Raw genomic sequence first — 56658 nt, 5'->3', positions numbered from 1 at the left:
GGGCGCGTCGGCGCCAGTTCGATGGGCGCCGAGATCGACGCGTACGACCTCGTCGTCCGCTTCAACTCGTACAGGATCGACCCGAAGCACACCGGCAGCCGCACCGACATCCACGCCACCATCCACAAGCACGGCTTCAACTGGGACCGACAGGTCGACACCCGGCTCGTGTTCGGCGGCATCTCCGGCGACTGGAAGTACTCGCTGCGCAACCGGCTCGTCCCCGGCGCCCAGACCTTCCTCGGCGACGAGTCGCTGCGCTGGCCCGTGCGCAACATCGGCAAGCTCGGCACCGACGTCTGGTCCGGCATCCCGACCACCGGCTTCAACATGCTGTACCTGCTGGACTTCCTGGACGTCAGCCCGACCCTGGACCTGATCGGCTTCGACTTCTACGAGAGCGGCGCCTACCGCGTCCAGGAGGCGATGAAGCTCGCGATCACGTCCGTGCACGAATACACCAGCGAGAAGGCATGGGTCATGCAGCGGGCCCAGAGCGTGACCGACATGAGGATCTCCCTGCGATGACCACTGCCCCGCCTGCGACACAGGCCCCCGCCACCGACGCCCACGCGCTCACCGGCAAGCGCCGCATCGCCTTCGCGTCCTACGTCGACGAGAACTACCTGCCCGGGTTCCTGACCCTCCTGCGCAGCCTCGCGCTCTCCAACCCCGGCGTGTGCGAGGACTTCGTCGTCCTCTACGACGACCTGCGCCCCGGCTCGATCGCGCGGATCCGCGCCCTGCACCCGCGGATCGTCCTCAAGCGCGTGGGCGACACGCACTACGACTCGTACAAGAAGGGCGACCAGGACAACTACCTGGTCCGCAAGGCGTACTTCATCCTCGACGTGTTCAGGATCCGCGAGTACGACACGATCATCACCCTCGACACCGACATGGTCGTCCTGAGCGACCTGAGTGAACTCCTCAAGCTGCGCGAGGGGTTGGCGGCCGTCCCGCAGTTCTTCTACGGGCAGCACAAGCTCAACTCGGGGCTTCTCGTCATCCAGCGCGAATATCTGAGCGACGAGTTCTGCGCCAGGCTCGACCGGTGCGGCCGGAGCGGCGACTACGAGCTCGACAAGCACGACCAGGGCATCCTCAACGCCGTCCTCGACGGCGACTTCGTGCGCCTGGACCCGCGCTACAACTTCGTCAAGCGGCGGCTGTCCGGAGACCTGCCGGTTCCCGAGGACACCGCGATCCTGCACTTCACCGGCCGCCACAAGCCCTGGCAGGGCGGCGAGGCCGGGTACAGCCAGGCGGAGGACCGCTGGCGCGAGTTCGAGCTGTCGGACGCCGACTTCCAGACCGCCTACCTCGCATCGAGCGGCGGCCTCCACCACGACCTGGTCGTCCACTTCGGCACCCCGCACGTCCAGCGCACCGGCGACGTCGAGGTGGCCCGCAAGGTCGCCGCCGCGCACATCGCGAACGGCGACTACCAGAACGCCGTCGACGTCCTGTCCGGCGTCCGGATCCCGCTCGACGAGGCCTGGCCGCACGAGGTCCTCGGCCACGCCCTGATGAGCGTCTCCCGCTACGAGGAGGCCAAGGCCCAGCTGCTGCTGGCCACCGCCGCCCCCAACCGGGCCGCCACGGCGTACGCCCGACTGGCCCAGATGGCGTGGGTGCACGGCGACAACACGGAGTCCCTGCGGCACGCCACCGCCGGTATCACCGTCGACCCGACCCACCGCTCCAGCCGGCTGTGGGCGCAGCGCGCGGGTGCCGTCCCCTCGCAGGAGCGGGGCAGTGCCGAGGACCAGCTCGCCCACGTCGCCTTCTACATGGACCGGCAGGGCAACGCGGGCGACAAGCTCCTCCCGGAGACCGTCCGGCTCGCCTTCGGCCCCGACGTCACCTCGCGGCGCTGGCACTCGGTCCACGCCCACCGCCTCTTCGACGAGGCCGCGCTGGAGCGCGTCAACGCCCGCCGGGGCCTGGTCATCGGCGGCGGAGGACTCTTCATCCCGGACACCATGCCCAACGGCAACAGCGCCTGGCAGTGGAACGTCCCGGACGAGCTCCTGAACCGTATCGACGTGCCGATCGCGGTCTTCGCCGTGGGCTTCAACGCCTTCGACGGCCAGTCGTACCGGGCGAACCGCTTCCGCGACTCGCTCCTCCAACTGGTCGAGCGCTCCTCCTTCTTCGGTCTGCGCAACCACGGCTCGATAGAGAAGGTCCGCGCGATGCTGCCGTCGCACCTGCACGACAAGGTGCGCTTCCAGCCCTGTCCCACCACGGTCATGCGTCAGCTGGTCGCGGGCTGGCAGGACCCGGTGCAGCGCGAGAACACGATCCTCGTCAACGCCGCGTACGACCGCGCGGGTCTGCGCTTCGGCCACGACTACGGCTACTTCCTCGCCCAAATGGCCGAGGCTGTACGGGACTTGGGGAAGCTCGCCGAGGTGCAGTGCGTGGCGCACTCGCTCGACGACGAGAAGATCGCCTTCGATCTGCGCCGCGAGCACGGCATCTCGCTGCCGGTCATCCCGATGTACGACTTCGAGAACGACCAGATCCGCGAGCTGTACGCCCGCACCAAACTGGTGATCGGCATGCGCGGCCACGCCGGGATGATCCCCTTCGGTGTCGGCACGCCCGTCATCAGCCTGATCTCGCACCCGAAGATGGCGTACTTCCTGCGGGACATCGAGCGCCCGGAGTGGGGCGTCTCGGTCCACGACCGCCACCTCGCGGCCCGTCTGGTCGAGCGCGCGAGCGACCTGCTCGCGGACCACGCCAAGACGGTCGCCGACGTCCACGGCCGCCAGCAGGAGCTGTGGAAGGTCACCGAGGCCAACGCGGCCGACCTCCGGGTGATCCTGGGGAGTTGAGAGACGGCGGGCCCCCACGGCACAGGGGGCCCGCACCTCACTCGTCCGGCAGGTGCTCCAGCACCAGGTCGATGGCCTCCCGTGCCGTCGACACCCGGCCGAACGACTCCTGCCGGGACGGGCCCATGACGAAGTAGGTGCCCCCGTACTCGGACAGGACGAAGGGGATGTCCCAGGTCCACGGCTGCTCTGCGGTGCGGCTGAAGTGCAGCTCCCCCATCCCGACCCAGGGGAACCGGCGCCGCAGACGGGGATCCGCGTAGGCCAGGTCCAGCAACTCCGGCCGTACGCGCCCGTCGTCCCGCGCCTTCTGCCAGCCCGCCTCTATCGCCGCGTCCGTGTCCATGGACCCATCATGCGGCAGCTCAGCGGCCGACGGCCTTGTGCAGCAGCCGGGTGAGCTTCGAACCGCTCGGCTGCTCGCTCTCGTACGCCTTCCTCAGCTGTGCGAAGTGGTCCGCGCGGGTGCGGCTCAGATACTCGTCGGAGGTCAGCGGCCTGGCGATCGACCAGGCCCGCCGGTGCTGGCCGTCGTAGTGGGCGACATACGCCTTGGACAGCTCAAGGACGGACTTGAAGGGAATGCCGCCGGTGTGGTCGCGGTCGATCTTCTCCTGGACGGCGGAGATCAGGGCGAGCTTCTCGTCGACGGTGTAGTCGTCCTCGGTGATCCGCTCGAGGACGTCCGCGGGGATCGGCTTCGTCACCTCGAAGGCGAGGGTGGAGCGGATCGGCGGACCGGCGATCTCGATGTACGGCAGCAGCGCGCCGGTGCTGTGGTGCAGCCACGGCAGCCGGGGCCCGGCGAAGTCCTGGTGCAGGACGACCGTCCCGGGCCGCATCCGGCTCAGGAACCGCTGCGACACACACCGGAACACCCGGGCCGTCTTGGCTATGTCGATGTGCAGGAACTCCACGGGGCTGGTGTCCTCGGGGTCCGAGGTCTGCCACAGGTCACCGGCGTGGATCTCCAGGAAGGGCAGGAAGGGCCCCAGGCGCCCCTTGAAGTCGTCCAGGAAGGAGTTGTCGTCCGCCGGCTTGTGCCCGGAGTCGAAGAACCTCTCCGAGGCGAACGTGCCCTTGCCGACCCGGAAGAAGTCGTACGCGTGCAGCCGCCCGCTCTTCCGGTCGAACACGGGGCTCTCGCTCAGGCCGAGCGCGAGCGCGTACGTCGATCCGCCGCCCCCCGAGCCCAGTTCGACGATCCGGTCCCGGCCCGTGAGGTGGTGCCGGCCCACCAGGTACAGGAACTGCAACTCCCAGTTGCTGCACTGGGTGTAGGGCAGGTTCTCCGGCAGGGTCACGCTGTCGAAGAGCGAGTAGAGCCGGCCGAGCTTCGTCATGAGTGCCTCACGGGATTCGGATAGGCGGTGCCCGTGATCCTAGGGACCCGGACACCGCTTCACCATTGAATCAATGGAGTAGCTCGATGGTTGGGCTGTATTTCCACGGCCTTTCCAGGGAGTTCATCCCTCATTCGCTCAGCGCTTCACGGCCTTCCGCAACGCCTTGGCCCGCCGGACCACGCGACGTGCGGTGGAGTTGCGCGGGAGGAACGACAGCCGCTCCGGGATGCCGCCGGGCAGACCCAGCGAGGTCAGGCGCTTGCGCTTGAAGTAGCGCTGGGTGCGCGGGCCGAAGTGCTGCGAGAGGTAGCGCTCGGCGGCCGGACGCAGCCCCGCGTGCATCTGCGGCTGCATGGTGAAGCCGACCGCGGTGACCAGACCGTTCAGATCCTCGTCGGGCACGGCGTCCTCGCCCTTGCGGGACTCCAGGTCCGCCAGCACCGCGTCGGCCAGCACCGCCGGGACCCGGTTGCTGTTCTGGTACGGCGTGAGCCGGTCCAGGAGCGGCTCGGTGCCGATGCGGGCGACGGGAAGGTCGTAGAAGACGGACGCCGTGAACAGCGCCGTCGAGAAGCAGCCCACGACCAGCCCGGGCCGGGCCTTCTCGAACAGCACCTCGGCGAGGACGGGGGTGTCCAGGACGGTCAGGTCGATGCCCAGCTTCCCGGCCTCGGTCTCCAGGACGCGGCTGAAGCGGGCCGGCGCGGTGGGATGCGGCTTGAAGACGATGCTGCGATGCCCGCGCTCGACCGCGCCGCGCATCATCCGTACGTGCAGGTCCTCCTCCTCCTTGACGGAGAGGATGTTCAGCGCGGACAGATACTGCCCGAGGAGCAGCGCCGAGTTCTCCGGCAGCTCGGGCAACTCCGGTACGGCCTCGCCGAGTTCGCTCAGCACCTTCAGGAACGCGCCCGTCGGCACGACCTGCCCGGGCACCTCGAACTCGGTCAGCAGCATCGGCGTGAGGCCCGGTACCAGGTCCAGGTGGAGCAGCCGGCGCACGCGCGTGCCGACCAGCGGATCGAGCTTGTTGCGGGTGGGGCCGTAGCTCATCAGGCCGTCCGCGTAGACATGCACGGGGGCGCCCGTGAACAGCTGGGCCACGGTGAGCGCGGGGGTGACCTGGATGGACTCCAGGACCAGCTCGACGCGGTCGTCACCGAGGCCCCAGAGCAGCCGCAGATAGCGCTCGAAGAGCGGGATGTCGTCGGCGCGCGGAGTCCAGGAGCCGGGGTGGAAGGGGCGGATGGCCTCGTTCCACGACAGCACGTCGTCGAAGTGGTCGCGCAGCGGCTCGAAGCCCGGCATCGCGTCGACCGCCAGAGTGGTCTCCGGGTTCGCCGAGTTGTTGAACACCAGCAGCACCCGCCGCTCCGCCTCCTCGAAGAGGTCGGAGTCGATCGCGGCGGCCAGGGTGGCCGCCCCGTACAGCGTGGAGGCGCAGAAGATCTGCGTCGTACGACGGGGGTGGGGGGACATCAGGCAGCCGCCTTCGCTGTGGTGACCCGGCGCCGCAGCCGCCGCAGCCTGGACGAGCGGCGCAGGTCCATCGTGTCGAGTACGTCGCCGAGGGCGTCCTGCGGCATCCGCTTTATGGCCGCCGCGCTCATCGCCTGGAGCTGCTTGGCCACGCCCGGCTCCCACTTGGCCTCGTCGGAGAGGTGGTGGGCGATGATCGCGCAGTAGGTGCGCACCGCCTTCGGGAGCAGCCGGTCGGCGTCCCGGTCCGTCGCCGTCTCCTCGATGACCTGGTCGAAGGCGCGGATGAAGTCCAGCTGGCGGGCGTCGCCGATCTGGGTGAGCGAGGAGGCCACTCCACGCCGGTAGAACACGCCGAGCAGGCTCACCACGGCGAACGACTCCGCCTCGCGGTGCAGCTTCCAGATCCACGGCCGGTCCTCGGCCGTGCGCAGCCCGTCGGTGAAGTGCAGCAGGCCCTTGTCCAGGAGCCGGCGGTGGTAGGCACCGGCCCACGCGTACGCGTAGTCGACGGAGGTCGTCCGGTCGGCGGGCAGGATCGCCTCGCGGGGGTTCAGCACCTCCCCACGCGGGCCCACCGGCGCCCGGTGGACGGACCGGGCGCGGGCGGTCGCCTGGACATGGTCGGTGCGGATGAAGTCGCAGCCCAGGTCCTCGATGGCCGCCACCAGCTCGGCGAGATAGCCCGGCGCGAGCCAGTCGTCGCCGTCGAGGAAGGTGAGGTACTCGCCCGTCGCCGCGTCCAGTCCGGTGTTGCGGGCGGTGGCGAGACCTCCGTTCTCCTCATGGCGGATATATCTCACCTGCGCGACATCCGAAAGCGACTCGGCCGCCCGTTCGAGAATGGCGGGTGTTTCATCCTTGGATTTGTCGTCGACCAGGATGAACTCGAAGTCGCTCCGGGCGTTGAGCCGCAGAGTTCTGAGGGTGTCCGGGGCGTATTGCTGCACGTTGTAGAACGGCACGATCACGGAAAGCTTTGGCACCTGCGAAACGCTAGAAGGCCGCCCGGCAGGGGAACTGGACGGTGATCGTACGGGGGGTGAACTCAATGTGTCGGAACGGTGCATCCCCTGTACTTCCCGGACTTCGGCGGGCCAGTTCGGCTCTCGGTGGGCTGTTGTTAACTTTTCGTTGATTCGAGGTTGGGCCATTACTGGGAATTGCTTCCTAGCGTCTTGGACGTGCCAGCAAGTACAACGAAGCCGACGCGAATCGCGGTCCTAGCGGACTCGGACACCCGCTGGAAATGGGGTGCCCTCACATCTCATCGCATCGCCCCGCGCGAGGATGCGCAAGGGCCCCTCGCCCTGAGCGGATTCCTGCTGCGCGGTCGCGCCACCCCCACCCCGCGCCAGCTGGCGGAGGTCGGCGTGCACGCCGACTCGCTGCGGGAGGTCACGGCCGTCGAGTTCCTGCGCGCCATGGCCGAGGAGGAGTACGACGTGGTCGTCATCGCCCTCGTCGGCGGCGGCGTCCAGGCCGTGCTGCACGGCCTCAAGCGGGTGTGGGAGGGCCGCGAGAAGCGTCCCGTCGTCGTCACCGGCTACGTCGGTGTCGTCTACGAGAAGCTCGCCGACGGCCTCCTCCTGCGCCACGGCGCCGACCTGGTCCTCGCCAACTCCCGCCAGGACGCGGACCGTTTCCGGGCCGTGTACGAAGGGGTGGGCGCCGACGCCTCGGCGGTCACGGAGGTGGCGCTGCCGTTCCTCGGCGGGGCCGCCTACGAGGGCGCTGCATCGTCCCGGGGGACAACCCCCGGACTCCCGGCCGAACGCCGCCCGTACACCGTGGTGTTCGCCGTGCAGCCCTCCGTCCCGGACAGCCGGAAGGACCGTACGTACCTGCTGAACCGGCTGATCCGGCACGCCAGGCTGCACCCCGAGCGCGAGGTGCTGCTGAAGCTGCGCTCCAAGCCGGGCGAACACACCACGCACATCGAGGAGCAGCCCTACCAGAAGCTGGTCCAGCGGCTTGATCCGCCGGCCAACTTCCGTCTGGTGTACGGGAACATGGGCGAGGTCCTCGACCGCACCGACCTGCTGGTCACGATCAGCTCCACGGCCGCGCTCGAGTCCCTGCACCGCCGTATCCCGACGGTCGTCCTGACCGACCTCGGGGTACGCGAGGTCCTCGGCAACCACCACTTCGTCGGCTCCGGCTGCCTCGCCTCCTGGGACCAGCTGGACGCCGGACACCGGCCGGCGGCGGACCCGGAGTGGGTGGCCCGGCAGGGCGTGGTGGCGGACGGCTCGTACGAGACCGCCTTCGACGCGGCGCGGGAGCGGATCGCCAAACTGCTGGCCCGTCCCGGGGGGTTGGCCCCGCTGACCCCGTACTACACACCGGCCACGGCTCCCGGTTACCTGCCCGGCATCCTCGCCCGCCACCACCTCGGCCCCGACGGGAGTCCGCTGCCGGGCGCGCCCGCGCACGACAGGGAGCCCGGGCCGGTTCGGCAGATCGTGCGGCGGGCCGCTCGGGGGGCGTATCGGCACGGGGTGCAGCGGGTGGCGCCTGTCATCCGGCGGATGGGGGAGCTGTGAGCGCCTCCCAGGGTGCCTCTTCGGGTCGTCCGGCGGCTGCTGCGCCGCCGGGGCTGGTCGCGCCCCGCGGCGGAGCCGCAAATCGACACAGCCCCGCGCCCCTGGGGGGCGACTCCGCCGGCCCCCTCCCTACCTCCGTGAACTCTGCGCAAGGAGTGCAACCCATGTCCAACCCGCAAGCGGGCCAAGGCGTTTCCGTGCGCCGCGTGCTCGCGGTGATCCCCGCGCGCGGCGGCTCCAAGGGTGTGCCCGCGAAGAACCTCGCCCCCGTCGGGGGCGTGCCGCTGGTCTCCCGTGCGGTGCGTGAGTGCCTTGCCACCCGGCTGGTGACGGACGTGGTCGTCTCCACCGACGACCAGGGCATCGCCGCCGCGGCCCGCGAGGCCGGCGCCGAGGTCGTGCTGCGGCCCGCCGCGATCGCCGGGGACACGGCGACCTCCGAGGCCGCCGTGCTGCACGCCATGGACGCCCACGAGGCGCTGCACGGCGCGGCGGTCGACGTGGTGGTGTTCGTGCAGTGCACCAGCCCGTTCCTGGTCCGCGAGGACATCGACGGAGTGGCGGGCGCGGTCGTCGAGAACGGCGCCGACACCGCCGTGACCGTCGCGCCCTTCCACGGCTTCGTGTGGCGGGACGCCGAGGACGAGGTCGCCGCGGGCACGGCCGCGGAGGCCGACGCGGCGGTCGGCGGCGGCTACGGCGTCAACCACGACAAGTCCTACCGCCCTCGCCGCCAGGACCGTCCCCAGGACCTCCTGGAGACCGGCGCCGCCTACGCGATGGACGCGGCCGGCTTCCGCAAGCACCAGCACCGCTTCTTCGGCCGTACGGAGCTCGTCCGCACCGACGCCGCACGCGTGCTGGAGATCGACGACCCGCACGACCTCGCCAGGGCGCGCGCGCTCGCCCCCCTGTTCGACGCGGACCTCCCCCACTCTCGGCTTCGCTCGAGCGGGGGGACCCCCATCGGTTCGCTGCCGACCGCCGACGACATCGACGCGGTCGTACTGGACTTCGACGGCACCCAGACCGATGACCGGGTGCTGATCGACGCCGATGGAAAGGAGTTCGTCTCCGTGCACCGCGGAGACGGCCTCGGCATCGCGGCCCTGCGCAACAGCGGCCTGAACATGCTGATCCTCTCCACGGAGCAGAACCCGGTCGTCGCCGCCCGGGCCCGGAAGCTCAGGCTCCCGGTCCTGCACGGCATCGACCGGAAGGACCTCGCACTCAAGCAGTGGTGCGAGGAGCAGGGCATCGCGCCCGAGCGCGTGCTCTACGTCGGCAACGACGTCAACGACCTCCCGTGCTTCGCCCTCGTGGGCTGGCCCGTGGCGGTCGCGAGCGCCCACGACGTGGTACGCGGCGCCGCCCGTGCGGTCACCACCGTCCCCGGTGGCGACGGCGCGATCCGAGAGATCGCCAGCTGGATCCTCGGCCCCTCTCTCGACTCCCTCACCAAGTAAGGAATCAGCCTGCCATGAGCACCAACTCCCGCCTCCGCTCCTTCGGTTCCGAGCGTCTCGCCGGCCCCGGCCAGCCCGTCTACATCTGCGGCGAGATCGGCATCAACCACAACGGTGACCTGGAGAACGCCTTCAAGCTCATCGACGTGGCCGCCGAAGCCGGCTGCGACGCCGTGAAGTTCCAGAAGCGCACCCCCGAGATCTGCACCCCGCGCGACCAGTGGGACATCGAGCGCGACACCCCCTGGGGCCGGATGACCTACATCGACTACCGCCACCGCGTGGAGTTCGGCGAGGACGAGTACCGCCAGATCGACGAGTACTGCAAGAGCAGGAACATCGCCTGGTTCGCCTCTCCGTGGGACAACGAGGCCGTCGCCTTCCTGGAGAAGTTCGACGTGCCGGCCCACAAGGTGGCCTCGGCCTCCCTGACGGACGACGAGCTCCTGCGCGAGCTGCGCGCCACCGGCCGCACGGTGATCCTCTCGTCCGGCATGTCCACCCCGAAGCAGATCCGCCACGCGGTCGAGGTCCTCGGCTCGGACAACATCCTGCTCTGCCACGCCACGTCGACGTACCCGGCGAAGGCCGAGGAGCTCAACCTCCGCGTCATCAACACGCTCCAGGAGGAGTACCCGAACGTCCCGATCGGCTACTCCGGCCACGAGACGGGCCTGCAGACCACCCTCGCGGCGGTCGCCCTCGGCGCCACGTTCATCGAGCGCCACATCACCCTCGACCGCGCGATGTGGGGCTCCGACCAGGCCGCCTCCGTCGAGCCCCAGGGCCTGACCCGCCTGGTCCGCGACATCCGCACCATCGAGGCCTCCCTCGGCGACGGCGTCAAGAAGGTCTACGACTCCGAGCTCGGCCCGATGAAGAAGCTCCGCCGTGTCTCGGGCGTCGTCGCCGAGGCGGAGATCGCCGCCGCCGCGGGCGAGCCGGTCTCGGTCTGAGGCCGAAGTTCCGAGGCTGAAGTTCTGAGTCGAATCACTTAGGGGACGGTCGTACGTCGATGAGCCGCCGCGCCGGATCAGCCGGCAGCAACTCCACTCTCGCGTTCGTCGAGAGCCCGGTACAGCTCCTGAACGTGCTGGAGTGGGCGCACGCCCACGCACCCGGCGCGGGGCTCACCCTCGTCGTGCTGTCCCCGACCGACCCCATGACCCGCGGCCAGCTCCGCCGGATGGCCGAGCTGGCCCGCGACGAGGGGCACGCGGTCCGCTGGGAGGAGGCCCGGGGCGGCCCCGCGGCCCCCTTCCAGACCATCGGCGGCCTGGCGGGCACGCTCCGCAGGGCGGACCGGGTCGTCCTCGGCGACCCGTTCTCCCGCTACGTACAACTCCTGCTGACCATCACACGCGCGGCCGAGCTGGTCGTCGTCGACGACGGCACGGCCACGATGGAGTTCGTGGCCCAACTCGCCCGTGGGGAAAGGCTGGTCCGCTGGCACCGCAAGGGCGGCCGCCCGGGTCCGCGGGACCTGATCTTCGCTCCGGTGTCGGCCTCGGCCCGCAAGCGGCTGACCCCGAGCGAGCGCCGGCGGGTGCAGATCTTCTCGTCGATGCCGATGGAGGAGACCCCGGCGGGGGTGACGGTCTCGGCCAACACCTTCGCCTGGACCCGCGCCCGCTTCGGCCCGCCCCGCATCACCAAGGGCGCCGACATGGTGGGCACGTCTCTGGTGGAGACGGGAGTGGTGGACGGCGAGCGGTACCTGGAGGCGGTCCGCACCCTCGCCAAGGCCCACGGCACCACCCGCTACTTCGCCCACCGCCGCGAGAGCACGGAGAAACTCCACCGCCTGGCGGTCGAGACCGGTCTGGAAATAGTCCGCCCGGATCTCCCCCTGGAACTGATCGCCCGCCGGGGCCCGATCGGCCGCACCATCCTGAGCTTCCCCTCGACGGTCGTCCACACCCTTCCCCTGGCCCTGGTCGGCACCGACGTGCGGGTCTCGGTCTGCGACATCGACCCGAGCTGGCTGGCGGAGAACGCCTCACCCCGGGCGCAGGGGTTCCTGTCGGGGGTGACGGGGACGGCGCGGGATGTGCACCGGCTGTCGTCGGTGGTCGCGGCGGTGTGAGGACGGGGCGTGTTCGGCGCCCCTAACCGTCCTTGCGCGCGAGGAGAAAGACGCGCGGGCGTACCTCGCCCTCCTGCGGCTCGCGCAGCACCCGGGTGTGCAGGCGCAGGCCCGCCCTGCCGAGTTGCTCGGCCACGGCGTCCGGGTCGCGCCAGTAGTAGTCGAGCGAGATCTCGTGTCCGAAGCGCTCGGTGAGGTGCAGGTGTTCGGTGTCCTCCTCCGCCCCGGCCTGGAAGGCGAGGAGCACGTGTCCGCCGGGCACCAGGACCCGGCGGAACTCGGCGAGCGTCGCGGGCAGGTGCCCGTCCGGGACGTGGATGATCGAGTACAGGGCGGTGATCCCGCCCAGCGTCGCGTCCGGCAGATCAAGTGACGTCATCGAACCCACGTGAAACCGCAGGCCGGGATGGTTCCGCCGGGCCAGCTCCACCATCCGGGGCGAGACGTCGACGCCGAAGACGGGCAGGCCGAGCGCGTGCAGATGGGCGGTGACATGTCCGGGACCACTGCCGAGGTCGGCCACGGGGGCGGTTGTGCCGCTCGCCCGCACGAGCTCGGCGTAGGCACCGAAGAGAGCACGCTCCACGGTGAGGGCGGCGAGACCGTCCGCGGGGAACTCCTTGTCGTAGGCGTCGGCGATGGTGTCGTACGAGGTTCGGGTGGCCGGTATGAAGGGCGGCGGGCCGGGGTTCGCGGGGGTCACGGGGGCACCCTAGACCGTGAGCGCACCTGGCTCGGGGGTGGTTGGTCCACGTGCCCGCCCGCCCCCGGGGTGGTTCCTTCGGGTGGTCGCTCCGCGTGGCGGAAACGTCGCTCGGCGGTGATGATTCCGGGACCGGAACAAGCGTCTCAGTGGAGGCAGGGTGGATTTGCGGGGCGGCGCGGTCCCGACAGGTGAACAGAGCCGACGGGGCGGCACCGCGCGTGGTATCCGTGGAGGGAAGAGTGGATGAGTGACGGATGTGGCCGGATGTCTTCGGCCGGGTCTCTCTCCGGGGATTTCATGATCCACTCGGCCGGAAAGTCGGGCGAGTTTACCCATCCCAGTCGATACGTATGCGTCGAGCGGCCGGATTTTCTTCCCCTAACGGGTTGAACTTTTGTTGATCGAGGGGCAGTTGGTCGGCCCGGCGTCCTACCCTTCAGAGGGTGAAGCAATTGATGTCCCTAGAGTCCGAGGCCGATCTTCCCGCGGAAGCTCCGCTTCCCGGCACGCTGCCGGAGTCGCTGCGTGCCGAACTTGTCGCGTTCCGGCGTGACTTGCACATGCACCCGGAGCTCGGCAACCAGGAGTTCCGTACGACCGCCGCCATCAAGGCGCGGCTCGAGAAGGCCGGGTTGCGGCCGCGTGTGCTCGCGGTGGGTACCGGACTCGTCTGTGACATCGGGGACTGGAGTGGTGGGCGTCCCGCGCTCGCGCTGCGGGCCGACATCGACGCGCTGCCGATTCCGGACACGAAGAGTGACTGCTCGTATCGCTCGACCGTGCCGGACCGGGCTCATGCCTGTGGGCATGACGTGCATACGACGGTCGTGCTCGGGGCCGGCCTCGTGCTGGCCGATCTGCATCGGCAGGGGCTGCTGCCGCGGCCCGTGCGGCTGGTCTTCCAGCCCGCCGAGGAAGTGCTGCCCGGTGGCGCCGCCGATGCCATCGAGTGCGGGGTGCTGGAAGGCGTCGGGCGGATCATCGCCGTGCACTGCGACCCGCGGGTGGACGCCGGGCGGATCGGGCTGCGGGCCGGTGCCATCACCTCCGCGTGCGACCGGCTGGAGATCTCCCTCGGCGGACCCGGCGGCCACACCGCGCGGCCTCATCTGACGACGGACCTGGTGACCGCGGCCGCGCGTGTCGTCGTCGACGTGCCCGCCATCGTCGCCCGGCGGATCGACACCCGTGCCGGGCTCGCCGTGACCTGGGGACGGATCGAGTCCGGGCACGCGCCCAACGTCATCCCGCAGCACGCCGAGCTCTCCGGCACCGTGCGCTGCCTGGACATCGAGGCCTGGCGCCAGGCACCCGACGTCGTGGTCGCCGCGATCGACGAGGTCGCCAACCTGCACCGCGCCAAGTCGGAGATCAACTACGTGCGCGGTGTGCCGCCCGTGGTCAACGACCCGGCCGTCACCGATCTGTTGCGGGACGCCATGACCGCCCGTCGCGGTGCCGCCTCGGTCGAGGGCACCGAGCAGAGCCTCGGTGGCGAGGACTTCTCCTGGTATCTGGAGCATGTGCCGGGAGCCATGGCCAGGCTCGGTGTCCGCACCCCGGGGGAGCGGACCGTACGGGATCTCCACCAGGGTGACTTCGATGCCGACGAGTCGGCGATCACGGCGGGCGTGGAGCTGTTCACCGCCGCCGCGCTGCTCGATGGGGTTTCCTGAAAGGTCCGAAGAAGATCTTGTGAAGGGGTGGCCGGTTTGGCGCCCCTTCGTCCCCTTGTGTCACCCGGGTGTAACCGGCGGGCGGCGAACGTAACCCGATGTCGGCACGGTTCGATAACGGCCACGAGGAACCCCGTTCCCCTCCTCGTCTACGCGCGTTACTGTGCGCCGAAATGGCCACCATCGGCGGCGCATTGGGGAAGCGGGCCGTTCGACGGGCCGTGGGATGAAGGGGTGCTTGCTGTGCGTTCCATATCTCGGAGGACCAGGTTCTCCCAAGCAGTGGTGGCCGTTTCGGTCATCGCGCTCGCGGCCGTCGGCTGTGGCGAGTCCAGCACGAAGGCCGGCAGTGACGACGCGTCCAAGTCGTCCTCGTCCGGCAAGTACTCGGGCAAGGGCATCGGCCTGGCGTACGACATCGGCGGCCGTGGCGACCAGTCGTTCAACGACGCCGCCTACGCCGGCTTCGAGCAGGCCGACAAGGAATTCAAGATGGGCGGCCGGGACGTCCAGCCGAGCGACGGCGAGTCGGAGGCGGACAAGGTCCAGCGTCTGACGGAGCTCGCCAAGGCCGGCTACAACCCGGTGATCGGCGTGGGCTACATCTACGCGCCGGCCGTCAAGGAGGTCGCCGCCAAGTTCCCGAAGACCACGTTCGGGATCATCGACGACGAGCAGGTCAAGGCCGCCAACGTGGCCGACATGGTCTTCTCCGAGGAGCAGGCCTCCTACCTCGCGGGCGTCGCCGCCGCCAAGGCCTCCAAGGTCAAGCACGTCGGCTTCATCGGCGGCGTGGACATCCCGCTGATCCACAAGTTCGGCGCCGGCTTCGAGCAGGGCGTCAAGTCCGTCGACCCGAGCATCAAGATCGAGTCGCAGTACCTGACGGAGACCCCTGCCGAGGGCGGCTTCTCCAGCCCGGACAAGGGCAAGGAGGCGGCCAGCGGCCAGATCGAGAAGGGCGCCGACGTCATCTACCACGCCGCCGGTCTCTCCGGTCAGGGTGTGATCTCCGAGGCTGCCGCCAAGAAGATCTGGGCGATCGGTGTCGACTCCGACCAGTACAACCAGTCCGCGCTGAAGGGCTACAAGGACTACATCCTCGGCTCGGCGCTGAAGAACGTCGGCGGCGCGGTCTACGAGCTCGCCAAGTCGGTCTACGAGGGCAAGCCGCTCACCGGTGTCGTCCGCGGCGACCTGAAGTCCGGCGGCGTGGGCTTCGCCGACTCCAACCCGAAGTACAAGGCCATGACGGATGTCGTCGCGGCGGTCGACGCGGCCAAGCAGGACATCATCGACGGCAAGGTGACGGTCAAGACCTCGTAACCGGAACCGCCGCCCGAAGCAGGGCCGAAAGGCCCCTTCGTACGCCCGCCCGGGCAGCGTTGCAGCTCGTACGCCCCTTGCCTCCCGCAAGGGGCGTACTGCTGTCCGTAGTCTGTCCACCAACTGTGGCCACAGCTCGATAACGGACCGGACAGAAGGGGTTTTCCGTCTGGTCTACGCGCGTTACGCTGCGGCGGAACCAGCGCCTGGTTTGGGCGCTTGTACAAAGGAGTCTCGTTCCATGCGCCGGGTGTCCCGTATCGCGGTTGCAGGCGTTGCAACCGCAGCTCTTGCCGTGACCGTTTCCGCTTGCGGAAGCTCGTCCACCTCCTCGTCCTCTTCCTCCAGCAGTGACAAGAACCTGGGCCTCGCGCTCGCGTACGACGTCGGTGGCAAGGGTGACCAGTCCTTCAACGACGCCGCGACCGCCGGCCTGGACAAGGCCGACAAGGAGTTCGGCTACAAGTCCACGGCCATCGAGCCGCAGGACGGCGAGTCGGACGCGGACAAGGTCCAGCGCCTGGAGAACCTCGCCAAGCAGGGCTACAACCCGGTCATCGGCGTCGGCTACGCCTACGCGCCGGCCGTCAAGGAGGTCTCGGGCAAGTACCCGGACACCACCTTCGGCATCGTCGACGACGAGCAGACCAAGGCCGACAACGTCGCCGACCTCGTCTTCTCCGAGGAGCAGGCCTCCTACCTGGCCGGTGTCGCGGCCGCCCTGTCCACCAAGTCGAACACCGTCGGCTTCATCGGTGGCGTGGACGTCCCGCTGATCCACAAGTTCGAGGCCGGCTTCAAGCAGGGCGTCCAGGACACCAAGAAGGGTGTCACGGTCAAGTCGCAGTACCTGACCGAGACCGCCGCCGAGGGTGGCTTCTCCAGCCCCGACAAGGGTGAGAGCGCCGCCGAGGGTCAGATCGACGACGGCGCGGACGTCGTCTACGCCGCCGCGGGTCTGTCCGGCCAGGGCGTCATCAAGGCCGCCAACGCCAACAAGATCTGGGCGATCGGCGTCGACTCCGACCAGTACAAGCAGGACGCGCTGAAGGCGTACAAGTCCTCGATCCTGACCTCCGCCATGAAGAACGTCGAGGGCGCGGTCTACGAGCTCGCCAAGTCCGTCCACGACGGTAAGCCGGAGACCGGTGTCATCCGCGGCAGCCTCTCCAACGGCGGCGTGAGCCTGTCGAACTCCAACCCGGAGTTCGCGGACAACGCCGACATCCAGGCCGCGGTCAAGAAGGCCAGCGAGGGCATCATCGACGGCACCATCAAGGTGAAGACCTCCTGACCTTTCCGGGTAGAGGCCTTGGCCAAAGGAACGCTGTAATGGCAGCGTTACGGCCGCGGAACGGGGCGCGGAGAGGATGGCTCCTCGCGCCCCGTTCGCGCGGCAGAATGCTCGGAACGGATCGTCCGTCAGAAAAGAACGATCAGGTCCGGGCACTATTTAAAGCAGGGGCGCTACGCGCGTAGAGCGGCCCCTTTCCCAAGGAGAGTGCGCCATCGACGCGTCCAGCAGCCCTCCGCTCACCGCACAGTCGACGATCGCGGTAGAGCTGGCGGGGATCACCAAGCGCTTCCCCGGTGTCGTCGCCAACCACGACATCCACCTGACTGTCCGAAAAGGCACCGTGCACGCCCTCGTCGGTGAGAACGGCGCCGGCAAGTCGACCCTGATGAAGATCCTCTACGGCATGCAGAAGCCGGACGAGGGCACCATCGCGGTCGGCGGCACCCAGGTGAGCTTCGGCAGCCCCGCCGACGCGATCTCCCGCGGCATCGGCATGGTCCACCAGCACTTCATGCTCGCCGACAACCTCACGGTGCTCGAGAACGTGGTGCTGGGCAGCGAGAAGCTGTACGGCATCGGCGGCACCGCCCGGAAGAAGATCAAGGAGATCTCCGACCGCTACGGCCTCGGCGTCCGCCCCGACGCCCTGGTCGAGGACCTCGGTGTCGCCGAGCGTCAGCGCGTGGAGATCCTCAAGGTCCTCTTCCGCGGCGCCGACACCCTGATCCTCGACGAGCCGACCGCGGTCCTCGTGCCGCAGGAGGTCGACGCGCTCTTCGCCAACCTGCGCGAGCTCAAGTCCGAGGGCCTGTCGGTCATCTTCATCTCCCACAAGCTGGGCGAGGTCCTCTCCGTCGCCGACGAGATCACCGTCATCCGCCGCGGCACGACGGTCGGCACCGCCGTACCCTCCGAGACCACCCCGCGCCAGCTCGCCGAGATGATGGTCGGCAGCGAGCTCCCCACCCCGGAGACCGCCGAGTCGACCGTCACCGACCGGGCCGTCGTCGAGGTCAGGGACCTCACCGTCCACGCCAGCGGCGGCGCCTCCCTCGGCGTCGAGGCCGAGCCCGCGACCGGTGGCGTCACCGGTGGGATCGCCACGGCCGCCGGCGAGGTCAAGAAGGTCCTCGACGACGTCTCCTTCACCATCCACGCCGGTGAGGTCATGGGCATCGCCGGTGTCGAGGGCAACGGCCAGACCGAGCTCATCGACGCCCTGATCGGCACCAAGAACGCCGACTCCGGAGCCATCTTCTTCGAGGGCGCGGACGTCACCTCCTGGGCCACCCGCAAGCGCCGCGAGTCCGGCGTCGGCTACATCCCCGAGGACCGCCACCGCCAGGGCCTGCTCCTGGAGGCACCCCTCTGGGAGAACCGCATCCTCGGCCATGTCACCGAGACACCCAACGCCAAGGGCTTCTGGCTGACCCCGAAGGCCGCCCAGGCCGACACCCGCCGCATCGTCGAGGAGTACGACGTCCGTACCCCCGGCATCGACGTCACCGCGGCCTCCCTCTCCGGCGGCAACCAGCAGAAGCTGATCGTCGGCCGCGAGATGAGCCACAACCCCAAGTTCCTGATCGCCGCCCACCCCACCCGCGGTGTGGACGTCGGCGCACAGGCCCAGATCTGGGACCGCATCCGCGACGCCCGCCGCGAGGGACTGGCCGTGCTGCTGATCTCCGCCGACCTGGACGAGCTCATCGGCCTGTCGGACACCCTGCGCGTGATCTACAACGGCAGGCTGGTCGCCGACGCCGACCCGGCCACCGTCACCCCGGAGGAGCTCGGCTCCGCCATGACGGGTGCCGCCACCGGACACCTTGAGCACGTCGAGGACGAGAGCGCCCCGGAGGACGAGGCCCGATGAAGAAGTTCGACAAGGAGCGACTGCTCCTCGCCGTGGCCGGACCGGCCCTGGCGCTCGTCGCGGCGATCCTGCTGACCTCGGTCGTGCTGCTCGCCTCGGGCAAGAGCCCGATCGAGCCGTACACGCTCATGCTGGAGCAGGCCGGCTACTCCGACGTACAGGTACTGATCATCAACCAGGCGTCGATGTACTACATCGCCGCCCTCGCGGTGGCCCTCGGCTTCCGGATGAACCTGTTCAACATCGGCGTCGACGGCCAGTACCGCCTCGGCGCCATGATGACCGCGGTGGTCGGCGCCCACGTGGCACTGCCGTCCTTCCTCCAGGTCCCGATGCTGCTCCTGGTCGGCGCCCTCACCGGCGCCATGTGGGCCGGTATCGCGGGCATCCTGAAGGTGACCCGGGGCGTCAGCGAGGTCGTCTCGACGATCATGCTCAACTCGATCGCCACCAGCCTCATCGGCTACCTCACCCTCACCGACAACTTCGGTGTGCTGGTCGGAGACAACGTCACGACCGGCGTGATGAAGGAGTCCGGCTGGGTGCCCGGCATCAACCTCGGGTCGGACGTCGGTGAGATCTACGGCCTGGTCTTCCTCGCGGTCGCCATGGGCATCGGCTACTGGGCCGTCCTCAACCGCACCCGCTTCGGCTTCGACCTCAGGGCCACCGGTGAGTCCGAGTCCGCCGCCGCGGCCTCCGGCGTCAACGCCAAGCGCATGGTGCTCACCGCGATGCTGATCTCCGGCGCGGTCGCCGGCATCTCGGGTCTGCCGCTGCTGCTCGGCGACGCCCACACCTACAGCCTCAGCTTCCCGGCCGGCCTCGGCTTCACCGCCATCGGCATCGCCCTGCTCGGCCGCAACAACCCCGGCGGCATCGCACTCGCGGCCCTGCTGTGGGCCTTCCTCGACAAGGCGTCCCCCGCTCTCGACTACGCGACTCCCGAGCCGTACGAGAAGGAGATCGCCACGATCATGCAGGGTCTGATCGTCTTCGCGGTCGTCATCTCCTACGAGGTCGTCCGCACCTGGGGCCTGCGCCGCCAGCAGAAGCGCGTCGGTGAGGAGCTCGCCGCGGCTGCCGCCAACACGAAGAAGGAGGTGGCGGTCTGATGAGCACCGCGACCATCGCCAAGGCGCTGGCGAAGCCCGGAAAGGGCGGCCGCCGTATCTCGCTGCCTGTCGTCCTCCTGATCATCTCGGGCGTCCTCATCCTGACGTCCGTCGTCCGCCTGATCACCGGCGCGGACGGCATCACCTCGACCGGCCAGATGTCCACCGCGCTGCGCTCCGCCGTGCCGATCGGCCTCGCGGGCCTCGGCGGTCTGTGGGCCGAGCGCGCGGGCGTCGTCAACATCGGCCTTGAAGGCATGATGATCCTCGGCACCTGGTTCGGCGCCTGGGCCGGATACCAGTGGGGCCCCTGGACCGGCGTCGTCGTCGGCATCATCGGCGGCGCGCTCGGCGCCGTCCTGCACGCCATCGCCACCGTGACGTTCAACGTCAACCACATCGTCTCCGGTGTGGCCCTGAACATCCTGGCCCTGGGCACCACCCGCTATCTGTCGAAGTACACCTTCGAGGAGGCCGCGCAGGGCTCCTCCAAGCAGTCCCCGCCGATCGAGTCGCTGGGCACCTTCGACGTCCCGGGCCTGTCCGGCTGGCTGGAGACCCTCAACCAGAAGCACTGGTTCCTGGTCTCCGACATCGCCGGCCTGGTCGGCGGCCTGATCACCGACCTGTCGCCGCTCACCGTCGTCGCGGTGGCCCTCGTACCCACCACCTGGTACGTCCTGTGGCGCACGTCCTTCGGTCTGCGGCTGCGGTCCTGCGGTGAGAACCCGATCGCGGCGGAGTCCCTCGGCGTCAACGTCTACAAGTACAAGTACATCGCCGTGATCATCTCCGGCGGCTTCGCCGGCCTCGGCGGTGCCTTCCTGTCGATCGTGTCGTCCAACGTGTACCTCGACGGCCAGACGGCCGGCCGCGGTTACATCGGTCTCGCCGCGATGATCTTCGGCAACTGGATGCCGGGCGGACTCGCCCTCGGCGCCGGCCTGTTCGGCTACACCGACAGCCTCAAGCTGCGCGGCGGCACGACCAACGTCCACGCGCTGATCCTGCTCCTGGCGATCCTGCTGGTGTTCGGCGTCGCGTACCTCATCTGGAAGAAGAAGTACGTCCCCGCCGCCATCACCGCCGCGATCTCGGCCCTGATGTTCGTCTGGTACACCACCACGAGCGAGGTCCCGAACCAGGTCGTGACGGCCAGCCCGTACGTCATCACCCTGCTCGTGCTCTCGCTGTCCGCACAACGCCTGAGGATGCCGAAGGCCGACGGACTGCCCTATCGGAAGGGGCAAGGGAAGTGACCTCCGCCGACTTCGACTGGGACGCCCTGCGGGAGGTGGCGCGCGAGGCGATGAGCCACGCGTACGCCCCCTACTCGGGCTACCCGGTCGGCGTCTCGGCCCTCGTCGACGACGGCCGTACGGTCTCCGGCTGCAATGTCGAGAACGCCTCCTACGGACTCGGCCTGTGCGCCGAGTGCGGGCTGGTCTCGGAGCTTCAGCGCACCGGCGGCGGCCGGCTGACGCACTTCACGTGCGTCGACGGCCGGGGCGAGGTCCTCGTTCCCTGCGGGCGGTGCCGTCAGCTGCTGTACGAGTTCGGTGGCCCGGATCTCCTGCTGGAGACCCCGGCGGGGATCCTGCCGCTGTCCGAGATGCTGCCGCAAGCCTTCGGGCCGGAGCACCTCACCAAGTAACTCCCGTGCGGCCCCTTCGAGTTGCTCCTTCAGACAGCTCGGAGGGGCCGTGCACTTTCTGATTGTCCGGAAGGAATGCTTCATGGCCGTTTTCTCGACGGATGCCATCTCCGTCATCCGCACCAAGCGGGACCACGGTGAGCTCAGCGACGAGCAGATCGACTGGGTCATCGACGCGTACACCCGCGGGGAGGTCGCCGACTACCAGATGGCCGCGCTGAACATGGCCATCCTCCTCAACGGTATGAACCGCAGCGAGATCTCCCGCTGGACCGCCGCGATGATCGCGAGCGGCGAGCGCATGGACTTCTCGTCGCTGTCCCTCCCGACTGCCGACAAGCACTCCACCGGCGGCGTCGGCGACAAGATCACGCTGCCCCTCGCCCCGCTGGTCGCGGCGTGCGGCGCGGCCGTCCCGCAGCTGTCCGGCCGCGGCCTCGGCCACACCGGCGGCACGCTGGACAAGCTGGAGTCGATCCCGGGCTGGCGCGCGCTGCTGTCGAACGAGGAGATGCTGCACGTCCTCGACACCACGGGTGCGGTGATCTGTGCCGCCGGCGACGGTCTCGCCCCGGCCGACAAGAAGCTGTACGCCCTGCGCGATGTCACCGGCACCGTGGAGGCGATCCCCCTCATCGCCTCGTCGATCATGTCGAAGAAGATCGCGGAGGGCACGGGCTCCCTGGTCCTGGACGTGAAGGTCGGCACGGGCGCCTTCATGAAGACCATCGAGGACGCCCGGGAGCTGGCCTCCACGATGGTCGGCCTGGGCACGGACCACGGTGTGAAGACGGTGGCGCTGCTGACGGACATGTCGACACCGCTGGGCCTGACGGCGGGCAACGCCCTCGAGGTCCGCGAGTCGGTCGAGGTCCTGGCGGGCGGCGGCCCGTCGGACGTCGTGGAACTGACCATCGCCCTGGCCCGCGAGATGCTCGCCGCGGCCGGCGTGAAGGACGCCGACCCGGCGAAGGCACTGGCCGACGGCTCGGCCATGGACGTCTGGCGCCGCATGATCGCGGCCCAGGGCGGCGACCCGGACGCGGAGCTGCCGGTCGCCAAGGAGCAGCACGTGGTCAAGGCCGGCGCCTCCGGCGTCCTGACCCGCCTCGACGCCTACGACATCGGCATCGCCGCCTGGCGCCTCGGAGCGGGCCGCGCCCGCAAGGAGGACCCGGTCCAGGCGGGCGCGGGCGTCGAGATGCACGCCAAGCCCGGCGACACGGTCACCGAGGGCCAGCCCCTCCTGACCCTCCACACGGACACCCCGGAGCGCTTCGAGTACGCGCTGGAGGCGGTCGGGGGCTCCTACGACATCGCCGCCGCGGGCACGGACTTCACGGCGTCGCCGGTGGTGCTGGAGCGGATCGCCTGATGTGAGGTGACGGGAGAGGGGCCGGTGCCTTCGGGCGTCGGCCCCTCTCCGTGTTCGCGGTCAGCCCAGCAGCGCCGCGACCACCACCAGGACCGGCACCGACAGCACGGTCGACACCAGGATCGAGTCCCGCGCCAGCCGCTCGCCCACCCGGTAACTCGACGCGTACGTGTAGAGGTTCTGCGCCGCGGGCAGCGCCGATGTCACCACCACGTCGAGGAGTTGGTGGCCGCGCAGCCCGAACACCCCCACCGCCAGCGCCCAGGCGGCCGCCGGCTGGCCCACCGACTTCAGCGCGACCGAGAGCAGGACCAGCTGACGGTCCGGGCCCCGGCCCGGCATCGTGCTGCCGCACAGGGAGATGCCGAACGCCAACAGCACCGCCGGGACGGACATGTTGCCGATCAGCGTCACCGGGTCCATGACCGCCGACGGGATGCGCAGGCCGGTCGCCGAGACCGCGACCCCCGCCAGTGAACCCACCGCGATCGGGTTGCGCAGCGGTGTCAGCAGCCGTAGCCACAGGGGGTCCTTGCCGTCCCGGGCCGACAGGTCCAGGACGGTCAGCGCGATCGGGGTCAGCAGGAGCAGCTGGAACAGCAGCACCGGGGCCACCAGCGAGGCGTCGCCCAGGACGTACACGGCGATCGGGATGCCGAGGTTGCCGGAGTTGACGTAGCTGGAGCACAGCGCGCCGATCGTCGTACGGCCCACGCCCCAGCCGCGTACGGCACCCACCGCGACGAAGACGCCCGCCATCGCCGCCGTGCTCAGCGCGGTCACGACCAGGCGGCTGGAGAAGACCATCGACAGGTCGGCCCGCGCCAGCGTCGTGAAGAGCAGGGCCGGGGAGGCGACGTGGAAGGCGAGCTTGGTCAGGACCTCGCGCCCGTTGTCACCGAGGTAGCCGCGGCGCCCGATCAGATACCCGACCGCGATGACCACGGCGATGACGGCGAAGCCGGTCAGCACCCCCTGCACGGAACCTCCTCGTCGGTGAGGAGAGCGTGGGATATCCAGGGCGGTGCTGATCCGTGGGGCATACAGCCAACCCTCTGGGGAAGAGGATGCCCAGGTCAATGTGATCCCGGTCGGTGGACTCCCGCACGGCCCTCGCAGCGACGATGAGTTCCGCCCGCCCGCCCGGTCTACAGATCGTGGACGCCATGACACCCGCCGTGCTCGTACTGGCCGGCCCCGTCACCCGGGACGAGGTGGCGGGGCTGTGCGACGACGTGCGGGCACTGCTGGACACGACCGGGGCCGGGGTCGTGGTCTGTGATGTGGCCGGGCTCGGACCGCCGGGCCTCGGGGCCGTCGACCTGCTGGCGCGGCTCCAACTCGCCGCCCGGCGGGCCGGCGGACGGATCCGGCTCAGAGACCCCGACCCGGCCCTACACGCCGTCCTCGACCTGGTCGGACTCCGCTTCGAGAGCGTCGAGATGGAGGGGGAGCCCGAACAGCGGGAACCACCTCTTGGTGTCGAGGAAGAAGTGGAACCCGGTGAGCCGGCCCTCTGAGATCTCCAGGACCTGTACCGCCCACGGTGTGTAGCCGCCCGCGTCGGGGTCCGGCTTGTACTGGGCGAACCCCGGCAGACCGTTGACCCGCACCGGCACCAGACGGGAGCCCTCGCAGGCCGAACCCAGCGTCGTCATGAAGCCCGTGATGTCGTCGTGGCCCGTCAGCCACAGGTCGAACGGCGGCATCGTCATGATGGCGTCCTCGTGCAGCAGGGCCGTCAGCGCCGTCATGTCGTACCCCTCGAACGCCGCCATGTAGCGGTCCAGGAGCTTCTGCTGCTCCTCGTCCAGCGGGTCGGACACCGTCGCCTCCGCGCCGTGCCCGTCCCGCTCGGCGAGGGTCGCGCGGGCCCGCTGGAGGGCGCTGTTGACCGATGCGACCGTGGTGTCGAGCAGCTCGGCGACCTCGCTCGCCTTCCAGGCCAGCACCTCGCGCAGGATCAGCACCGCGCGCTGCTTGGGCGGGAGTTGCTGGAGCGCTGCCATGAAGGCGAGCCGTACGGATTCCTTGGCCACGGCCGCCTCCGCCGGGTCCTCGACGGTGGGCAGGATGCGGGCGTCCGGCATCGGCTCCAGCCAGGTGTGGTCCGGGCGGGGGGAGAGAGCGGCCTGGGCGAGCGGGGTCGACTCGGTGAGGTCCATGGGCCTCGCGCGCTTGTTGCCGGCCGTCAGCATGTCCAGGCAGACGTTGGTCGCGATGCGGTAGAGCCAGGAGCGGAGGCTGGAGCGGCCCTCGAACCTGTCGTAGCTGCGCCAGGCGCGGACCATCGTGTCCTGCACCGCGTCCTCCGCCTCGAAGGACGAGCCGAGCATGCGGTAGCAGTACCCGGTCAGCTCGACCCGGTGCTTCTCCAGCCTGACGTCGAGGTCCGTTGTCGTCGTGCTGTCCGTCATCGTCCACCCACCCCTGTGGCCGTTCTGTGTCGCGCCTTTGCGCCCACCACGTTCGAAGCTATCGCAGGGGTCTGACAATGGCGTGCCGAGTGATGAAACATGCAGCTCAGACACTTCTCGCCCCCGCCGCCCTTACCTGTTCCCATCCCCAGGGGCGCGGCCCCTCCGACCCCGTTCCCAGGGGGCTCCGCCCCCTGGACCCCCGCTCCTCAAGCGCCGGAGGGGGCGAGAAAAGGCAGTCCCCCTGGTCGACCGACCTCGACCAGGGGGAAGAAGGGGGGCGTACGGCTCAGGCCACCAGGAGCCGCTGCTGGGCCCGAGCCGCACGCGTTCCGAGGACGGTGATCGTGACGACACCGAGCACCGCCAGCAGACCGACCCCGACGGTCCCGGCCCAGCCGCCCGCGTGGAAGGCGAGCGCACCGACCGTGCTGCCCACGCTGGAGCCGATGTAGTACGCCGACTGGTACAGCGCCGAAGCCTGCGCCCGACCCTCGGTCGCCGTCTTGCTGACCGCCGACGACGCGCACGCGTGACCCGCGAAGAAGCCACCCGTGATCAGCACCAGCCCCAGCAGGACCAGCACCAGCGAGTCCGCCAGCGAAAGCACCAGCCCCGCCGCCGTCGTCGCGCCCGCCGCGTACAGCGCACCCCGCCGCCCGAGGCGCCCCACCAGACGCCCGGCCGTGGACGCCGACACCGTGCCCACCAGGTACACCAGGAAGATCGAGCCGACGACACCCTGCGGCAGATCGAACGGCGCCTCCGTCAGCCGGTACCCGATCACCGTGTACACACCGCCGAACACCGTCATGAACAGCGCGCCGATCGCGTACAGCCGGCACATCAGCGGGTTGGACAGGTGCTCACGGACCGTCCGCACCAGCACCCGCGGCTTCAGCGACCCGGCGACGAAGTGCTTCGGCGCCGGCAGCAGCAGCCGGAACGCCACCGCGCACCCGACCGCGATCGCACCGATCACGCCCAGGGCCACCCGCCAGCCCCACTCCTGCGCCACCCAGCCGGTGATGACCCGGCCGCTCATCCCACCGACACTGTTGCCCGCGACGAACAGTCCGATCGCCGTGACCAGCGCCTTCGGCCGGACCTCCTCCGCCAGATAGGCCGTGGCGGAAGCCGGAAGGCCGGCCAGCGCCGCGCCCTGCAGCGCCCGCAGCGCCACCAGCACCGGCAGTGAGGGAGCCAGCGGGACCAGGAGACCGACGATCACCGCGACCGCCAGCGAACCCGTCATGACCGTGCGCCGCCCGTACCGCTCCGACACCGCGCTCATCGGCAGCACGAACAGGGCCAGTCCGCCCGTCGCCGCCGCCACCGTCCAGCTCGCGTCGCTCGCCGCCACCCCGAAGTCGCCGGAGATCAGCGGCAGAAGGGCCTGCGTGGAGTACAGGAGGGCGAAGGTCGCCACCCCGGCGAGGAAGAGGGCGAAGCTCATCCGGCGGTAGCCGGGGCCGCCCGGGGCCATACGGGAGTCGACGACAGGAACAGCGGATACGGCGCCCATGGTCATGGACGCCTCGGTACTGGCAGGCATGCTTCGAAGTTACGTACACCTCGGTTCATGCGTCCAATGCACGGACTCGCCATAATCGTTCCCATGGTGCATCAACACAGCTCACAGCCTCGACTGTCACCGTCCAGTGACACAGAAGACATGTCGGAGATGTCGATGGTGCTGGCCCCACGGCTGGCGTACTTCGCCGGCGTCGCCCGCACCGAGCACGTCACCCGGGCCGCCCAGGAGATGAACGTCCCGCAGTCCACGCTCTCCCGCGCGATGGTCCGCCTCGAACAGGACCTGGGCGTCGACCTGTTCGCCCGCATCGGCCGCACCGTCTCCCTCACCCCGGCCGGCCGGGCCTTCCTCGGCCACGTCGAACGCGCCCTCGCCGAGATCGACCGCGCCGCCGAGGAGGTCCGCGCCGACGCCGACCCGGCCACCGGCAAGGTCGCCTTCGGCTTTCTGCACACCATGGGCTCGGAGACGGTCCCCGGCCTGATCCGCGCCTTCCGCGCCGACCACCCCCGCGTCCGCTTCAGCCTCGTCCAGAACTACGGCGAGGCGATGCTCGAACGCCTCCGCGCGGGCGAGCTGGACCTGTGTCTGACCTCCCCGGTCCCGGACGCCCCGGACCTGGTCGGCCGCCGACTCGACGAGCAGAAGCTGCGTCTGGTCGTCCCCGCCGACCACCGCCTCGCCTCCCGCAAGCGCGTGCGCCTCGCCGAGGCCGCCGACGAGACCTTCGTGACCCTGGAACCCAACTACGGCATGCGCCGCATCACCGACGACCTGTGCCAGGAGGCCGGTTTCAAGCCGCGGATCGCCTTCGAGGGGGAGGAAGCCGAGACGCTGCGAGGACTGGTCGCCGCCGGTCTCGGGGTCGCCCTCCTCCCGCCGCCCGCCGTGGCCCGCCCTGGTGTCGTCGAGCTGACCGTCACCGCCCCGCGCGCGGTCCGCGAGATCGGTGTCGCCTGGCTCGACGGCCACCCGGACACGCCGCCGGTGGCGGCCTTCAAGAAGTTCCTGCTCGCGCAGCGCGGCCGTCTGCTCCCGGACTGACCGGACTGGCCGGACCGACCACCGCCTTCGCCGAAGCGCGCGAGAGCAGCCCGTGCTTGGGCGCCAGGCACCACGTCACCATGAACACCCCGGTCAGGACCACGACGATGGAGCCGCCGGCCGCCAAGTCGTAGGTGTACGACACGTACAGCCCGGCCAGGCTCCCCGCGCAGCCGATCGCCGACGCGAGCAGCGTCATGGTCCACAGCCGCTCGGTCAGCAGCCGGGCGGTCGCGGCGGGCGTGATGAGCAGGGCGAGGACGAGGACGTTGCCGACGGCCTCCAGCGACATCACGATCGTGGAGGTCACGACCACGTACAGCGTCAGGTCGAGCCGGAACACCGGCAGCCCGGCCGCCCGTGCCGTCTCCCGGTCCAGGCTGACCGCGACGAGCTCCTTGCGTAGGGCGAGCACGACGGCCACGAGCACGGCCCCGATCCCGGCGACCGTCCACACGTCCTGCGGCGACACCGCCAGCACCTGCCCGAACAGGAACGAGGACAGGTCGGTCGTCCAGCTGTCCCGCGTCGACACCAGCACGATCCCGAGGCCGAACGCGAAGGCGAAGAAGACGCCGATGACGGTGTCCTCCTTCAGTCGTCGGTTCTGCGAGACGTACGCGATGAGCACCGAGGTGACGATCCCGGCCGTCGCCCCGCCGAGGAGCAGATTCCCCTCGAAGGTGTAGGCCAGCGCCACCCCGGGGAACGCCGAGTGCGCCACCGCGTCCCCGATGAACGCCATCCCGCGCAGCACGACGTACACCCCGACCACCCCGCACACCAGCCCCACCACGGCGGCGACGGCGAACGCCCGCTGCATGAAGGGAAGTTCCCAGGGGTCGAGCAGGAAGTCGATCACGTCACCGTCTCCGTGGGCATGGCCCGGTCGAGTCCGAAGGCCCGCAGCATCCGGTCCGGTTCGGTCAGCAGCTCGGGCCCGCCCTCGGCGACGACCGTCCGGTTGATCAGCACCACCCGGTCGCAGGTGCGGGCGGCCGCCGCCAGGTCGTGGGTGGTCATCAGCAGGGCCCGGCCCTCGGCGGCGAGCTGTCGGAAGAGCTGGTTGAGGAGCTCCTGGGTGGGGACGTCCACGCCGGTGAACGGCTCGTCGAGCAGCAGGAGCCGGGGTTCCGCCGCCAACGCCCTGGCCACGAGCACGCGTTGGCGCTGCCCGCCGGACAGCTCGCCGATGGGCCGGCGTGCCAGGCCGGTGAGCCCGGTGAGCTCCAGGGCGCGTTCGGCGGCCTCCCGGTCGGTCTGCCGGGGCCGCCGAAGCCACCCGATCGTCCTCGTGCGTCCGGTCAGCACGGCCCCCGCGACGTCGATCGGGAAGTCCCAGGCGAACTCGTGCCGTTGGGGCACGTACCCGGGCCGGGACGCCACGGACACGGCCCCCGAGACGAGCGGCACCAGCCCGAGCGCCGCCCGCAACAGCGTCGTCTTCCCGGCCCCGTTGGGCCCGATCAGCCCGACCAGCTCACCCGCCGCCACGGTGAGCGAGGCGTCCTCCAGCGCGAGCCGCCCTCCGAGCACGACGGACGCGGCCTCGACCCGCAGCACCCCGTTCACACGCCCCGCCGCCGACGCCGTACGCCCCACACCGCACCCCCGCCGACGAGCGCGAGGCCGGCGGCCGCGCCGGCGAGGAGAGTGGGGTGGCCGGCGCCGGTGCCGGCCATGGAGCCGGATGAAGTGCCCTGGTCTGAACCGGTCTTGGTCGAGTCCGCAGCCGAGGGGGAGGGCGAGGACGACGACCCGGCATCGGAGGAGCCGCCCCCGGGGCTCACCGCGTCCGCCTTCCCGTCCCCGACCACGAACGCCACGGTCTCCGTGTCGCTCACGGCCCTTCCGTCGGCGAGTTTCCCGCTCATCCTGAAGGTCAGCCGGTAGGTGCCCTCCTTCGTGAACGCCCACCCGCCGTGCGCATGCGTGTTCGCGGGGACCTCGAAGGAGTCCGGGACGCCGTCCTTGCTGTTGAACAGCACCTCGGCGCCGGACATCGCGTCGTACGTGTACAGCGCGTACGCGCCCGGCCCCGCGACGTCGGCCAGGGTGAATGTCACGCCGCCCTTCATCGCCCCGGCCGCGACGTTGTCCGTCGACCAGCCGGGCCACAGCAGCCCTTCCTGCTGCACCTGGTCGAGCAGCCAGACATCGGTTCCGGGCCTGCCCAGGAAGGCGAAGGCGTCGTTGTCGGGCAGCGTGTTCCTCGCGGCCGGTCCCACGCGCAGGACCAGGGAGGACGGCTCGCGCCAGGTGGTCCTCCCGGAGACCGTGCCGTCCTTGACGTGGATCTGGAGCCTGTCGTCGAGAACGCGGGCGGCGAAGTCGATGTGGCCCTCGTCGAGGACCTTCCGGGTCGAGACGACATCGGACGTGGCGGCCGTGCGCGGCCTCTGCGCCGGAGCGGTGAGCGCGCGCGCCGGGGCCTCGGGTGTGGGGGCAGCGGTCGACTCCACCGGTTCGCCCTCACCCCCGACCACCACGGTGTACACGGTCCCGACGGACAGCTCCCGCCCGTCCGCCGCCGCCGTACCGGCCGCCTCGAAGATGAGCCGGTAGGTGCCTTCCTCGCTGAACTCCCAGCGGCCATCGGCCTGTTCACCCACCGGCACCTCGACCCGGTCCGGCACGTCGTCCGCGCTGTCGAAGAGCACGGAGTCATCCCCGTGCACCGTGACGTCACCCGGTCCGTCCACCCCCGTCAGCGCCCAGGTCACGGTGTCCCCGGCAAGGACACCCGACGGCACCCCCGTCGTGTCCCACCCCGGCGCGGCCGAGTCCGCCTGGACCACATGGGCACTGTCCGCGGGATCGAGCGTCAACTCCCCGTCGGTGTAAGCGATCCTCCCGATCCCGCTCGACGGCTCGTCCGCGACGGCGACCCCGCCCCCCGCGAGTGCGGCCGCCAGCACCACGGCGACCGCGACCCGTTCACTGCCCCTCATCCGGCTTTCCCTCCAAGGCACTTGGCGAGCTCCGTCGCGTTGTGCCGCATCATCGATACGTAGTCGTGGACCTTGTCGTCGAACGAGTCGCCGTAGATCGTGCAGACATCGACCCCCTCGTCCTGGGCGACCCGCTCCAGCACGTTCGCCCGCGCGGCGAGGTTCGGTTCCACGAACACGGCCGGGACCCGCTTCTCCCGGATGGTGTCGCCGAGCCTCTCCACCTCGGCCGCGCTGGGCTCCTGGTTGGGCACCGGCACGACGAAGCCGGCGACCTCCATGCCGTACGCCTTGGCGAGATAGCCGAAGGCGTCATGGGTGGTGATCAGCTTGCGGTTCCGTTCGGGGACGGTCGCGAGCGTCCGCCCGACCTCCTCGTCCAGCGCGCCGAGCCGCTTCAGGTAGGCCGAGGCGTTCTTCGCGTACGTCGTCGCGCCGGCGGGGTCCGCCTTCGCCAACTCGGCCTGGATCCGGCGTACATACGCCTCCGCGTTGGAGACGTCCTCCCAGGCGTGCGGGTCCAGATCGCCGTGCACGTGCTTGCCGAGCACGGCCTGCGGCAGCACCCACAGCGGGTCACCGGCGTTCCCGAGGAAGGAGTACGCGCTCTCCTCGGGCACCGACTCCCGCGCCCGGGCAGGCACGTTCAGTACCACCTCGTCCGGCGCGAACCTCCTTCGCTCGCCGCTCTTCTCGTCGTCGGCGCGGACGTACACCTTCCCGGTCCCGGCGTCGAGCGCGAGGTCGGCGTGTCCACCGTCGAGGACGGTGGCGCCCTCGGGGGCGCCGGTGCCGACGGCGAAGGTGAAGGTGCCGCTGCCGAACTCCTCGGTTGTCCCGTCGAGCGTCTCGGTCCGCCCCTCGACCGTCAGCCGGTACGTGCCCGGCTCGCTGAACGCCCAGTTGACGTGCGTGTGCGCCTCGGGCGGCAGGGTGAAGGAGTCCGAGGCGTCGAAACCGTCACCGGAGTCGACGTACACCTTGGGGCGTCCGAGTGTGTCGGTCAGGTAGACCCGCAGATCCCCCGGCCCCTCCAACTCGGTCGCGGTCGTACGGACTTGGGAGCCGTCCCCGGCGACCTCGCCCTCCACCGCCCAGCCGAGCCACAGCACATCGAGCCCGAGGTCCTCCTCGAGCTTCATCACCGTGCCGCCGTACTGTTCCAGCTTCTCGGCGATCTCGATCTTCGGCGCGGACTCCTGGGCGTTGCTGTGGACCATCTTCATGATCCCGGGCTCCTCCAGCAGCAGTCCGTTGCCGAACACGAGGTCGGCTCGCGCGACCTTCGCCGCGTCCCCGGGACTCGGCTCGTAGGAGTGCGGGTCTCCGTGGTGCGGCACGATCGACGTCACGTCGGTCCGCTCACCGCCGACCTGCCGGACCAGGTCGGCGATGATCGCGGTGGTCGTGGAGACCTTCAACTCGGCGCCGGACGCGCCGGATTCACTCCGGCCGCAGCCGGCGGCCAGCACACAGGCGGCGGTGAGCACCACGGCCGCGATACGCGTGGGACGGCCTCGCATGGGGCTCCCTCCTCTCAGTCGGTCGTACGGCGTCGTCGTACGAGGAACACCGCGCCGCCACCCAGCACGAGGGCGGCCACCGCGATCCCCGCGACCGTCGGCACCTGGGCACCGGTGGAGGCGAGCGCGCCGGACGTGCCGTCGACGCTCACCGCCGCCCCGGAGGCGGTTGCACCCGGTGACCCGGAAGCGGCAGCCGATGCCGATGCCGATGTCGGTTCCGACGCCGAAGCGGTGGCCGTGGGTGTCGCCGAGCCGGTCCCGCTCGCACTCGCCGTCGGTGTCGTCGTGGGTGTGGCCGTCGGTTCGTCCCCCGTCCCCGGTGTCACCGTCGACGGATCGGTGTCGTCCCCGACCACCCAGGCGAGGGTCTGCGTGTCACCGACCCGCGTGCCGTCGGCGAGCGTGGCGCTGACGGTGAACGTGGTGCGGTAGACGCCCTCGGCGGAGAAGGCCCAGTCGAAGTGGGCGTGGGTGCCGCCGGCGAGGGTGTGCGTGTCGGGCAGTCCGTCGCCGCTGTTGAGCGGGACGACCGGGGTGCCCGTCGAGTCGCTGTAGAACATCGCGACGTTCCCGGGCCCCTGGACGGAGTCCAGCCGGAAGGAGACCTTGCCGTCGAGGTCGGTCCTGGGGAACTCCCCGGTGTTCCAGCCGGGCCACACGATCCCGGCGTTCTGCTGCAACGGCAGCCACCACACCGCGTCGCCCGGGGTGCCGAGGAAGTCGTATCCCTCGGGGATCTTCCGTTTGGCGGCGGGCCGTACGTGCAGGACGACCCGGCCCGGCTCGTGCCACGTGTGGTCGAGTTCGGAGCCCTCCTTGAGCTGGAACTCCAGCTCGCCGGCGACCTTCCGGGCCGCCATGTCGACGTGCCCCTCGGAGATGACGTGCGTCGTGGCGGTGGGAGACGGAGTGGGGCTCGCGGACGGTGTCGGCGTGGTCCCGTCGCCCGGCATCACGGTCGACGGATCGACGTCGTCGCCCACCACGACGGCCAGCGTCTCGGTGTCGGTGGCGCCGCCGGCGGTCACGGTGAAGGTGAGCCGGTAGACGCCTTCGGCGGTGAACTGCCAGATGGGCGCCAGCCGTTCCGTGTCCCCGGCCAGGATGAAGGACCGCGGTACGCCCTCCGCGCTGCCGAGATGGGCGATCGCCGGGCCGTTCACACTGTCGATCTCACGCGTGTACGTGGCCAGGCCGAAGACCCCGGGCCCCTCGAACCCGGACAGCGCGACCTCGGTGTCCCCGCCCGCCTCGGTGCCCTTCCAGCCCGGCTCGGCCGCGAAGATGTTCACCGCCTCCCAGCCGCCCAGCTGCCAGGAGTCCATGTTGGTGGTCCCCAGCGCCGTGGCCACCGGGTCCGGCGTGTACTGGAGGGCGGACGGTACGACGTGCAGGACGACCTCGGACGGTTCGCGTACGACCGTGGAGCCGGCTCCGCGGTCGTCGATCTGCAACCGCAGCCCGCCGTCCACCTGGCGGGGCGTGAAGTCGAGTTCGCCCTCGTCCAGGACGACGGCACCGCCGGCGGCGCGGGCGTCCCCGCTGCCGCCGGCGACGACCAGCCCTGCCGCGCACAGGAGCACCGCTGCCGTCGTGGTGAGAGCGGCCGCCGTGAAGGCGCGCCCGCCGCGCGTCAGGGCTTCCGTCATGAGCTGACGACGACGGTGTAGGTCCCGGTGGCGGTCTTGGCGACACCGCCGACCGTGCCGGAGACCCGGAACGTCAGCTGGTAGGTGCCGGCCTCCTCGAAGGCCCAGTTGGCGTGGTTGTGGGTGGCGACGGCGAAGGTTCTGGACTTGAAGCTGCTGGTCGCGGTGTCGCTGTCGAACCAGCGGCTGCCGCTGCCCGCGTAGACGCTGAAGTCCTCGGTCGAGGCGCCGTCGCGGGTGGCGCCGACGAGGGTGAACGTGACGTTGTTGTTGGCGAAGACCCCCGTGGTCAGGTGCTCGGTGGAGACGCCGGGGAAGAGCACCCCGGCGGCGGTCGCCTCGGCCTCGGTGTCCGGCAGCAGCCAGACCTGGCTGCCCGAACCGAGGAAGGCGTGGCCCGGGTTGGTGACCTTCGCGGCGGCCGGGACGGCCAGCGTCAGGTCCGCGGGGTCGTACTCGGTGTCGTTCTCCTCGTCATGGGCGTGCAGGCTCAGCGCGGAGCCGTCCCAGTCGGCGTCGAGGACGTCGACATGGCCGGACGACAGCGTCGTCGCGGCGAACGCCGAGGAGTTGAGACCGGCGGTGGCGAGCGTGGCGGCGGCGATGCCGGCGACGGTCAGCAGACGGTTGCGGGTACGCAAAAGAGGACCCCCCTTAGGTCATGGACATGCCCCCATGGGCACGTAAAGACGATAATCATTTTCAGTAAAGAGTGGCAAGGGGGTCATGAGAGGGGAGTGCGGGCGCTGTGAAGCGCGTGACGGTGTCGGTCACCGCCGGGCGGTGCTGCCGGCTACCGCCGCAGCGACCGCCCGAAGCCCGCCGCCAGCGGCATCCGCAGCCCCAGCGGCGGCGGGGCGGCCAGGGCGTCCTCGACCGGGCGGGAGAACGCGCGGCCGAAGAGTGAGCCCATGACGAAGTCCTCGGCCAGCGCGTGGACTTCGTCCCGGTGCTGGCGCAACGCGTGGCCGTCGGAGTGGACTTCGAACCGGCAGACGTCCCGGTTCGCCTTCTTCGCCCGTGCCGCGAGCCGGAACGACAGCTCCGGGTCCGTGCGCGCGTCGTTCGTGCCGTGCACCATCAGCACCCGTCGGCCCACGAGCTGCTTCACCGGTTCGGGGGGCGCCGCCACGTCCTCCTCGGGCAGCCAAGGGGCGATGGCCAGCACGGAGTTGACGGCCTCGTGGCCGGCCGCGTGCAGCGCGGCCCGGGCGCCCATGTCGACGCCGGCCAGGCACACGGCGACGTCGCCGTAGCGCCGTACGACTTCCTCCGTGGCCCAGTCGGCGTCCCGGGCGAGATGTGCCTCCGCGCCGTTCCAGCCGCGGTAGCGGTAGTGGACGACATGGGTGGCCAGACCGTCCTCCCGGCCCGCGCGCGCCAGCCGGCGGCCGAGGGCGCGGACGGACGCGGTCGCCATCATGGAGGACGGTCTGCGGTCGGAGTTCTCCTCGCCGCCGGGGAGCAGCAGCACCACCCCGCTCACCGCCGTCGGTTCCGGACCGAGTGCCCGTCCCAGCCGGGCCGTACGAACCGGCGTCGCTTGCTGTGCCATGACAGAACAGTGTCAGAAGCGTCCGTGTACTCCACCCGTCGGGGCGGTCACCGTTACGTATCGACGGAGTTGTACACCGAGCGATCTACGCGCGTAGGAGTTAGAGTGCGTGAATGACGAGCCAGACTGACCGGACGGGAACCACCCCGAGCTCGGACCAGATCCGCCGGGCACCCAAGGTTCTGCTGCACGATCACCTCGACGGCGGGCTGCGCCCCGGCACCGTCGTCGAGCTCGCCCGGGACACCGGGTACGCCCAACTCCCCGAGCACGACGCCGACAAGCTCGGCATCTGGTTCCGCGAGGCCGCCGACTCCGGTTCGCTGGAACGGTACTTGGAGACCTTCTCCCACACCGTCGGTGTGATGCAGACCCGCGAGGCCCTGGTCCGGGTCGCCGCCGAGTGCGCCGAGGACCTCGCCGCCGACGGGGTCGTCTACGCCGAGGTGCGGTACGCCCCCGAGCAGCACCTCGAGGGCGGGCTCGGCCTCGAAGAGGTCGTCGAGGCCGTCAACGAGGGCTTCCGGGAAGGGGAGCGGATCGCCCGCGAGAGCGGCCACCGCATCCGCGTCGGCGCCCTGCTCACCGCGATGCGGCACGCCGCCCGCGCCCTGGAGATCGCCGAACTCGCCAACCGCTACCGCGATCTGGGTGTGGTGGGCTTCGACATCGCGGGCGCCGAGGCCGGCTACCCGCCCACCCGGCACCTCGACGCGTTCGAATACCTCAAGCGCGAGAACAACCACTTCACCATCCACGCCGGCGAAGCCTTCGGGCTCCCCTCCATCTGGCAGGCCCTGCAGTGGTGCGGCGCCGACCGGCTCGGCCACGGTGTGCGCATCATCGACGACATCCAGGTCCACCAGGACGGCTCGGTCAAGCTCGGCCGGCTCGCCTCCTACGTCCGGGACAAGCGCATCCCGCTGGAGCTGTGCCCGAGCTCCAACCTCCAGACCGGGGCCGCCGACTCCTATGCCGAGCACCCGATCGGGCTGCTGCGCCGGCTGCACTTCCGGGCCACCGTGAACACCGACAACCGGCTGATGTCCGGTACGAGCATGAGCCGTGAATTCGAGCATCTGGTCGGAGCGTTCGGCTACACGCTCGACGACATGCAGTGGTTCTCCGTCAATGCGATGAAATCAGCGTTCATTCCTTTCGATGAACGACTGGCCATGATCAATGACGTCGTCAAGCCCGGATATGCCGAGCTGAAGTCCGAATGGTTGTTCCAGCAAACCGCCTCCACCAGCGGTTCTGTGGCCGACGAGGGCTGATCGCGGATCTCGCGGAAATCGAAATGCGGACGGGTATTCACAATCCGTCCGCATTTCGATGTTTGCGGCGGATGCCGATGCGTGTTTACGGTCGTGGACCGCTCACATCACCGTCATCCCATTCGAGGACGCATTTTCATGAAGCAGTCTGCTGCCAAGACCCTCGGTGTCGCCGCCCTCGGTGCCGCCTTCGCCGCCGTCGGTGCGGGTGCCGCGAACGCCGCCCCGGCCGTTCCGGACGCCTCCCAGGCGCTGGACACCGTCACCAAGACGCTTCCGGCGGAGAACGTCGCCAAGGCGCTGCCGGGTGCCGGTGACGCGCTGTCGCAGGCGCAGCCGGCGGTCGCCGCGGGTCTGGCCGCCGTGACGCCCGCCGCCCAGAGCGCGCTCGCCGACGGCCCGACCAAGCCGGTCGCCGGTCTGCTCGGCGGTCTGCCGGTCGGCCAGACCGGGCTGCCCACCCAGGGTCTGCCGCTGAACGGGATCCCGCTCGGCTGAACCGCCGAACGCCCCGATGGGGCGCACCCCTGGTACGGGGTGCGCCCCATCGGCGTAGGTGCGAAAGGCCGGTTACCAGGCCGCCTGCGTCTTGTTCACCTTGCCCTCGGAGGGGAACAGGATCCACAGGGCGATGTAGAGCAGGAACTGCGGGCCGGGCAGCAGGCACGAGAGCAGGAAGATCACCCGCATCGTGGTGGCCGAGGTGCCGAAGCGCCGTGCCAGCGCGGCACACACTCCGCCGATCATGCGGCCGTTGGTGGGGCGGGCAAGGCGGGACATTGCGGCTCCTTCGTGAGCGTTGTCGGGCTGCCTTTCCGGCTGCCTCGTCTGTCTTCGACGCTACGGAGACGAAGGGGGCAAAGCGTCGCTCTACGGTGCGATGCCGACCCTGGGAATCGTCGGGGTACGACCCTGAGAGGGCTCCTCCGCAGGGACGGCCGCCCGCCTGGGCAACCGGGACCTGCGGCGGAACCAGGCGCGGCCCGCGGGGATGAAGGCGGCGTGCGCGAGGCCCACGCCCACGGTGTTCAGGAGGACCGAGTCGATGTCGACGACCTGACCGGGGACGCCGGTCTGCAGCAGTTCGATGCCGAGGGAGATCAGGGCGCCCGCGGCGACCGTACGGATCAGGGACGCGAGCGGGGAGACGTACAGCCTGCCGTGCGCCAGCGGGAACAGCACCCCGAGCGGGGCCAGCAGCGCGACCGCCTCACCGATCCGCCGGGCGGCCTGCGGCCAGCCGAGGGCCAGGTCGGCCCGGATCCCGGCGAGCGGGGTGAGATTCGGCGGCGTCATCCACGGGACGTCCAGCGGTCGCAGGGTGAGCCAGGCCACGAACGCGAGATGCGCGACGAGGAGGAAACCCCCCGCCGCCCGCATGCGGATCACGGCGCTGCTGCCGATGGAGCCTTGACGCTGCACGACCCCCTAGACGCGGGGTGCGGCGGGATCGGTTCCGGGCATACGGGTGAGGCGTCCGCCACACCCGTACATCAGCCGTCCGTGACCTCCGTCGACGGAGGTTTCGCGCTGGTCGGTTCGGCGCGGACCTCGTCGGTGCACTCGTAGCGGCGCAGGGCGGCGCCGTTCGGGCCGCCGAGGATGACCGAGCCGTCCCCCTCGGCGGCGGCCGAGTCGGAGAACGTGCAGACGATCTGGGCGAGGGAGGACTTGGCGAGGGCATCCGGCGGGAAGCTCAGCCGGAGGGTGTCCTCGGGATCCTCGGAGCGCGGCCCGGTCACCGTCATGCCGTCGCGCACGGTCGTCCGGTACCCGGCCTCCGCCTCGCCGGCCGACGGCGCCGCCGCGAGCTCGTTGAGCAGCTCCTGCGCCACCAGCACCCGCCGCCGGGAGTCCGCCGTACCGTCCTCGACGCTCACCGTCCGGTCGACGGCCACCAGCGACGAACCGCACAGCAGGAACACCTGCACCGCCAGCCCGCGCGAGGACTGCGCGGAGACGTCCGGCTCCGAGACGGAGCAGTGCACCCGTGAGGGCGCGGGCCCGAAGTCCGTCGGGACCTCGGTGGCCCGGATACCGCACCCGGTGGCCAGCGCCGCCAGCACGGGCAGCGCCAGCAGCCGTCGTACGGTCACGGTGCTCATGCCCCGCCGCCCCCGCCCTCGCGTCACGCTCATGGGTTCTTCTCCCCCTCGCCCTCCTGCGCCAGCTCCGACCCGTCCCTGGGCAGTCGCAGCGTGAAGACCGCGCCGCCCTCGGGGGAGTTCGCGGCGGTGATCTCGCCGCCGTGGATATGGGCGTTCTCCAGGGCGATGGAGAGGCCGAGTCCGCTGCCCTCGGAGCGGGGGCGCGACGCGCTCGCCTTGTAGAACCGGTCGAAGACATGCGGCAGGACGTCCTCGGGGATGCCGGGCCCGTGGTCCCGCACCTCGATGACGACCGAATCGTCCGCCGCCCGCACCGCCACCCGCACCGGCGAACCGCCGTGCTTGAGCGCGTTGCCGACCAGGTTCGCCATGATCACGTCCAGGCGGCGCGGGTCGAGCCGGGCGTGGATGCCGCGTTCGGCGTCCAGGTCCACCGCGTCCAGCCAGGCCCGCGCGTCGATGCAGGCGGTGATCTGGTCGGCGACGTCGACGTCGTCCAGGACGAGACGGGCGGTACCCGCGTCGAAGCGGGTGACCTCCATCAGGTTCTCGACGAGGTCGTTGAGGCGCCGCGTCTCGCTGACCACCAGCCGTACCGCCGGCTCGATCATCGGGTCCATCGAACCCGATTCCGCCTCCAGCTCCTCCTCGAGGATCTCCGTCACGGCGGTGATCGCGGTGAGCGGCGTACGCAGTTCATGGCTCATGTCGGCGACGAACCGCCGGGACGCCTCGTCCCGCCCGGCCATGTCGTCGACCCGTTTCTCCAGGGCCTCGGCCGCGTCGTTGAACGTCCGTGACAGATCGGCGAGTTCATCGGTGCCGGACACCCTCAGCCGGGTGTCCAGCTTGCCCTCGCCGAGCCGGCGGGCGGCGACCCCGAGCCGGTGCACCGGTTTCAGTACGGTCGTGGCGGCGGCCTGCGCGAGCAGCGCCGAGCCGATCAGTGCGAGACCGGTGGCGATACCGAGCGACCAGGCAAGGGAGTTGAGGTCCTTCGCCTCCGGCTCCAGCGACTTGAGCATGTAACCGGTGGTGCCGCCGTTGATGACCTTCGTGCCGGCCACGAGATACGGGGTGCCGTCGTCGACGATCCGCTGCCAGTACAGGTGGTACGCGTACTTGTTGGAGGAGTCGACCTCCTGCGTCTCGTCCACCGCGGCCCGCAGCGACCTGGGGACGTCCTGGACCGCGAAGCCGTTCAGGGCGCCGGAGTTGGCGTACAGCGCCTCGCCGTCGGAGCCCTTCGCGACGAGCAGCACACTGAACCGCTGGCTGCTGTTGGCCATCTCCTGTGCGGTGCGCTGGAGTTCGTACTGCTCGGGGAGCTCGGGCAACAGGCCCGCGTGGTTCTGCATCTCCTGCTGGAAGTCGCGCAGCACCGCGTCCTGGGTGCGGGTGAGCACCGCCTCGCGGTTGAGCCAGTAGGCGATCCCGGACGCGGACACCGCGGCGGTGAGCGCCACGAGCCCGAAGACCACGACGAGCCGCAGACGCAGACTGGTGAAGCGCAGTCGTGTCAGATGTCCCTTGCGAGCCGCGGCCCAGCCGCGGATCCCCCCTTGCGCTTGGGTCACTGAGGCGTGTCCAGCCGGTAGCCGACACCACGGACCGTGCGGATCAGGGTCGGGGACGACGGTACGTCCTCGACCTTGGCGCGCAGCCGCTGCACACAGGCGTCGACGAGCCGCGAGTCGCCGAGGTAGTCGTGCTCCCACACAAGGCGCAGCAACTGCTGGCGGGACAGCGCCTGTCCGGGCCGCCGGCTCAGCTCGAGCAGGAGCCGCAGCTCGGTCGGCGTGAGCTGCAGGTCCTCGCCGTTCTTCGTCACGGTCATGGCCGCGCGGTCGATGACGAGCGAACCGAAGGTCGCCGCGTCGTTGGACTCCCGCTCCCCGCGCCGCAGCACGGCCCGGATCCGGGCGTCGAGCACCCGGCCCTGCACGGGTTTGACGACATAGTCGTCCGCGCCGGACTCCAGTCCGACCACGATGTCGATGTCGTCGCTGCGCGCGGTCAGCAGAATGATCGGCAGCTGGTCCGTGCGCCGGATGCGCCGGCACACCTCGAACCCGTCGATGCCGGGCAGCATCACGTCCAGCACGATCAGGTCCGGCCGCTGCTCACGCAGCAGCTTCAGGCCGTCCTCGCCGGTGGCAGCCGTGGCAACCCGGTGACCCTGGCGCGTCAGTGACAGCTCCAGGGCCGTGCGGATGGCGTCGTCGTCCTCGATCAGCAACAGGGAAGGCACGGGGCTCATTCTGGCCCATGGCGGGGTGCGGTTTCGACACCTGTACGGGTACGTGCACGTAGCGCCGCTCTCTGTGACCGTGCTGTGTCTTCCCTGAGGCCGACCCCTGTGACAGGTCTGTGACAGTCGGCGGACACGGCCATGAAGGTGCGAGGGCAAGCTTCTCGGCACAGGCAAGGAAGCACAGCCTGGGAAGCAGAACACCGGAAGTCCACGACGGGGGGCGCGAGATGAACACGCTGCACAGCAACAGCACCAGCGCAGTGATCACGCGTCTGCACGACGTGAACGGGGGCCGGGGTTCCGAGAAGTCCGGCGCCGTGAGCGGGCGGGGGTGCGCTCGCGGCGCTGGGCGTCAGCACACCACGTACATGTCGGTGGTTGACGGTTTCACGGGGGAAGCACACGGGGGAAGCGCGTACAGGGAGGACTCGGGGGAGCGTCGTTCGCTGTCGGAGGCGGAGTTCACCGCCTACGTCCAGGAGCGCCGCGCCTCCCTGTACGCAACCGCCTACCACCTGACCGGTGACCGCTTCGAGGCCGAGGACCTGCTCCAGAGCGCGCTGTTCTCGACGTACAGGGCCTGGGACCGGATCAGTGACAAGGCGGCCGTCGGGGGATACCTGCGACGGACGATGACGAATCTGCACATCAGCGCGTGGCGCCGCCGCAAGCTGAACGAGTACCCGACCGAGGAACTGCCGGAGACGCCCGGCGACACGGACGCGATGCGCGGCACGGAACTGCGCGCGGTCCTGTGGCAGGCGCTGGCCCGGCTGCCCGAACTCCAGCGGACGATGCTGGTCCTCCGTTACTACGAGGGCCGCACCGACCCGGAGATCGCGGACATCCTCGACATCAGTGTCGGCACGGTGAAGTCCAGCATCTGGCGGTCGCTCCGCCGGCTGCGCGAGGACGAGGTCCTCAGCTTCGGCCGTGACGAGGAGGACGCCTTCGGGGAGCTCGTCGCCTGAGGGTTGGGGGAGCACCACCACGGGGGAGCACCGCGGGGGAGCGGTAGCGCGGTGGTGCGGTAACACGGGGGAGCAGTACCGGGGGGTTTCACGGGGGAAGCACCACCGGGGGGAAATCGGGGGAAGCACCACCACGGGGGAAGCACCAAAAAGCGGGACTGGAGGGCCGGGGGGTCCGTCCAGTCCCGCTTTGGCGTGTGCTCAGCGGGCCGCCATGGGAGCCGCCTCGGCGGCACTGTCCCCGACGGCGATACCCACGGCGGGATCGACCCCCTCGATGCGGTACGCGCCGGTCCCGCTCTCGGGGATGCCGTCCCCGGAGTCGTTCGGGGTGTCGTCGCACTCCGCGACCGTGGCGGTGCCCAAGCGCTCGCCGACGGTGAACACGGACTTCTCGGTGGGCAGATAGTCACGGCTGTCGTAGGTCACCAGACCCGAGCAGGAGGCCGAGGCCTCGCCGCCGGCGCATCCGGTGGCGGCCAGCAGCGCCGCGGCCGCCACGAGCAGGGTTCCACGTGTGATCGTCATGGTCCTACGACGTGGAAGGCGCCGAGGACGTTCAGCCCGCCGGAGTCGAGGCCGCCGGACGGCGGCCCGCCGCTGCCGCGGCCAGTCGGCCGAGCGCCTCGTCCTTGTCGCAGGCGTGGGCGCCGAGCGCGGTCTGGCGGGAGACGATCGTGCGCTCCTGCCGCATCAGCCGCCAGCCGCGGCGCAGCAGGAACGGCACCGACTTACGGCCCTCCCTGAGGTCCCGCAGGAAGCGGCGCCGGAACGTCTGGACGGGACCGCGGCTCAGGCACAGGGCGTCGGCCAGCACACCCAGCTCCTGGCAGCGCGTCACGATCTCCGCGGCGAAGATGCCCTCCGCGATGAACAGCGGGGTCCGCCCGATGTCGACGGTCTCCGCGCCGGTGCGGGCGCTCAGCGAGATGTCGTACTGCGGGACGTCCGTACGACCCGTGCCGCACAGCTCGACGATCGCCGCGACGGCCACGTCCGCGTCCCACGACTCGGGGTGGTCCCAGTCGATGTCGGAGCTCCCCGCCACCAGCGGCAGAGTCGGGTCGTCGCCCTCCTTGTAGAAGTCGTCGAGCCTGAGGACCGGAAGACCGGAACGGGCCGCGAGGAGGGACTTGCCGGAGCCGGAGGGGCCGCAGAGCAGCACGACTCGCGTCGGTATGGACGAAGGGGAACTCACGGGACACCAGTGTGCGGCATTCACCCGCTGTTCATCGACCCCGCGGACCGGCATTGCAGTGCGCGTCACATCGGCGACCACCTTGGGTGCCGTACCGCTCACCATGCGTGTGTGAAGTCGCGGCACCAGACCTGGCAACTAGCTGCCAACCGGGGTGACGCACGAGTGCGTCGCGCGTGATCCTCGCCTTCGTCACCCTGCACGCGACGCTGGGAGCGTTCTTTCCATGTGCGGCATAGTCGGCCTTGTCTCCTTCACCCAGGACCTCGCGCACCGCTCCGACCTGGTCGAGTCGATGCGCGGCGCGCTCGCCCTGCGCGGTCCGGACGCAGTCGGCGAGTGGTCCTCTCCGAGAGCCCTGTTCGTGCCCCGCCGGCTCGCCGTGGTCGACCTGTCGGGCGGACACCAGCCCGCCGTCGCCACCGACGCGGCGGGCCGCGAGACCGTCGTGCTCAACTACACCGGCGAGGTCTTCAACTTCGCCGAGCTGCGCGAGGAACTGCGCGGCCGCGGCCATGAGTTCCGCGACCGCAGCGACACCGAGGTGGTGCTGCGCGCCTACCAGGAGTGGGGGCCGGCCTGCGCCGAACGGCTGCGCGGCATGTTCGCCTTCGCCGTGTGGGACGTACGGACCGAGGAACTCGTCCTGATCCGCGACCGGTTCGGCATCTACCCGCTGTTCTACGCCGAGACCCCGGACGGTCTCGCCTTCGGCTCCGAGCCCAAGGCGCTGTTCGCCACCGGCCTGGTCGAGCCGGTCGTGGACCGGACCGGGCTGCTGGAGGCACTGTCCTTCACCCCCACTCCCGGACTGTCGGTGTTCAAGCACACCCGGGAGGTGATCCCGGGCGAGGTCGTCCGCTACTCGCGCGCCGGCGTCAGCCGCGCCCGCTACTGGAACTTCACCCCGCGCGAGCACACCGACGACCTCGCCACCACGGAACGCACCGTGCGCGAGATGCTGGAGGACATCGTCCGGCGCCAGGTGATCTCGGACGTGCCGATCTCCTCGATGCTCTCCGGCGGCCTGGACTCCAGCGCGATCTGCGCCCTGGTCAACCGCTCCCTCGGCGGCGGCGACCGGCTCCAGACCTTCTCCATGGAGTTCGCCTACCACCTGGAGAACTTCCGCCCCGACGAGGTGCACGACTCCCCGGACGCCCCCTACGTCGCCAAGATGGCCGCGCACCTGGGCAGTGAGCACCGCGAACTGCTGGTCGACCGGGACCACCTGGCCGACCGCGAGGCCCAGGCGGCCGTGGTGCGGGCCCATGAGCGGCCCGTCGCCGGACTCGACATGTACGTGTCGCTGTACCGGCTCTCCCAGGAGGTCCGCCGCTTCTGCACGGTCACCCTCACCGGCGACGGCTCGGACGAGCTGTTCGGCGGCTACATGTGGTTCCACGACCCGTTCTACGTGAAGTCCAGGACCTTCCCCTGGCTCGGCGCCTCGCACCAGATGGAGTTCCTGTCCGGACTCCTGGACCGGGAGCTGTTCCACGAGCTCGACTTCGCCGGGTACACCCGGGCCCGCTACGAGGAGGCCGTCGCCGAGGTTCCGCTGAGCGGTGACGAAACCGCGCACGAACGCCGGATGCGGGAGATCACGTACCTCAACATGACCCGCTATCTGCGGGTCATCCTCGACCGCAAGGACCGCCTCGGGATGGCCGCGTCCATCGAGGGGCGGGTGCCGTTCTGCGACCACGAACTCGCCGAGTACGTCTACAACGTGCCGTGGGAGATGAAGGTCGCCGACGGGCGGGAGAAGAGCCTGCTGCGGGCCGCGGTCCGTGACCTGCTGCCGGAGGCGGTCCTCCAGCGGAAGAAGTCGCCGTACCCGACGGTCCAGGACCCCGCCTACCGCACCGCGCTGCGCGCCCAGCTGAAGGAGATCACCGAGCGGCCCGGGGCCCGGGTGAACGACCTGCTCGACCCCGCGCGCGTCGAGTCCGTGCTGACCGACCCCACCTACGGGCTGCGGGCAGGGGTGACCCGGATGAGCATCGAGGCGGCCGTGCAGCTGGACCACTGGTTCGAGTCCGGCGTACGGGTCGAGCTCTGATGCCCCTCACCGAGCTGCTGGTCGCCGCGTGCGAGACGTACGCGGACCGGGTCGCGGTGGTGCACGAGGACACCGAGTACACCTATGCCCAGCTGGACGCCGCCTCCGCCCGGATCGCGGCCGCGCTCGCCGAACGGGGCGTGGCGCCCGGCGCGTACGTCGGGGTGCAGGCGGTGCGCGGCTGGTGGCGGTGTGCGGCCGTGCTCGGCATCTGGCGGGCGGGAGCGGCGGTCGTCGCCCTGGACCCGGGGCTGCCGGCCGACCGCCTGGACCGGATCATCGACGCGGCGGACGTCCGGCTGACCTTGACCGACGCGCCGGCATCCGTCGACCTCGGACCGGATGTGACGACGCTCGTGGGCGAGGTGCCCCGCCGGTCCGGTCCGGGCCCGGTCGCGGGTGCGGGTCTCCGTCGCGCGGGGTCGGTTCCGGGGGCGGGCGAGGGGCCTGGCCGGGTTGGTTCGGGCGCGAGCGTGGGGCCGGTGCTCGATCGGAGCGGTCCTGTCGCCTATGTCGTCGCCACCTCCGGGTCCACGGGGACGCCCAAGTGCGTGGCGGTTCCGCCGGAGGTCCTGGAAAGGCTGGCCGGCTGGCACCGGGACTGTTGGGAGCGGGGCGAGGTGCCGCGCACGCTGCATGCCGCGTCGGTCGGGTTCGATGTCGGGTTCCAGGAGTTGGTGGCGGCCTGGGTCGCGGGCGCGCCGCTGGTCGTGGTCGACGACATCACCCGCCGCGACCCGTTCCTGCTCGCCGCCGTGCTGGAGCGGTACGACATCGCGCGCGCCTTCCTGCCGGTGGCCTCCCTGCACGCGCTGGCCGTCGCGGTGCCGGTGACCGGCCATCGGCTGCCCGCGCTGCGGGAGGTCGTCGTCGCGGGCGAGCGGCTGGTCGTCAACGACGAGGTGCGTGCGCTGTTCGCGGGCCTGGACGCGACCCTGGTCAACCAGTACGGGCCCAGCGAGACGCATGTCGTCACCGAGTACCGGCTGCCACCGGACCCGGCCGCCTGGCCCGCGCATCCGCCGCTCGGCGGCTCCGTGGCCGGCGCCGGGCTGCTGCGGCTGCGGGACGGGATCCTCGGCCCCTTCGCCGAGGGCGAGGAGGCCGAACTCGTCGTCACCGGCCGCTGCCTGGCCACGGGGTACCTCGGCGACGAGCGGCTGACCGAGGAACGGTTCCAGGAGCTGCCGTACGTCGACGGCGGCACCCGGCGCGGCTACCTCACCGGCGATCTGGTGCGGCTGGAGGACGGCCTGCTGCACTTCGTCGGCCGTATCGACGACCAGCTCAAGGTCCGCGGGTACCGCGTGGAGCCGGGCGAGGTCGAGGCGGTCCTGAGCCGGGTCCCCGGAGTGCGCCGGGTCGCCGTCGTCGGCCTCGGCACGGACCGCACGACCGCGCTGCAGGCCTACGTCGTCCCGGCGGGCGAGGACCGAGCCCCCGACGTCGGCGCGTTGCGCACGGCCTGCGCGGCCGCGCTGCCCGACTACATGGTCCCGGCCCGCTTCGTCCTCGTACCGGAACTCCCCCTGACGACCAACGGCAAGCTCGCCCGCCGCGAACTGCCGGACGCGGTGGGGGCGGGGGGAACGCGTGGGTGAGGTGACGGAGGCGGCGGGCGTGCGGTCAGTCGGTGCGCCGGTGCTCGTGCGGTTGTCTCCCGCGCAGGAGGCGATGTGGCTGGAGCAGCAGTTGCATCCGCGGTCCGTCAACGGTGGGTTTCTGTCGGTGCTCATCAGCGGTGGAGTGACCCCGGAGCGGGTGCGGGCGGCGTGTCTGGCCGTGTGTGAGGATCATCCGCAGCTCAGAGGGCTGGTCACGGAGGGGGCCGAGGCGCGGATGGCGATCAGTCCGGCGGCGGAGGTGCTCCAGTTCGAGGAGTTGGGGGTGGCGGCCGCACCTGGGCAGGAGCTTGCCGCGGCCCGCGACTGGTACCGGGCGCACCGGGTCGGACCCTGGGACCTGACCACCCGCTCGCCCATCACCTTCTCCCTGCTGACGCACGGACCCGACCGGCACACCCTGGTCGTCGGCGTCCACCACATCGCCTTCGACGGGCGCTCCAAGTTCGTCTTCGCCCGCCAGTTCCTGCGCGCCCTCGCCACCGGCCCCCGGCCCCCGCGCGACAACCACGCCCTGCCCGAACACCCGGCGATCGACGAGGAGCTGGACGACGTCGTCCGGTACTGGCTGACCGCCGGTCTGCTCGACCTGCCCGGTCTGGTCCTGCCCCGCTCCGCCGGCACCGACGAGGACGCCGCGGTACGGCCGACGCCCCGCTTCGACCTGCCCGCCGAGCACTGCGCCAGGCTGCGCGAACTCACCCGGCGGACGGGCGTCAGCTTCTTCACCGGCCTGGTGGCCTGCGCCGCCGCGGTCCTGCACGGGTACGGCAACCGCCGTTTCGTCCTGGGCATCCCGGTGGACACCAGCGTGCCCGAGACCCGGGACCACATCGGCCTCCAGGTCAACGTCGTGCCGTGTCTGATGGAGGTGACACCCGGGACGACGTTCCGGGACCTGCTGGCGGCCGCGGGGGAGGCGCTCGGCCTCGTCCACCGCCATCGCCGGGTCCCCTTCAGCTGGGTCCTGCGCGAACTGCGCCGACGGCACGGCGTGGACGTCAGCCAGGGCGCCTTCGACCGGATAGGAGTGTCCTATCCGTCGGTCGCGCGCGACCTGGGCGAGGTGGCGGGGCTGGAGTTCGACTGGGACTTCTTCGCGCCCAACTCGACCCGGTCCTTCGACCTCATCCTGCAACTGCGCCGCGAGGGCGACGCGGCCTACGGACGGCTCGACTTCACCCCGGCCGCCCTCGACCAGGCCGGCGCACGGCGCCTCACCGCCGACTTCACCCGTCTGCTCGGCGCCCTCACGGAGCGGCCCGACGCCCCGCTGCACACCTTCGCCGAACCCCACGTACGTCCCGCCGAAGGCCCCGTACCGGACGGGGACACCGACACCCTGCCGCCCACCGCGCGCGGGTCGTTCCCCGGACTCGCCGCCGCCGCGGCGACCGGCCCGGCGGCCGTCCCGGTCGTGCACTGTCCCGTCGAGCAGTTCCTGCCGACGCCCGCGGTCGCCGCGTACCGAGGCGCGGGCGGACGTGTCCTGCTGGACGTCGTCGACCCCGCCCTCGGACGGCTCGGCGTGTGCGACTGGCGGGCGCGGGACCCGTACGGCATATGGCTCACCGACCCGGCGCCAGGCCGCCCGCTGCGGGTGACCGACCCCGAGGGGCGCACCCTGCCCCGGGGGATCGCGGGGCTGCTGGGCGTCGGCGACGACCCGCGCCCCGGTGGGTTCCGTGCCTGGATCGACGCGGACGGCCGGGTCCGGCTGCTGGGCACCGCGGACCAGGTGCGGCAGTGGGTCGGGCGCACCCTGGACCGTGCCGAGGCCGAGACGGTGCTCGCCGCGCTGCCCGGGGTCCAGGAGGCCGCGGTCGTGACCGGCGACGGCGGGGCGCTGCGGGTCCGGGCCGCCGTGGTGCCGACCGCGGGCACCGACCCCGACCCCCGTGTGTGGCGCCGGGCCGTGCGCCGCGCCTGGCCCGCGGGCTGGCCGCCGCCCACCGTGCACGTCCTCGACCGGCTGCCCCGGCTGGCGTCCGGGCGGGTCGACGGCGCCGCGCTCGCGGCGGCGCTGGAGAAGTGACGTACGGCCAATGACGTACGAGTGGAGATGAGCCCCGGGCGGCCCGCGCCGCCGCCCGGGACCCGTCAGTCCGTCAGCCCCAGCAGATGCAGCTGTTCGCGGGCCTCGGGTATGTCGAACGCGCCCATCGACTCGCACAGCCCCAGCGTGTGCCGGCCCGCGTCCCGTACGCCGGCCGCCAGGACCTCCTCGCGATAGCAGTCGCGCAGCACCTCCTCGGCCAGGTCGGCGCTCACCCCGGCCGTGTGCAGGGCCGACCGCACCGGGTCGAGGTCAGGGCGCAGACAGTCGTCGACGAAGTGCGGCATGGCGCACGCCACCTTCACGCGCGCCGCCGGCGACAGACTCGCCCACAGTTCCTTGAAGTAGCGGGTGAAGTAGGCGTGGTGGTGCACCTCGTCGCGGACGTGGTCACCCACGACCTCGCGCACCACCCGGAACACCGTCTCGTCGCGGGGGATCCGCGCCAGCATCCGGGTCACCACGGTCTCGAAGGCGACGACCTGGAGGATGTGGGCCAGCGAGCCGTGGTCCGGCAGGAATTCATGGCCCGTACGGTCCAGGCGGGCCATGCGCGGCGCGAAGTCGTACGGCAGTACCGGCACCGCCGTGGTCTTCTCCACCTGTTGCACCACGTCCAGGCTGAACAGGGCGTGGTAGGCCTCGTCGCTGTAGATCTTGAACGCGTCCAGCCGGGCGCCGGGCCCGAGGTCGACGTCGGTCTCGCCGTGCGCCACCATCGCCGCCCCCCGGTTGACCACCTTGGTCTCCAGGTGCGAGGTGAACAGCATGTACTGGTAGAAGTGCTGGGTGAGCAGCGCCTGTCGGGTGTCCGCGCCCAGGCCGGCCAGTCCCTCGTGGTGCAGATGCGGGACCAGATGCTCGGGGAACACCTTCAGTCCGGCCTCGCGGTCCTCCTGGAGCATCCGGCGCGGGCCGCCGCGCACCCCGGCGTTCTCGTACCAGTCGGCGGCGACGCGGGGCTCCGTCATGACCGTCCTGTTCGCTCGGTGAACGCCGCCGCGACCTGCTCCACCGCGGGGGACGCGAGCACCTCGATGTGCGTCCCGGGCACCCGGCACAACTCCAGCGCCCCGCCGAGGCCCTCCCAGCTCGCGGCCAGCGCCTCCGGGTAGCCGGCCGGGTTGTCCGCGCACAGGAAGAGCTGGAGGGGCGCGGTGGTCTTCGCCGGGGCGCACTCGGCCACCAGGCCGAGCAGCCGGGCCCAGTCCTCCAGCATGCGGGCGGCCTGGGCCGCGGGTGTGTCGCGCAGGAGGTCCAGGTCGACGCCGAAGCGCCGCATCAGCAGCCGTTGCTCGGCGGTGGTCCCGAGGACACCGGTGCCGTCCCTCAGGACCGAACCGGCGAGCGCGAGCAGTTCCGCGGAGGTGGCGGACATGCGCTCGGCGTCCTCGGCGGTGCGCTGGGCGAGGGAGTCCAGGAGGGCCACCAGGGCGACGTCGTGGCCGAGTTCGGTGAGCCGGTCGGCGACCGAGTGGGCCAGGACACCGCCGAGCGACCAGCCCAGCAGGGCGATCCGGCGACCGGGCAGGGCGTCGGCCAGGGTGGTGGCGTACCGGTCGACGAGGTCCGGGTAGGCGGTGTCGTCGGGGTGGGCGCCCGCGACCCGCTCCAGGCCGACCACCTCGGTGTGCTCGGGCAGGAGACCGACCAGCGGCGCGTAGCACATGAGGGTGCCGCCGACCGGGTGGATCAGGGCCACCGCCACGTCCGAGGGGTCGCCCGCGGGAGTGCGCAGGCGCACCAGACCGGCGGGGTCGGCGGTGCCGTCCTCGGCGAGGGCCCGGGCCAGGGCGGCCACCGTCGGGTTGTTCATGAAGACGCCGACGCCGAGCGGGCGGCCCAGCTCCTCGGCGACCCGTGCGACCAGCCGGACCGCCAGCAGCGACTGGCCGCCGTAGTCGAAGAAGTTGTCGTAGCGGCCGAGTCCCGGCACGCCGAGGAGCTCCTCGAACAGCTCCACCAGCCGCCGCTCGACGGCATCGCGCGGAGCGTCGTCGGCGGCTTCCTCCGGCGCCCCCTCGGCCGGTTCGGGGACGGCGGCCAGCGCGGCCGGGTCGGGGCGGCCGTCCGCCCCGGTGGGGATCTCGTCCCGTACGACGACCCGCTGCGGCAGCAGATGCGCCGGCACCCGGGCCTGCAGATGGGCCGACAACTCGCGCGGCGTGGGCGGTTCGACACCCGGGCGCGGCACGGCACAGGCGACGAGCTGTTCACCGCCGCCGTGACTGGCGCCGGGTGCCGCGTCCATGGCGCCGGATGTCCCGTCCGCGGGGTCGGCCTCCCCGTCTGTGGCACCGGGTTTCGTGTCCGTCCCGGACCCTCTGGCCGTGGCGCCCGGCCGCCCCTCCGCGGCCCCCGGCCTTCCGCCTGCGGCACCCGGCCTTCCGTCCGCGGTGTCCGGACTCCCGTTCGTGGCACCCGGCCTTCCGCCTGCGGCACCCGGTCTTCCGTCCGCGGTGTCCGGACTCCCGTTCGTGGCCTCCGGCTTTCCGCCTGCGGCACCCGGTCTTCCGTCCGCGGTGTCCGGACTCCCGTTCGTGGCACCCGGCTTTCCGCCTGCGGCACCCGGTCTTCCGTCCGCGGTGTCCGGACTCCCGTTCGTGGCCTCCGGCACCCGCACCACCACGGCGGCCAGCACACCCGGATGAGCCTCCAGGGCCGCCTCGACGGGGTCGCGCCACAGCTCGAACCGTCCGTCCGCGGCGAACCGGCCGCGCTCCCCGGTCGGTACCGGCCGCCCGTCGGCCGGGTCCGCGGTGTGCACGGCGCCGTGGAAGCCGAGCGGCAGCGGCCGCCCCCGTCCGTCCAGCACCTGCCGGCCGCTCGCGGTGCTCAGCTCCCGCACCCGCGCCCGCTCCTCGGCGTCCATCAGGTCGATGTCGCCGACCGGCGCGTCCGGGTCCGCCAGCAGCCCGCCGAGCAGCCGCAGGAACACCGTGGTCAGCCGTTCGGCCGTGGCCCGGGAGAACCGCTGCGCGCTGAAGGCGAAGTCGCCCTTGAGCACCCCGTACTCGTGCAGCAGGGTCAGCGCCAGATCGAAGTGCGAGGTCGGCCACGGGAACGGCAGCGGCTCCACCGTCAGGCCCGGCAGGCTCCAGTCCTGCTCGACCTTGCGCCGGTTGAAGACCAGCGCCACCTGGAACAGCGGGTTGCGGGTGGACTCCCGGGACGGCCGGACCGCGTCCACGACCGTCTCGAAGGGCACGTGCTGGCGTTGCAGGCCCTCGAGCACGGTCCGCCGGGACGCCTTGAGCAGCGCCGCGAAGCTCTGCCCGGGGTCGACCGTGCCGCGCAGCACGACCGTGTTCTGGAAGAAGCCCACGGTATGGGCGAACCGCTCGTCGACCCGGCCGCTCATCGGCGTGCCCACGGCGATGTCCTCGGCGCCGGTCCACCGGTGCAGCAGCACCAGCAGCGCGGCGTGGAACACCATGAACTCCGAGACCCGGTGGGCGCGGCTCACCTCCGCGACGCGTGCCGAGACGGCCTCGGGCACGGTGAAGCCGACCCGGTCGCCGGTGAACAGGCCGTGGTCCTCGGGGACATGCTCCTCGGGCAGTGGCAGCACCGGCATCCCGGCCAGCCGCTCCCGCCACCAGTCGAGGCCCTTCGGATCGGGCTCGGCCAGCAGTCCGGCGCAGAACTCGGCGTACTGGTGCTCGGGGCCCGTCCCGGGTACGGCGGCGGGATCCTCGTAGAGCCGGTGCAGTTCGCCGGCCAGCGCGGTCGCCGCGATCTCGTCGATGATCAGATGGTGGAAGCACAGCGACACCGCGTGCTCCTCGCCACCGAGCTCCACCACGTCCACCCGCATCAGAGGGCCGCGCACCACGTCGAAGGGCCGGCCCGCGTACCGCACGACCTCCGCGGCCGCCCGGGTCAGGTCCGCGCCCGGCAGCGAGGTCCAGTTCACCTCGACCCGGGGCGCCGCGTCCGCGGGGTGGATCAGCTGGAGCACCTGCCCGTCGCTCTCCCGCACCGTCAGCCGCAGCGCCTGATGCCGGGTCACCAGCACGTCCACCGCGCGCTGGAGCCGCTCACGGTCCAGCCTGCCGCGCACCCGCAGCACGATCGGCACGTTGTACACCGCGCTGTCCGGGGCCAGACAGTGCAGGAAGTACACACCTCGCTGCTGGGGTGTCAGAGGCAGCACCACGGGGGCGCCGGTCATGGGGTTCTCCTTCGGAAGGTGCGGGCGCGGCGGTACGTCACTCCGCGGCGGCGGGCGCGGAGTGCGGCTGCGCGGTGGTGGGCCGCGGCGCGGCGGGGAAGGCGCGCATCCGCAGGGCGAGGTAGCCGGAGCCGCCCAGGACCAGGACGGTCATCACACCCAGCAGCACCCGGAAGTCGACGCTCGCCACCAGCGCGGCGCTGGTGAACACGGCCAGCACCTGGGGCGCGGTCGCGAGCATGCTCGCCGCCGAGGCGACCCGGCCCTGGAGCTGGTCGGGGGAGTTGCGCTGCACGGAGGTGTACAGGCCGACGACCGCGCCGGGGATGCCCAGGCCGATCACGAAGACACCCGCAAGCGCCGCCACCACGCCGGGCAGGACGAGCAGGGCGCAGCCCAGGCCCATGGTGCCGAGCCCGAACACGGTCAGCATCGCCTCCCGGCCCGGTCCCATCCGCTTGAGCACCCGCACCCCGGCGAGGCCGCCCAGCACCGAGCCGACGCCCTTGACGACGGTGAGCACCCCGACGAACGACGCGCTGCGATGCAGACCCTCGTCGGCGACGGCGTAGATCAGTGTCTCGATGAAGCCGAAGCCCAACAGGCCGAGTCCCATGGCCAAGGAGACCGCGCGCAGCTGCGGGGTGCGGGCCAAGTGCCGTACCCCTGCCAGGAGTTCCTGGGCGAGCTTGCCGTCCGGCCGCTGCGGCTCGGGCTCGTCGACCTTCACCGCCAGCACGCACAGGGCGCACGCCAGGAACGTCACGACTTCCAGCCCGGCCACGGCACGCGGCCCGACCCAGGTGTACAGCGCCGCGCCGACGGCGGGCGCGACGAGCATGCCGCCCTCCTGGAGCGTGCGCATCAGCGCGTTGGTGGGGCCCAGTTCCTCGGCCGGCACCAGCCGGGTGAGCAGCGCGCTGCCCGCCGCGTTGTGCATGCCGACGCCCAGGCCGATGCCGAACAGCACCAGGTACAGCAGCCACGCCTGGTCCTTGTCGTGGACCAGGAAGGCCAGGCACACCCAGCCGGCCAGCGCGAAGTTGATCAGCGCGATCAGTGGCCGGCGCCGGTAGCGGTCCACGACCAGTCCGAGGAACGGGGCGCCGAGGCGGGGCAGCACATAGGCGGCGAAGGCCAGTCCGGCCGCGCCGTTGGAATCCGTCAGGTCCTTCATCCAGATGCCGAGCGCGATCCACAGCGCGGCATCGCCGAACAGCGAGACGGATGTCCCGGCCAGCCACAGCCGTACGTTCCGCCGGTTCGGAGCGGTCGCCGGCGCTCCGCCCCCGGCGGTGTCAGAGCCGGTCGCCATGTGCCTTCTCCAGTTCCGTGACGAGCTCCCCGATCGTGGGGTGGTCGAACACCGTCAGTACGTCGATCGCGAAGCCGAGCCGCTGTTCCAGCAGGGCGGTGAGCCGGGTGGCCACCAGGGAGTCGCCGCCCAGGTCGAAGAAGTCGTCGTCGGGCCCGATCCCGTCGATGCCGAGCACCTCGGTCCAGACCGCGGTGACGGTGTCCGCGAGCCGGTCGCGCACCTCAGACATAGTTCTCCTTACGTCGCCAGTCGGGGGTCGGCAGGGCGTTCCGGTCGACCTTGCCGTTGGCGGTCACGGGCAGCGTGTCGACGGCCGCGAAGAGCGTCGGCACCATGTACTCGGGCAGCTCGCGCCGGAGTCGGGCGCGCAGTGCGCGACGGTCCAGCGGGCTGGTGAGGGTGACCCAGGCGACCAGTTTCGGATCGCCCACGAGGTTGGTGCGTACGCCCACCGCGGCCTGGCCGATGGGCGGGTACTCCGCGAGCAGGTTCTCGATCTCGCCGGGTTCCACGCGGTGGCCGAGCAGCTTGACCTGGCCGTCGATCCGGCCGAGGAACTCGTGGACGCCGTCGGCCCGTTGGCGGGCCAGGTCGCCGGTGCGGTACCAGGTGCGGCCGTCGGTGTCGGTGACGAACCGCTCGGCGGTCAGGTCGGGGCGGCGCCAGTAGCCGAGGCCCACGCCAGCCCCGGCGATCCACAGTTCACCCTCGGTGCCCTCGGGCACGACTGCCCCGGAGCCGTCCCGCAGTTGGGCCTCGGTGCCCTGGACGGGGACGCCGATCGGGACCGAGCGGGGGAACTCCTCGTCCGGTGCGATCCGGTGGCACAGCGAGAAGGTGGTGGCCTCGGTCGGGCCGTAGCCATTGACGATCCGCAATTCAGGGGCGGCCGCGCGAAGTCGCCGGACGTGCTCGACGGACAGCACGTCACCGCCCGCCAGCAGCACGCGCAGCGAGCTCAACGACCCCGCGTCGAAGTCGATCTGACGGTGGAACAGCGCCGCGGTCAGCCACAGAACCGTGATGCCCCGCTCCCGCAGCAGTCCGCCCAGCCCGTCCGCACCGAGCGGCCCGGCCGGCGCCACCTCCAGCCGGGCGCCGTTCAGCAGGGCGCCCCAGATCTCGAAGGTCGCCGCGTCGAAGGCGGCCGGGGCGAGCTGGAGGAGCCGGTCGTGGCCGTCCAGGGTGACGTAGTTCGGCTCGTGAACGAGGTTCAGCACGGCCCGGTGCGGCACGAGCACGCCCTTGGGGCGGCCGGTGGAGCCGGAGGTGTACATGACGCAGGCGACGTCTTCGGGCCCGGTCCGCGGGGCGGGGGCGGCGGCGTCCGCGGGGTGCCCGGCACGGGGTACGGAGACGCCGGGGGCCGCCGGTGCCGTGGCATCCGTCGGGGGCACGGGTACGTCATGGGGTGTCCGTGCCGCCGTATCCGTCGGCGCCTCGCCGGACCGGCCGACCAGCAGCACCGGCACCTCATGCGCCGCCAGCACCCCGGCCCCCACCTCGTCGCACAGCGCCAGCCGCACCTCCGCGTCCGCGACGATGCCCGCCAGCCGGGCCGGCGCCTCCCCGAGATCCACCGGGAGATACGCCGCCGAAGCCTTGAGGATCGCGAGCAGGCCCACGACCAGCGACACCGACCGCTCCACGCACACCAGCACCCGGTCACCGGGCACCACCCCGCACGCGACGAGCGCGTCCGCCCACGCGTCCGAGCGACGATCCAGCTCACCGTAGGTCAGCGCCTCACCCGCACCACCGACGGCAACCGCCTCCGGCGCCCGGACGACCTGACGACGGAAGGCCTCGGTGATGCTGAGGCACGGGGCGATCATGTCCGCCCCACCTGCCGGGCGCGGTCGTGGAAGGGCCGCTGCCGGTTCCCGTCCGCTGCGTTGATGGTGATCGGTCCGGGCGTCGCGGCCGGCCGGTGGCGGTGGGTCTCGGGAACGCTGTTGTGAGGGGTGGTCATCTGCGTCCCACCTGCTCGGCGTGGTCGTGGAAGGGGTGCGGTCGGTTCTCGTCCGCCGCGTTGATGGTGATCGCTTCGGGCGTCGCGGCCGGCCGGTGGCGGTGGGTCTCGGGAACGCTGTTGTGAGGGGTGGTCATCTGCGTCCCACCTGCTCGGCGTGGTCGTGGAAGGGG

Annotated in this window: 50 protein-coding genes and 1 pseudogene (1 of these 51 cut by a window edge); 22 read left to right on the top strand and 29 right to left on the bottom strand. The window is 71.0% G+C overall.

Annotated elements, in window-relative coordinates; genetic code table 11:
- Positions 1–528, top strand: partial view of a glycosyltransferase family 29 protein gene (locus ACWD3I_RS12460; RefSeq protein ID WP_365392227.1) — the final stretch only. It extends 930 nt beyond the left edge of the window; 528 of the gene's 1458 nt are visible here — the last part of the coding sequence; the start codon falls outside the window, past its left edge; it ends in the stop codon at positions 526–528.
- Entirely contained in the window at positions 525–2846 is a 2322-nt protein-coding gene (locus ACWD3I_RS12455; RefSeq protein WP_365392225.1) for a glycosyltransferase, read from the top strand. Before ACWD3I_RS12460 ends, ACWD3I_RS12455 begins: the two co-directional genes overlap by 4 nt.
- 37 nt (positions 2847–2883) lie before the next feature.
- On the opposite strand, the gene ACWD3I_RS12450 is transcribed toward ACWD3I_RS12455, so the two are convergent.
- The 4 genes from ACWD3I_RS12450 to ACWD3I_RS12435 form a co-directional block, all read right to left on the bottom strand.
- Positions 2884–3192, bottom strand: a complete 309-nt coding sequence (locus ACWD3I_RS12450) for a DUF6193 family natural product biosynthesis protein (protein WP_365392223.1) — start codon at positions 3190–3192, stop codon at positions 2884–2886.
- Positions 3193–3211: 19 nt separating this feature from the next.
- Positions 3212–4189: an O-methyltransferase gene (locus ACWD3I_RS12445; protein WP_365392221.1), complete on the bottom strand. Its 978-nt coding sequence runs from the start codon at positions 4187–4189 to the stop codon at positions 3212–3214.
- Between the two features lie 138 nt (positions 4190–4327).
- Complete coding sequence (locus tag ACWD3I_RS12440; RefSeq protein WP_365392219.1) at positions 4328–5671, bottom strand: alpha-2,8-polysialyltransferase family protein; 1344 nt, start codon at positions 5669–5671, stop codon at positions 4328–4330.
- Positions 5671–6657: a glycosyltransferase family 2 protein gene (locus ACWD3I_RS12435; protein WP_365392217.1), complete on the bottom strand. Its 987-nt coding sequence runs from the start codon at positions 6655–6657 to the stop codon at positions 5671–5673. Before ACWD3I_RS12435 ends, ACWD3I_RS12440 begins: the two co-directional genes overlap by 1 nt.
- Positions 6658–6855: 198 nt before the next feature.
- On the opposite strand from ACWD3I_RS12435, the gene ACWD3I_RS12430 reads away from it, so the two are divergent.
- The 4 genes from ACWD3I_RS12430 (at position 6856) to ACWD3I_RS12415 (ending at position 11769) form a co-directional block, all read left to right on the top strand.
- A complete protein-coding gene (locus tag ACWD3I_RS12430; protein WP_365392215.1) occupies positions 6856–8217 on the top strand; it encodes a DUF6716 putative glycosyltransferase in 1362 nt (453 codons plus the stop codon).
- A 164-nt stretch (positions 8218–8381) separates the two neighbouring features.
- The gene (locus ACWD3I_RS12425) at positions 8382–9683 is read left to right on the top strand and encodes an acylneuraminate cytidylyltransferase (RefSeq protein ID WP_365392213.1); all 1302 of its coding nucleotides are present in this window, start codon (positions 8382–8384) and stop codon (positions 9681–9683) included.
- A gap of 14 nt (positions 9684–9697) precedes the next feature.
- On the top strand, positions 9698–10639 hold the full coding sequence (locus ACWD3I_RS12420) for an N-acetylneuraminate synthase family protein (RefSeq protein ID WP_307026730.1): 942 nt from the start codon (positions 9698–9700) through the stop codon (positions 10637–10639).
- A 59-nt stretch (positions 10640–10698) separates the two neighbouring features.
- Complete coding sequence (locus tag ACWD3I_RS12415) at positions 10699–11769, top strand: hypothetical protein (RefSeq protein ID WP_365392210.1); 1071 nt, start codon at positions 10699–10701, stop codon at positions 11767–11769.
- A 22-nt stretch (positions 11770–11791) separates the two neighbouring features.
- Here the strand turns inward: ACWD3I_RS12415 and ACWD3I_RS12410 are convergent, their stop codons facing one another.
- The gene (locus tag ACWD3I_RS12410) at positions 11792–12472 is read right to left on the bottom strand and encodes a class I SAM-dependent DNA methyltransferase (protein WP_365392208.1); all 681 of its coding nucleotides are present in this window, start codon (positions 12470–12472) and stop codon (positions 11792–11794) included.
- Positions 12473–12930: 458 nt separating this feature from the next.
- Between ACWD3I_RS12410 and ACWD3I_RS12405 the strand changes: the two genes are divergently transcribed.
- The 8 genes from ACWD3I_RS12405 (at position 12931) to ACWD3I_RS12370 (ending at position 22791) form a co-directional block, all read left to right on the top strand.
- Positions 12931–14151: an amidohydrolase gene (locus tag ACWD3I_RS12405; protein WP_365392206.1), complete on the top strand. Its 1221-nt coding sequence runs from the start codon at positions 12931–12933 to the stop codon at positions 14149–14151.
- Between the two features lie 285 nt (positions 14152–14436).
- The gene (locus ACWD3I_RS12400) at positions 14437–15477 is read left to right on the top strand and encodes a BMP family lipoprotein (protein WP_365392204.1); all 1041 of its coding nucleotides are present in this window, start codon (positions 14437–14439) and stop codon (positions 15475–15477) included.
- A gap of 241 nt (positions 15478–15718) precedes the next feature.
- Positions 15719–16771 (top strand): BMP family lipoprotein, encoded by a 1053-nt coding sequence (locus tag ACWD3I_RS12395; protein WP_365392201.1) that lies wholly within the window; start codon positions 15719–15721, stop codon positions 16769–16771.
- A 214-nt stretch (positions 16772–16985) separates the two neighbouring features.
- Positions 16986–18647, top strand: a complete 1662-nt coding sequence (locus ACWD3I_RS12390; RefSeq protein WP_451084085.1) for an ABC transporter ATP-binding protein — start codon at positions 16986–16988, stop codon at positions 18645–18647.
- Positions 18644–19762 carry an ABC transporter permease gene (locus tag ACWD3I_RS12385; protein WP_365392199.1) on the top strand — a complete coding sequence of 373 codons (1119 nt, stop codon included), beginning with the start codon at positions 18644–18646 and terminating at the stop codon, positions 19760–19762. Before ACWD3I_RS12390 ends, ACWD3I_RS12385 begins: the two co-directional genes overlap by 4 nt.
- Entirely contained in the window at positions 19762–21021 is a 1260-nt protein-coding gene (locus ACWD3I_RS12380; protein WP_365392197.1) for an ABC transporter permease, read from the top strand. Before ACWD3I_RS12385 ends, ACWD3I_RS12380 begins: the two co-directional genes overlap by 1 nt.
- Positions 21018–21416, top strand: coding sequence for a cytidine deaminase (locus tag ACWD3I_RS12375; RefSeq protein WP_365392195.1), 399 nt, complete (start codon positions 21018–21020; stop codon positions 21414–21416). Before ACWD3I_RS12380 ends, ACWD3I_RS12375 begins: the two co-directional genes overlap by 4 nt.
- 82 nt (positions 21417–21498) lie before the next feature.
- Positions 21499–22791 (top strand): thymidine phosphorylase, encoded by a 1293-nt coding sequence (locus ACWD3I_RS12370; protein ID WP_365392193.1) that lies wholly within the window; start codon positions 21499–21501, stop codon positions 22789–22791.
- Positions 22792–22851: 60 nt separating this feature from the next.
- On the opposite strand, the gene ACWD3I_RS12365 is transcribed toward ACWD3I_RS12370, so the two are convergent.
- On the bottom strand, positions 22852–23772 hold the full coding sequence (locus tag ACWD3I_RS12365; protein ID WP_365392191.1) for an AEC family transporter: 921 nt from the start codon (positions 23770–23772) through the stop codon (positions 22852–22854).
- Positions 23773–23915: 143 nt separating this feature from the next.
- On the opposite strand from ACWD3I_RS12365, the pseudogene ACWD3I_RS12360 reads away from it, so the two are divergent.
- Positions 23916–24155: pseudogene (locus tag ACWD3I_RS12360) on the top strand (STAS domain-containing protein); the annotation flags it as partial.
- Between the two features lie 30 nt (positions 24156–24185).
- On the opposite strand, the gene ACWD3I_RS12355 reads toward ACWD3I_RS12360, so the two are convergent.
- Together ACWD3I_RS12355 and ACWD3I_RS12350 are read right to left on the bottom strand one after the other, a co-directional pair.
- Complete coding sequence (locus ACWD3I_RS12355) at positions 24186–25208, bottom strand: sigma-70 family RNA polymerase sigma factor (protein WP_365392189.1); 1023 nt, start codon at positions 25206–25208, stop codon at positions 24186–24188.
- A gap of 289 nt (positions 25209–25497) precedes the next feature.
- Positions 25498–26763 (bottom strand): MFS transporter, encoded by a 1266-nt coding sequence (locus tag ACWD3I_RS12350; protein WP_365392187.1) that lies wholly within the window; start codon positions 26761–26763, stop codon positions 25498–25500.
- A gap of 63 nt (positions 26764–26826) precedes the next feature.
- On the opposite strand from ACWD3I_RS12350, the gene ACWD3I_RS12345 reads away from it, so the two are divergent.
- The gene (locus tag ACWD3I_RS12345) at positions 26827–27789 is read left to right on the top strand and encodes a LysR family transcriptional regulator (RefSeq protein WP_266888764.1); all 963 of its coding nucleotides are present in this window, start codon (positions 26827–26829) and stop codon (positions 27787–27789) included.
- Here ACWD3I_RS12345 and ACWD3I_RS12340 read toward each other — a convergent pair.
- From ACWD3I_RS12340 to ACWD3I_RS12310, 7 genes are all read right to left on the bottom strand, one after another.
- On the bottom strand, positions 27743–28651 hold the full coding sequence (locus tag ACWD3I_RS12340; RefSeq protein WP_365392185.1) for an anchored repeat-type ABC transporter permease subunit: 909 nt from the start codon (positions 28649–28651) through the stop codon (positions 27743–27745). The genes ACWD3I_RS12345 and ACWD3I_RS12340 overlap by 47 nt on opposite strands.
- Positions 28648–29391: an anchored repeat-type ABC transporter ATP-binding subunit gene (locus ACWD3I_RS12335; RefSeq protein ID WP_451084073.1), complete on the bottom strand. Its 744-nt coding sequence runs from the start codon at positions 29389–29391 to the stop codon at positions 28648–28650. The genes ACWD3I_RS12340 and ACWD3I_RS12335 overlap by 4 nt, the downstream gene beginning before the upstream one ends.
- On the bottom strand, positions 29358–30740 hold the full coding sequence (locus ACWD3I_RS12330) for a choice-of-anchor M domain-containing protein (RefSeq protein WP_365392183.1): 1383 nt from the start codon (positions 30738–30740) through the stop codon (positions 29358–29360). The genes ACWD3I_RS12335 and ACWD3I_RS12330 overlap by 34 nt, the downstream gene beginning before the upstream one ends.
- Positions 30737–32263, bottom strand: a complete 1527-nt coding sequence (locus ACWD3I_RS12325) for an anchored repeat ABC transporter, substrate-binding protein (protein WP_365392181.1) — start codon at positions 32261–32263, stop codon at positions 30737–30739. Before ACWD3I_RS12325 ends, ACWD3I_RS12330 begins: the two co-directional genes overlap by 4 nt.
- A gap of 14 nt (positions 32264–32277) precedes the next feature.
- Positions 32278–33915: a choice-of-anchor M domain-containing protein gene (locus ACWD3I_RS12320; protein ID WP_365392179.1), complete on the bottom strand. Its 1638-nt coding sequence runs from the start codon at positions 33913–33915 to the stop codon at positions 32278–32280.
- The gene (locus ACWD3I_RS12315; RefSeq protein WP_365392177.1) at positions 33912–34556 is read right to left on the bottom strand and encodes a choice-of-anchor M domain-containing protein; all 645 of its coding nucleotides are present in this window, start codon (positions 34554–34556) and stop codon (positions 33912–33914) included. The genes ACWD3I_RS12320 and ACWD3I_RS12315 overlap by 4 nt, the downstream gene beginning before the upstream one ends.
- A gap of 152 nt (positions 34557–34708) precedes the next feature.
- Positions 34709–35470: an alpha/beta hydrolase gene (locus ACWD3I_RS12310; RefSeq protein WP_365392175.1), complete on the bottom strand. Its 762-nt coding sequence runs from the start codon at positions 35468–35470 to the stop codon at positions 34709–34711.
- 113 nt (positions 35471–35583) lie between these two features.
- On the opposite strand from ACWD3I_RS12310, the gene ACWD3I_RS12305 reads away from it, so the two are divergent.
- Together ACWD3I_RS12305 and ACWD3I_RS12300 are read left to right on the top strand one after the other, a co-directional pair.
- Complete coding sequence (locus tag ACWD3I_RS12305; RefSeq protein ID WP_365392173.1) at positions 35584–36747, top strand: adenosine deaminase; 1164 nt, start codon at positions 35584–35586, stop codon at positions 36745–36747.
- 138 nt (positions 36748–36885) lie between these two features.
- Entirely contained in the window at positions 36886–37245 is a 360-nt protein-coding gene (locus ACWD3I_RS12300; protein WP_266888755.1) for an ATP-binding protein, read from the top strand.
- A 72-nt stretch (positions 37246–37317) separates the two neighbouring features.
- Here the strand turns inward: ACWD3I_RS12300 and ACWD3I_RS12295 are convergent, their stop codons facing one another.
- The 5 genes from ACWD3I_RS12295 to afsQ1 form a co-directional block, all read right to left on the bottom strand.
- A complete protein-coding gene (locus ACWD3I_RS12295) occupies positions 37318–37527 on the bottom strand; it encodes a PspC domain-containing protein (RefSeq protein WP_361548419.1) in 210 nt (69 codons plus the stop codon).
- Positions 37528–37617: 90 nt separating this feature from the next.
- On the bottom strand, positions 37618–38169 hold the full coding sequence (locus tag ACWD3I_RS12290; RefSeq protein WP_365392170.1) for a VanZ family protein: 552 nt from the start codon (positions 38167–38169) through the stop codon (positions 37618–37620).
- Positions 38170–38240: 71 nt separating this feature from the next.
- Positions 38241–38885 carry a hypothetical protein gene (locus ACWD3I_RS12285; RefSeq protein WP_365392168.1) on the bottom strand — a complete coding sequence of 215 codons (645 nt, stop codon included), beginning with the start codon at positions 38883–38885 and terminating at the stop codon, positions 38241–38243.
- Entirely contained in the window at positions 38882–40432 is a 1551-nt protein-coding gene (locus ACWD3I_RS12280) for a HAMP domain-containing sensor histidine kinase (protein WP_365392166.1), read from the bottom strand. The genes ACWD3I_RS12285 and ACWD3I_RS12280 overlap by 4 nt, the downstream gene beginning before the upstream one ends.
- Positions 40429–41106 carry a two-component system response regulator AfsQ1 gene (afsQ1, locus tag ACWD3I_RS12275; RefSeq protein WP_266822790.1) on the bottom strand — a complete coding sequence of 226 codons (678 nt, stop codon included), beginning with the start codon at positions 41104–41106 and terminating at the stop codon, positions 40429–40431. The genes ACWD3I_RS12280 and afsQ1 overlap by 4 nt, the downstream gene beginning before the upstream one ends.
- A 230-nt stretch (positions 41107–41336) precedes the next feature.
- Here afsQ1 and ACWD3I_RS12270 point away from each other — a divergent pair, with 230 nt between their 5' ends.
- Positions 41337–42080 carry a SigE family RNA polymerase sigma factor gene (locus ACWD3I_RS12270; RefSeq protein ID WP_365392164.1) on the top strand — a complete coding sequence of 248 codons (744 nt, stop codon included), beginning with the start codon at positions 41337–41339 and terminating at the stop codon, positions 42078–42080.
- 201 nt (positions 42081–42281) lie between these two features.
- On the opposite strand, the gene ACWD3I_RS12265 is transcribed toward ACWD3I_RS12270, so the two are convergent.
- Together ACWD3I_RS12265 and ACWD3I_RS12260 are read right to left on the bottom strand one after the other, a co-directional pair.
- Complete coding sequence (locus ACWD3I_RS12265; RefSeq protein ID WP_365392162.1) at positions 42282–42608, bottom strand: DUF6281 family protein; 327 nt, start codon at positions 42606–42608, stop codon at positions 42282–42284.
- A gap of 31 nt (positions 42609–42639) precedes the next feature.
- Positions 42640–43332, bottom strand: coding sequence for a uridine kinase family protein (locus ACWD3I_RS12260; protein WP_365392560.1), 693 nt, complete (start codon positions 43330–43332; stop codon positions 42640–42642).
- A 172-nt stretch (positions 43333–43504) separates the two neighbouring features.
- Between ACWD3I_RS12260 and asnB the strand changes: the two genes are divergently transcribed.
- From asnB to ACWD3I_RS12245, 3 genes are read left to right on the top strand one after another with little or no spacing between them, the layout of a single operon-like run.
- Positions 43505–45343, top strand: a complete 1839-nt coding sequence (gene asnB, locus ACWD3I_RS12255) for an asparagine synthase (glutamine-hydrolyzing) (RefSeq protein ID WP_365392160.1) — start codon at positions 43505–43507, stop codon at positions 45341–45343.
- Complete coding sequence (locus tag ACWD3I_RS12250; protein ID WP_365392158.1) at positions 45343–46944, top strand: AMP-binding protein; 1602 nt, start codon at positions 45343–45345, stop codon at positions 46942–46944. The genes asnB and ACWD3I_RS12250 overlap by 1 nt, the downstream gene beginning before the upstream one ends.
- Positions 46937–49000 (top strand): condensation domain-containing protein, encoded by a 2064-nt coding sequence (locus ACWD3I_RS12245; RefSeq protein WP_365392156.1) that lies wholly within the window; start codon positions 46937–46939, stop codon positions 48998–49000. Before ACWD3I_RS12250 ends, ACWD3I_RS12245 begins: the two co-directional genes overlap by 8 nt.
- Before the next feature lie 65 nt (positions 49001–49065).
- Here the strand turns inward: ACWD3I_RS12245 and ACWD3I_RS12240 are convergent, their stop codons facing one another.
- From ACWD3I_RS12240 to ACWD3I_RS12210, 7 genes are read right to left on the bottom strand one after another with little or no spacing between them, the layout of a single operon-like run.
- Positions 49066–49992 carry a diiron oxygenase gene (locus tag ACWD3I_RS12240; RefSeq protein ID WP_365392154.1) on the bottom strand — a complete coding sequence of 309 codons (927 nt, stop codon included), beginning with the start codon at positions 49990–49992 and terminating at the stop codon, positions 49066–49068.
- Positions 49989–53195: a condensation domain-containing protein gene (locus ACWD3I_RS12235; protein ID WP_365392152.1), complete on the bottom strand. Its 3207-nt coding sequence runs from the start codon at positions 53193–53195 to the stop codon at positions 49989–49991. The genes ACWD3I_RS12240 and ACWD3I_RS12235 overlap by 4 nt, the downstream gene beginning before the upstream one ends.
- A gap of 37 nt (positions 53196–53232) precedes the next feature.
- Positions 53233–54510, bottom strand: coding sequence for an MFS transporter (locus tag ACWD3I_RS12230; RefSeq protein ID WP_365392150.1), 1278 nt, complete (start codon positions 54508–54510; stop codon positions 53233–53235).
- A complete protein-coding gene (locus ACWD3I_RS12225) occupies positions 54494–54742 on the bottom strand; it encodes an acyl carrier protein (protein WP_365392147.1) in 249 nt (82 codons plus the stop codon). The genes ACWD3I_RS12230 and ACWD3I_RS12225 overlap by 17 nt, the downstream gene beginning before the upstream one ends.
- Positions 54735–56348, bottom strand: coding sequence for an amino acid adenylation domain-containing protein (locus ACWD3I_RS12220; protein ID WP_365392145.1), 1614 nt, complete (start codon positions 56346–56348; stop codon positions 54735–54737). Before ACWD3I_RS12220 ends, ACWD3I_RS12225 begins: the two co-directional genes overlap by 8 nt.
- The gene (locus ACWD3I_RS12215) at positions 56345–56485 is read right to left on the bottom strand and encodes a hypothetical protein (protein WP_365392143.1); all 141 of its coding nucleotides are present in this window, start codon (positions 56483–56485) and stop codon (positions 56345–56347) included. Before ACWD3I_RS12215 ends, ACWD3I_RS12220 begins: the two co-directional genes overlap by 4 nt.
- Entirely contained in the window at positions 56482–56622 is a 141-nt protein-coding gene (locus ACWD3I_RS12210) for a hypothetical protein (RefSeq protein ID WP_365392141.1), read from the bottom strand. The genes ACWD3I_RS12215 and ACWD3I_RS12210 overlap by 4 nt, the downstream gene beginning before the upstream one ends.
- Between the last annotated feature and the right edge of the window lie 36 nt (positions 56623–56658).

Source organism: Streptomyces sp. NPDC002817 (assembly GCF_053592055.1).
Note: the sequence above shows the minus strand (reverse complement) of the source record. Positions and strands in the feature narration are given on the sequence as shown.

Bases quoted from the DNA above. Each gene is read 5' to 3' on its own strand.
- ACWD3I_RS12445 (WP_365392221.1), bottom strand. From the start codon at position 4,189: ATGACGAAGCTCGGCCGGCTCTACTCGCTCTTCGACAGCGTGACCCTG.
- ACWD3I_RS12425 (WP_365392213.1), top strand. From the start codon at position 8,382: ATGTCCAACCCGCAAGCGGGCCAAGGCGTTTCCGTGCGCCGCGTGCTC.
- ACWD3I_RS12405 (WP_365392206.1), top strand. From the start codon at position 12,931: ATGTCCCTAGAGTCCGAGGCCGATCTTCCCGCGGAAGCTCCGCTTCCC.
- ACWD3I_RS12265 (WP_365392162.1), bottom strand. From the start codon at position 42,608: ATGACGATCACACGTGGAACCCTGCTCGTGGCGGCCGCGGCGCTGCTG.
- ACWD3I_RS12230 (WP_365392150.1), bottom strand. From the start codon at position 54,510: ATGGCGACCGGCTCTGACACCGCCGGGGGCGGAGCGCCGGCGACCGCT.
- ACWD3I_RS12240 (WP_365392154.1), bottom strand. From the start codon at position 49,992: ATGACGGAGCCCCGCGTCGCCGCCGACTGGTACGAGAACGCCGGGGTG.
- ACWD3I_RS12235 (WP_365392152.1), bottom strand. From the start codon at position 53,195: ATGACCGGCGCCCCCGTGGTGCTGCCTCTGACACCCCAGCAGCGAGGT.
- ACWD3I_RS12380 (WP_365392197.1), top strand. From the start codon at position 19,762: ATGAGCACCGCGACCATCGCCAAGGCGCTGGCGAAGCCCGGAAAGGGC.
- ACWD3I_RS12310 (WP_365392175.1), bottom strand. From the start codon at position 35,470: ATGGCACAGCAAGCGACGCCGGTTCGTACGGCCCGGCTGGGACGGGCA.
- ACWD3I_RS12250 (WP_365392158.1), top strand. From the start codon at position 45,343: ATGCCCCTCACCGAGCTGCTGGTCGCCGCGTGCGAGACGTACGCGGAC.
- ACWD3I_RS12450 (WP_365392223.1), bottom strand. From the start codon at position 3,192: ATGGACACGGACGCGGCGATAGAGGCGGGCTGGCAGAAGGCGCGGGAC.
- ACWD3I_RS12285 (WP_365392168.1), bottom strand. From the start codon at position 38,885: ATGAGCGTGACGCGAGGGCGGGGGCGGCGGGGCATGAGCACCGTGACC.
- ACWD3I_RS12455 (WP_365392225.1), top strand. From the start codon at position 525: ATGACCACTGCCCCGCCTGCGACACAGGCCCCCGCCACCGACGCCCAC.
- ACWD3I_RS12305 (WP_365392173.1), top strand. From the start codon at position 35,584: ATGACGAGCCAGACTGACCGGACGGGAACCACCCCGAGCTCGGACCAG.
- ACWD3I_RS12210 (WP_365392141.1), bottom strand. From the start codon at position 56,622: ATGACCACCCCTCACAACAGCGTTCCCGAGACCCACCGCCACCGGCCG.
- asnB (WP_365392160.1), top strand. From the start codon at position 43,505: ATGTGCGGCATAGTCGGCCTTGTCTCCTTCACCCAGGACCTCGCGCAC.
- ACWD3I_RS12330 (WP_365392183.1), bottom strand. From the start codon at position 30,740: ATGAGGGGCAGTGAACGGGTCGCGGTCGCCGTGGTGCTGGCGGCCGCA.
- ACWD3I_RS12260 (WP_365392560.1), bottom strand. From the start codon at position 43,332: ATGCCGGTCCGCGGGGTCGATGAACAGCGGGTGAATGCCGCACACTGG.
- ACWD3I_RS12300 (WP_266888755.1), top strand. From the start codon at position 36,886: ATGAAGCAGTCTGCTGCCAAGACCCTCGGTGTCGCCGCCCTCGGTGCC.
- ACWD3I_RS12270 (WP_365392164.1), top strand. From the start codon at position 41,337: ATGAACACGCTGCACAGCAACAGCACCAGCGCAGTGATCACGCGTCTG.
- ACWD3I_RS12370 (WP_365392193.1), top strand. From the start codon at position 21,499: ATGGCCGTTTTCTCGACGGATGCCATCTCCGTCATCCGCACCAAGCGG.
- ACWD3I_RS12345 (WP_266888764.1), top strand. From the start codon at position 26,827: ATGGTGCATCAACACAGCTCACAGCCTCGACTGTCACCGTCCAGTGAC.
- ACWD3I_RS12395 (WP_365392201.1), top strand. From the start codon at position 15,719: ATGCGCCGGGTGTCCCGTATCGCGGTTGCAGGCGTTGCAACCGCAGCT.
- ACWD3I_RS12220 (WP_365392145.1), bottom strand. From the start codon at position 56,348: ATGATCGCCCCGTGCCTCAGCATCACCGAGGCCTTCCGTCGTCAGGTC.
- ACWD3I_RS12215 (WP_365392143.1), bottom strand. From the start codon at position 56,485: ATGACCACCCCTCACAACAGCGTTCCCGAGACCCACCGCCACCGGCCG.
- ACWD3I_RS12355 (WP_365392189.1), bottom strand. From the start codon at position 25,208: ATGACGGACAGCACGACGACAACGGACCTCGACGTCAGGCTGGAGAAG.
- ACWD3I_RS12440 (WP_365392219.1), bottom strand. From the start codon at position 5,671: ATGTCCCCCCACCCCCGTCGTACGACGCAGATCTTCTGCGCCTCCACG.
- ACWD3I_RS12325 (WP_365392181.1), bottom strand. From the start codon at position 32,263: ATGCGAGGCCGTCCCACGCGTATCGCGGCCGTGGTGCTCACCGCCGCC.
- ACWD3I_RS12420 (WP_307026730.1), top strand. From the start codon at position 9,698: ATGAGCACCAACTCCCGCCTCCGCTCCTTCGGTTCCGAGCGTCTCGCC.
- ACWD3I_RS12320 (WP_365392179.1), bottom strand. From the start codon at position 33,915: ATGACGGAAGCCCTGACGCGCGGCGGGCGCGCCTTCACGGCGGCCGCT.
- ACWD3I_RS12385 (WP_365392199.1), top strand. From the start codon at position 18,644: ATGAAGAAGTTCGACAAGGAGCGACTGCTCCTCGCCGTGGCCGGACCG.
- ACWD3I_RS12225 (WP_365392147.1), bottom strand. From the start codon at position 54,742: ATGTCTGAGGTGCGCGACCGGCTCGCGGACACCGTCACCGCGGTCTGG.
- ACWD3I_RS12295 (WP_361548419.1), bottom strand. From the start codon at position 37,527: ATGTCCCGCCTTGCCCGCCCCACCAACGGCCGCATGATCGGCGGAGTG.
- ACWD3I_RS12350 (WP_365392187.1), bottom strand. From the start codon at position 26,763: ATGCCTGCCAGTACCGAGGCGTCCATGACCATGGGCGCCGTATCCGCT.
- ACWD3I_RS12415 (WP_365392210.1), top strand. From the start codon at position 10,699: ATGAGCCGCCGCGCCGGATCAGCCGGCAGCAACTCCACTCTCGCGTTC.